This window comes from Vibrio pomeroyi, from assembly GCF_024347595.1.
Lineage (GTDB): Bacteria > Pseudomonadota > Gammaproteobacteria > Enterobacterales > Vibrionaceae > Vibrio > Vibrio pomeroyi.
Genome location: NZ_AP025507.1, coordinates 1,153,430 through 1,211,100, shown reverse-complemented (window position 1 = coordinate 1,211,100; position 57,671 = coordinate 1,153,430). Strand labels below are relative to the sequence as shown.

At 42.7% G+C, this 57,671-nt stretch carries 28 protein-coding genes and 2 pseudogenes (1 of these 30 cut by a window edge); 9 read left to right on the top strand and 21 right to left on the bottom strand.

Translation table 11 applies throughout. The features are described 5' to 3' along the window. The 4 genes in view from tssK to OCV12_RS21330 are tightly spaced (at most 11 nt apart) and all read right to left on the bottom strand, a layout consistent with a single transcriptional unit that may run on beyond the window. Window positions 1-1,248 carry the 5' portion of a type VI secretion system baseplate subunit TssK gene (gene tssK, locus OCV12_RS21345; RefSeq protein WP_261886072.1) on the bottom strand. 78 nt of this gene lie to the left of the window's left edge, so 1,248 of the gene's 1,326 nt are visible here — the first part of the coding sequence; it begins with the start codon at window positions 1,246-1,248; the stop codon falls past the left edge of the window. Between the two features lie 11 nt (window positions 1,249-1,259). Next, window positions 1,260-1,760, bottom strand: coding sequence for a type VI secretion system lipoprotein TssJ (tssJ, locus tag OCV12_RS21340; RefSeq protein ID WP_261886071.1), 501 nt, complete (start codon window positions 1,758-1,760; stop codon window positions 1,260-1,262). Further along, window positions 1,753-3,261, bottom strand: a complete 1,509-nt coding sequence (locus tag OCV12_RS21335) for an FHA domain-containing protein (protein ID WP_261886070.1) — start codon at window positions 3,259-3,261, stop codon at window positions 1,753-1,755. Before OCV12_RS21335 ends, tssJ begins: the two co-directional genes overlap by 8 nt. A gap of 9 nt (window positions 3,262-3,270) precedes the next feature. Then, window positions 3,271-3,876: a hypothetical protein gene (locus tag OCV12_RS21330; protein WP_261886069.1), complete on the bottom strand. Its 606-nt coding sequence runs from the start codon at window positions 3,874-3,876 to the stop codon at window positions 3,271-3,273. Between the two features lie 687 nt (window positions 3,877-4,563). On the opposite strand from OCV12_RS21330, the gene OCV12_RS21325 reads away from it, so the two are divergent. The 3 genes from OCV12_RS21325 to OCV12_RS21315 all read left to right on the top strand — a co-directional run bounded on the left by OCV12_RS21325 (window position 4,564) and on the right by OCV12_RS21315 (window position 9,850). Next, window positions 4,564-5,877 (top strand): type VI secretion system ImpA family N-terminal domain-containing protein, encoded by a 1,314-nt coding sequence (locus OCV12_RS21325; protein WP_261886068.1) that lies wholly within the window; start codon window positions 4,564-4,566, stop codon window positions 5,875-5,877. A gap of 61 nt (window positions 5,878-5,938) precedes the next feature. Further along, window positions 5,939-9,331 carry a type VI secretion system membrane subunit TssM gene (gene tssM, locus OCV12_RS21320; protein WP_261886067.1) on the top strand — a complete coding sequence of 1,131 codons (3,393 nt, stop codon included), beginning with the start codon at window positions 5,939-5,941 and terminating at the stop codon, window positions 9,329-9,331. A 66-nt stretch (window positions 9,332-9,397) separates the two neighbouring features. Continuing rightward, a complete protein-coding gene (locus OCV12_RS21315; RefSeq protein ID WP_017062578.1) occupies window positions 9,398-9,850 on the top strand; it encodes an Lrp/AsnC family transcriptional regulator in 453 nt (150 codons plus the stop codon). A gap of 28 nt (window positions 9,851-9,878) precedes the next feature. On the opposite strand, the gene tssG is transcribed toward OCV12_RS21315, so the two are convergent. The 13 genes from tssG to OCV12_RS21250 form a co-directional block, all read right to left on the bottom strand. Then, entirely contained in the window at window positions 9,879-10,910 is a 1,032-nt protein-coding gene (gene tssG / locus OCV12_RS21310) for a type VI secretion system baseplate subunit TssG (protein ID WP_390904562.1), read from the bottom strand. Then, a complete protein-coding gene (tssF, locus tag OCV12_RS21305) occupies window positions 10,874-12,622 on the bottom strand; it encodes a type VI secretion system baseplate subunit TssF (RefSeq protein WP_261886065.1) in 1,749 nt (582 codons plus the stop codon). Before tssF ends, tssG begins: the two co-directional genes overlap by 37 nt. 10 nt (window positions 12,623-12,632) lie before the next feature. Further along, window positions 12,633-13,043: a type VI secretion system baseplate subunit TssE gene (tssE, locus tag OCV12_RS21300; protein ID WP_261886064.1), complete on the bottom strand. Its 411-nt coding sequence runs from the start codon at window positions 13,041-13,043 to the stop codon at window positions 12,633-12,635. 60 nt (window positions 13,044-13,103) lie between these two features. Next, entirely contained in the window at window positions 13,104-14,579 is a 1,476-nt protein-coding gene (gene tssC, locus OCV12_RS21295; RefSeq protein WP_048610634.1) for a type VI secretion system contractile sheath large subunit, read from the bottom strand. 8 nt (window positions 14,580-14,587) lie between these two features. Continuing rightward, window positions 14,588-15,094 carry a type VI secretion system contractile sheath small subunit gene (tssB, locus tag OCV12_RS21290; protein WP_261886063.1) on the bottom strand — a complete coding sequence of 169 codons (507 nt, stop codon included), beginning with the start codon at window positions 15,092-15,094 and terminating at the stop codon, window positions 14,588-14,590. Window positions 15,095-15,112: 18 nt separating this feature from the next. Further along, a complete protein-coding gene (gene tssA / locus OCV12_RS21285) occupies window positions 15,113-16,678 on the bottom strand; it encodes a type VI secretion system protein TssA (RefSeq protein ID WP_261886062.1) in 1,566 nt (521 codons plus the stop codon). A 1-nt stretch (window position 16,679) separates the two neighbouring features. Then, window positions 16,680-18,671, bottom strand: coding sequence for a serine/threonine protein kinase (locus tag OCV12_RS21280; protein WP_261886061.1), 1,992 nt, complete (start codon window positions 18,669-18,671; stop codon window positions 16,680-16,682). A gap of 579 nt (window positions 18,672-19,250) precedes the next feature. Next, complete coding sequence (locus tag OCV12_RS21275; RefSeq protein ID WP_261886060.1) at window positions 19,251-20,219, bottom strand: hypothetical protein; 969 nt, start codon at window positions 20,217-20,219, stop codon at window positions 19,251-19,253. Then, complete coding sequence (locus OCV12_RS21270; protein WP_261886059.1) at window positions 20,212-21,204, bottom strand: DUF2169 family type VI secretion system accessory protein; 993 nt, start codon at window positions 21,202-21,204, stop codon at window positions 20,212-20,214. The genes OCV12_RS21275 and OCV12_RS21270 overlap by 8 nt, the downstream gene beginning before the upstream one ends. Then, window positions 21,185-22,504 (bottom strand): hypothetical protein, encoded by a 1,320-nt coding sequence (locus tag OCV12_RS21265; protein WP_261886058.1) that lies wholly within the window; start codon window positions 22,502-22,504, stop codon window positions 21,185-21,187. Before OCV12_RS21265 ends, OCV12_RS21270 begins: the two co-directional genes overlap by 20 nt. 25 nt (window positions 22,505-22,529) lie before the next feature. Further along, window positions 22,530-23,015 carry a hypothetical protein gene (locus tag OCV12_RS21260; RefSeq protein ID WP_261886057.1) on the bottom strand — a complete coding sequence of 162 codons (486 nt, stop codon included), beginning with the start codon at window positions 23,013-23,015 and terminating at the stop codon, window positions 22,530-22,532. Further along, on the bottom strand, window positions 23,015-25,093 hold the full coding sequence (gene tssI, locus OCV12_RS21255; RefSeq protein WP_261886056.1) for a type VI secretion system Vgr family protein: 2,079 nt from the start codon (window positions 25,091-25,093) through the stop codon (window positions 23,015-23,017). The genes OCV12_RS21260 and tssI overlap by 1 nt, the downstream gene beginning before the upstream one ends. A 74-nt stretch (window positions 25,094-25,167) precedes the next feature. Beyond that, complete coding sequence (locus tag OCV12_RS21250; protein WP_012600867.1) at window positions 25,168-25,686, bottom strand: Hcp family type VI secretion system effector; 519 nt, start codon at window positions 25,684-25,686, stop codon at window positions 25,168-25,170. A 454-nt stretch (window positions 25,687-26,140) separates the two neighbouring features. On the opposite strand from OCV12_RS21250, the gene tssH reads away from it, so the two are divergent. The 3 genes and pseudogenes from tssH to OCV12_RS24985 form a co-directional block, all read left to right on the top strand. Continuing rightward, entirely contained in the window at window positions 26,141-28,834 is a 2,694-nt protein-coding gene (gene tssH / locus OCV12_RS21245; RefSeq protein WP_261886055.1) for a type VI secretion system ATPase TssH, read from the top strand. After that, window positions 28,821-30,201, top strand: a pseudogene (locus OCV12_RS21240) (sigma-54-dependent Fis family transcriptional regulator); the annotation flags it as partial. The gene tssH and the pseudogene OCV12_RS21240, both read left to right, overlap by 14 nt. 83 nt (window positions 30,202-30,284) lie before the next feature. Continuing rightward, window positions 30,285-30,449, top strand: a pseudogene (locus tag OCV12_RS24985) (helix-turn-helix domain-containing protein); the annotation flags it as partial. Window positions 30,450-30,527: 78 nt separating this feature from the next. Here OCV12_RS24985 and OCV12_RS21235 read toward each other — a convergent pair. From OCV12_RS21235 to OCV12_RS21220, 4 genes are all read right to left on the bottom strand, one after another. Continuing rightward, window positions 30,528-35,267: an OmpA family protein gene (locus tag OCV12_RS21235; RefSeq protein WP_261886053.1), complete on the bottom strand. Its 4,740-nt coding sequence runs from the start codon at window positions 35,265-35,267 to the stop codon at window positions 30,528-30,530. After that, a complete protein-coding gene (locus OCV12_RS21230) occupies window positions 35,260-36,513 on the bottom strand; it encodes a hypothetical protein (RefSeq protein WP_261886052.1) in 1,254 nt (417 codons plus the stop codon). The genes OCV12_RS21235 and OCV12_RS21230 overlap by 8 nt, the downstream gene beginning before the upstream one ends. Window positions 36,514-36,536: 23 nt before the next feature. Then, window positions 36,537-38,192, bottom strand: a complete 1,656-nt coding sequence (locus OCV12_RS21225) for a hypothetical protein (RefSeq protein WP_261886051.1) — start codon at window positions 38,190-38,192, stop codon at window positions 36,537-36,539. 853 nt (window positions 38,193-39,045) lie between these two features. Next, entirely contained in the window at window positions 39,046-53,808 is a 14,763-nt protein-coding gene (locus tag OCV12_RS21220) for a tandem large repeat (RefSeq protein ID WP_261886050.1), read from the bottom strand. 259 nt (window positions 53,809-54,067) lie between these two features. On the opposite strand from OCV12_RS21220, the gene OCV12_RS21215 reads away from it, so the two are divergent. From OCV12_RS21215 to OCV12_RS21205, 3 genes are all read left to right on the top strand, one after another. Beyond that, complete coding sequence (locus tag OCV12_RS21215; RefSeq protein WP_261886049.1) at window positions 54,068-55,018, top strand: M23 family metallopeptidase; 951 nt, start codon at window positions 54,068-54,070, stop codon at window positions 55,016-55,018. Between the two features lie 323 nt (window positions 55,019-55,341). After that, entirely contained in the window at window positions 55,342-56,277 is a 936-nt protein-coding gene (gene ylqF, locus OCV12_RS21210; RefSeq protein ID WP_176679611.1) for a ribosome biogenesis GTPase YlqF, read from the top strand. A gap of 275 nt (window positions 56,278-56,552) precedes the next feature. Beyond that, the gene (locus OCV12_RS21205; RefSeq protein ID WP_261886048.1) at window positions 56,553-57,578 is read left to right on the top strand and encodes a GGDEF domain-containing protein; all 1,026 of its coding nucleotides are present in this window, start codon (window positions 56,553-56,555) and stop codon (window positions 57,576-57,578) included. Window positions 57,579-57,671 lie beyond the last annotated feature (93 nt).

Genomic DNA, 57,671 nt, shown 5'->3' with positions numbered 1-57,671 from the left:
ATTCAATGCATTCCATTCGTCACTCGCTTTATCGAGCTCAAAATAGGTATAACCAGCATGGTAAGGCAACGCTCTAGGTACCACTGGCATTGGTTTCATTTCAATGCCCGGCAATTGTAAGTTGATTAGATCGCGAATATTGTCGATCGAACCAATCTTAGTTTGACTCACAAACTGTGTATGCAAAATATCAAGCGGTACGTCTGCTTTAACAGCAAGAATAAACGTCGTAGATTCGACAATTTTACTGTCTGGAATTGCTGCAGTTCGAATTCCGTAGCTTTGCTCTCTCAATGTTAGAGGTATTGCGCGTTGCTCTGACATCACACTTAGTGTCATTTTCGCGCTATCAAGTGTACGAGATAAACAATCAGTAAGTTGGCTGTGGTTATATTTGGTGAACTCTTGCGGTCTGCGAGATGCAGAACACAATGTAGATAATTCACCTTCAGCTTGTAATAGGATTCGATAAAACGACTCTGGATGAACACCCTCTACACTTGCAAAATGCCAGAACAACGGTTCGTAGCGATTTAAGGCTTGTAACAACATAAAGTCAGCAACAGATGATACGCCCTGTTGGTCAACCACACCCAAACGCTGAACTATAGATTCTGCTCTATGTTTGAGCATTGACGCGAATTCAGTCGCGAACTTGCTTAAAACGGTAGAAGCATGAATATCAATACACGTAGGGATATACTTCTCATCCAAAATGATGCTTCCGTCGGGCTTCACTTCGGAAATTTTCAAAATGGGTATCGAGGTATAAGCACTCTTATCTTCGTGGTCGTACATTAAGAAGAAGTTAAGTTTACCCACCACAATACTTGCCATATCTTCTGATTCATAACATGCATCGACGGCTTCTTGGGTCTCCATGTTATAACGAGCACCGTCACCATTACCTCCAAAGAGTTCCGAACGCTCTGATGGTAGTGGGCAACATAAGTACACCACTTTATCCGCAATAGATGGGTCAACATCTCTTACTTCTGGAAGCTCAGCAAGAAGCGGTAAATCAAATGGCGTGCGGTCTTGTAATATACCTTCTGCTCGTGTGATTCCGATTTTTCCTAATGCCAATAGCTCAGTATTAATCTCAATTTTTTTCACTCCCCAATGTAATGGAGAACTATTAGAGCTAAGCATGTTAGATAACTTACTTTGAGACCGGTCTAGTTGTTGGAAATGTTGAGGCTTCATGAACATACCATCTTGCCAAACAACTGGGTTATATAAAGACATTCGTCAGTTCCTTAAAAATACGTCTGTTCAATACCACGAGTATTGTTCGAAGATAATTCGCTACCCTCAAGTTTTAGTCTGAGGAAGTACTCACTTTTTTCTTCGATCACTTCGACCTTCCGCCAAGATGAGCCATTGATATCGCGGAATGCGACAGAAAAACCCAATGCTCTAGTTGTTGGGTCTAACTCTAGAATCTCGTGCAACTTGTCTCCTGGTTGCAGCTGATATTCGTACCGTTTAATGTATTCATCCCCCAAGGAGGCCTTATCATTTTCGAACAAAGCGAAGAAGTCCAAACTACGGAACATAACTGGAGACGTTAGTTCGTGAACTCTCAGAATAACTGGGGACGATTGACCTTGGTCACGGACATTGAGGTGTTCTGAAGCTTCGATAACAAGTTCAATAGAAGAAGTGTCTGGAGTAATCCCTGAGGACTCTTTGAACTGCTCCCACATAGAACAACCTGACAAAACAAACAACGTGATAACGATAATTAGTTTACGCATGATCGGCTTTTGCAACCTTATTGTAACGATCCTTGACCAACGCTTTGAACGTAGATTCATTGAGTGCTCGAGTATTCTGTTCATAATGTTCAGCGTACTTTTGCCATAACTTCGACTTGCTTAAAAAACGAGTTTCTTGGCTTAGACCAACTTCGAATTTTTTCGGGTCGTTTACTTTTAATTGGTCGAACACAAGATCATTGACAACTTTGGAATATATCGCTTCATGTTCATCAAGTTCATCCAATATCTGCTCAATGAGTTCGTTAGGAGCTAACAAGTTTTGACTGTTTAGAGTTAGCATTAACGTAGTCAAACTGAGATCATTTTGAGTAAACGAATTTTCATCCGTAAGCTCTTCAACGCCCTGCAAGTTTTTGTACAGATTATCGATACACAATCGCAAACAAGCGCCCATTTGTTTGAAAAATAACGCATCATGATTAGAATCTGTTTCTATATCTGCCCCTAGCCCTTCGAAAAACGCATGTGTTACGTTTTCAGATGAAGCCTTACTCAACGCAATACTGTTCTGAGTTTTACCTTCGTTTTCCATCGGTGACTCTTGAGGCTCAATATGTGGGACAAACTCTTGGGTCACCTCTTCCCATTTATGGTTTTGTATATTGGCATTACTAGAAGCATTCACGGGCTGCGACTCAGGAGCTGAAATATCATGCTTAGCAGCAATAGAGCGCTCAACTCGTTCTTCAGATTTTCCTTGAAAACCTTCATCACGACCTAAGCCTACATTACGAGTAGGTTTTACAATACTTGGGCTTTCTTCTTCAATAGCGAGACTATGATGGTTGACAGCGGCCGGCATTTCTTCATCTAATCCCATCCAATCTTCAGGAATTAAATTAGGAAGGTCAAACTCAGAATGAATACTCAAGCTATCATCAACTACTTGCCTCTGAGATTCTATTGATGCGTTGACAACGCCTTCATCACTGCCCTCGTCCCTTACTAGGTAATCGTCGTCCCTTTGCATTGAAAACTTTAAGTGTTCGACAGGATCGTGACTATCTACGCCATCAGGTTTTGTTTCCATGAAAAGGTCTTCAAGTGTTCCAGGCTCTACTTCCTCTTCAACAACTGACTCTTCTAAGTTCATTAAAGGGTCTGTTGAGTCTCTTTCTGGTGCGATTTCAGACGCAATATCGTACGATGTTGTTATTAGTTCTAGCGAAATACTCACTTCATATTGACCGAGAGAAACTCTGTCACCATCGCACAACGAAACTGGTTGATTCTTTAGGATCTTATTACCATTAACCAATGTGCCATTTGTACTCACATCACTAATGTAATAAGTCTCTCCATATATACTCAATAGACAGTGCGTACCAGATATGAATCGGTTGTGATCCGTTAAGGTCACTGTACAACCTGCTTCTCGCCCTAAAGACCCACCTTCTTCAGGCATCTCGATACTTTTAGCTCCAACATATTCTTCAGGGCACTTCGAGATCACCAAAACCAATTGATTTATACGCATGAATAGCCTTTAAAACAGAAGAGAAACACTAAACTCGACACCACCTAGACCCTCGTTATAAAAAGGTAAGATGTATGAAGCTTGCGGTATTATTTGTAAATGAGCGTCTGGGTTACTTCCTAATTTGATCACACTACCAAAAGTCACAACAGCGCCAGCTTCAAATTGATCGATATCTTCAAGTTGTTCGCCGTAACGAAAGCCTTGGTCGTCAACTTTCCAACGGTTTGAGTATTGCGAGTAACCTAAAGACAAGCCTGCACCTATATAAGGTGTGAACACCGACCAGCTACCTAAAGCATACTGAGGCACAATACGAAGTTCGTAATTGGTTACCTCGTTATACACGCCATTCTTTGGAGCTTCGATGTCGTCTTCAGTCAAATAATTAAAACCTAACCACCAACGCCATCGGTTGTTACTTTCATCGATTGGACGTGTATGGACGAACCCGTAACGCAGAGCATCTACTTGGCCGCTCGGTCCTTCTTCATATTCTATAGTGTCTATGCTCAGCATATTTATTGAGCCACCATATCTTTCACCCTTCGCGATTGCGATGGACGAAAAAAGACACATTGTGGATATTAGACCGATTTGACTTAGGTTTCGCATGCTTCCCTCTGAGTTCATCCATATATTAACTAGATGCGCAAGATAGCAAGTATTATGTCTTTTACAATAAGGAGAAGGTCACACCCACCATTTACGACATTATAACTGGCAATAAAAACGATATATCTACAAGAAAATGCATTACGAATAATTACAAATAAATTCATTTATAAAATCAAAACTATCAATAATTGAGAAATCAAACGACCAACAACCATCCAAAGAAAGAAGGTTGTTCAATACAAAAAAATTAGCATTTACAAAATTCAAAAAACCTAACATGCCACTTTTTTATCTTTAAGCTGTAGCATAATCATTTCCAGCATTTTCTAATTTAGTGTTAGTTAATATTTATGCAATCATTGATAAGAGTAATTATTGAACAATAAAACACCACACACAGAAATAGTTAGGTTCATATTATTTTTCCCAACAAAGACCATAAACGTGACTTTCATCACTGAAATTTTATAAAGCCCAGTCGTAAATTGTTACATTTTTTGATCTTTTTGTGAATAACGTCACATAGTGCTGAAATTCAGAACTTTTCAAATCTTTTAACATTCAAATTATTCTGTTTGACTATAGAATCCTTGAAAAAATATAAATATAAAAACAAGCGAGGCTAAATTTATTAGTTATCGCTAAATTTCGATTTCGTTATATATACAGTTGGATATCAAGATTATGTTCTCCTCAGATTTCACAAGACGGCCTATTGACGAAGAAAAGCCTAGCGGAACTAACCCAAACGCATTAGATGATTTTACAGAGATAAAACGTCAAATTAATAACCTTAATAAGGTGACAGGGAGAGTATCTTGGAAAAAGGTTCAGTCTCTTTCAAAAACGATACTTTCGAAAAACAGCAAAGATTTCCGTTGTAGTTGCTACTTTACTGTCGCAGCAACACATAATGATGGCTTAAAAGGTTTAGCTGAAGGACTCAGTTCTATTCTGGACTTATGTGTCGTTTATTGGTTTAGCGCATACCCAGAAGTTACAAAATCAAACGCAAGGATTGGGGCGATAGACTGGATGGTTGAACACACAGAAAAACGAATAAAGTCGATTAAAACAAACCCCGACGACGTACTGCTGATCGAAACTTGCCATCGCTTATGTATGAGAATAGAAGAAGAACTAAGACTACATTACGGGATAAAAGCACCTTCATTAGGTGGGGTACGTCGAATCTTAAAGCAATGGGTTGATGAACATAAAGAGACCGAGGCAAAGCTGCGCGAAGCAGAGAATCAACGAAAGCACCGAGCTCCAGAAGAAAATAAACAACCAACACCAGTGGCTCAACCATCAACCATTAAAATTGATGTGTCAAATAAGCAATCTGCAACAACATCGAAAGTCGACGATAAAACGCCCTCTAATTATTTAGTCGTCTACCTGTTAGCCGGATTTCTTGCTTTGGCGTTGTCCTCTCACTTCTTTTATAAGCAGTACCAATTAAAAGATCTGACTAAAAAGATCATCACGTCTGATATCTCACAACTTAATGAAATAGCACATTCATTAAGATATGAATATGCTCCGATTTCTCAAGATGTTAGACCTAATGTAGTAAACCAATTAGACACACTAATGAAAGGTTGGGTTGCCGATCCAATCAAAGTGTATCAGATCGATATTTTAGACCGATTGACGCTTGATTTGACCAAGCTGTATCCGGACTCGTCTTCTATTCTCCGATTACGCCAAGAGTTCACCAATGAACAAGAAAAACTAAACACAGATTACGCCCAAATTCACCGACGTTTTTCTAACGCCAGGACTGTATTTGCGAATGTAATTAGAGGAAGTGAAAGTCAAAAGACAGCACGAGCTTATGAGTACAGTAACTCTCTTTTTCCATTGATTGGCCGCATTGAATATGCAGAAAAAGAACAACAACAACAAGAACTACAGAAATCTCTTCGGATACTGAACGTCTATTTACACAAAATAAAAACCTTAGAATCAGATCTGTCAGCAAATAAACCGTAAAACTCAAAAAACCGTCTTAAGACTCGGTATTACAACAAACTCAAAACAACGAAATAGGCTTATGTTAAAACACAAACTAATGAGGAACCCTGTTGTTATATCAACGGCCATTTTCCTCTTTCTTGCAGCTACGATCGCTGCAATCTATATCCTTTGGCTAGATATAACAGACAAGTTTTACCTATGGATTGCTTTAGGTGCTATAACAATTTTCTATTCGTTGTTTCAAGTAACGTTGTGGCTAAAAAAGAAAAACAACACTAAAGCCCTGAAGCTGGAAACAGAAGAAGAAGCATTAGCCATGGTCATCCGTCCGCTTCTTTCTCGTTCCAATAAAAAGCCAATCTATTTAATGATTGGCAATAAATACGCGGGTCGAACTCAGTTTCTACTTAACTCCAGTGCGATCAAGCCAATGGATCAAACTCGTACTGCAAAGAATGATTTTTTCGAATGGTATGAGTCAGACTCCGCCGTGTATATCAAACCGGATCAACGCCTATTGTTTCAAGAAGTATCAAGTAACGATAGCGCTCTGTGGAACACATTTGTAGATGAGGTCATTAAACACAAGCCTAGAAAGCCATTTTCAGGTTGCCTTTTCTTTATCGATTTTGAATTTTTAATCGTTTCTGAATCAGAGCAAATTGACTATACATTAACTGCTCTGAATCATCGATTAGAGTCAGTAAGTGACAAAACATCATCGGCAATTCCTCTTTATCTAATGATGTCTAAACTCGATAAACTAGAAGGCTTTAAGGAATACATACACTTTAGTTCTTTAAAAACATCGGTTGAGTTTTTGTCCATTCCACTGAAGGAAGCTAAAGGTGTATTTGTTGAGTACTACCACGATAGTTTTCGAAATTTGGTCAAAGTGATGGAAAGTAATGCACTAGATTCTTCTTCCCATTCCAACGACGTAAATGAGAAGCAAGCTATATTAGCATTCCCTAAACAGTTTGAATTATGTCAATCAGAAATCGGCTCTGTGATAGAGCGACTTTCAGAACTTAATACCGGCTCCTACTCACTTGATATTCGCGAAGTGTTTTTTATATCAAATATTCAAGGTGGTAGAAAATACAATCTGTTAGCGAAGAGCTGTAGTAACTACTTTAATTTACCTATTATAGCTTCGGAACATACTCAGCTAACTGAAACACCCTATTTCACACGTTTCTTAATGGATTCTCAGATCCTCCCAGAATCTGACTTTGCGGGCGAAAACAAAACTTATCTTAGGTTGATCCAAAGACAAAGCCGCTTGGCGGTCGCGGCCTCTGTCATTTTAATTGCGAGTGGTGCCGTCCTATTTTCAACGACTTTAGATAGTAATCTAAGAGTGATCAGTCAACTTATGGGAATTGATGACCACCAATCTATAAGCCTAAAAGATCAATCTTTTGAAAGCTCACTGACAAGTGCAATAGAAACTATCCAGCCTTCCTATCAGGCATGGTTAAGTGGATCAGACGCACTAGAAAATGAGTTTTTGAACCTTAATGTTAGCCGTTTAGATGAAAGCACTAAGATCGCGTATAACGCCTTGATTACTCAGATTAGAACACACCTAATGCCGGTAATTGAGCAAGGATATCGTATACAGCTAACCCATAACCAAGACAATGTTAACAATGCACTACCCTTGCTTAAAGGTTATTTAATGTTGAATGACTCGAGTAAGCGAGAGATTAAATTTCTGCGTCAGCAAACGATGTCAACGCTAGAAAAGCTTAGTGATCAACCCGATACGGTTGCTACTGTTATGAAGTATTTGGATGCGTACTTCCGCACGAATTTTGAGCCCGTTTCGATAAACATGAACATGGTACGTGCAACGAGACGATCGCTACTTTCTAGTTCAAACGTAGATCTCGTTTACGCGAGTTTGTTACAACAAGCTGGAGATATCGATTTAGGCACTTTGAACCTACAACGAGCTGTAGGTTTTGACTTCAACAATGTATTCAATGATAACTTGGATCCTAAGCGGTTAGAAATTGACAAAGTTTATACTTCAACAGGTTTCAGTACTTTCTATCGCCCTCGCGTCGACTTAATGTCTCAACAAGTTATCACCGACAATTGGGTATTGGGATTATCAAACCACGTGATTCCTACTGACAAAGAACAGGAAAGCTTCAAAAAACAAGTAAGGAAGAAATACACGGATGACTACATTAGCTATTGGCGTAATGCTTTAAGCGAACTCAAAGTAAAGCGTTACAACAATATTGGCGAAATAACTAACGCTATTGATCTGATTTCTGGGCCATCTTCGCCAATGACAACTGTTTTAAAGCAAGTGTATACAAATACACAATTCTCACCTATCGGTGAACAGAGCGCGTTGATGGCAAAGATTAACCCAAAACTCGCAGGGGCCGTGGATGCAACTCCTGAGCTCGTCGAGGAAATGGTACAACCCGATTACTTATTGATGAAAAGAGTGGAACAGGCATTTCATATCCTGAACCAACTGCAGATAAACGAGACTCCAAACTCTCCTACCCCATGGGACGAGACTATAACGGCATTGAGCCGAGTTCGAACTTATATGAAGGATATCGCTGACGCGCCAGATCCTCAAATGGCAGCGTTATCCGCTGCACAACATCGAATGGGAAGTACCGAGGCTGACCCACTCATTCGTTTGAAACAAATTGCTCAAAAATCTCCAGAACCAGTAAGAAGTTGGCTTTTAGACGTAGTTAACCAGAGCTGGTCTGTAATGATCTCTGAATCATCAAAAGGAATTCAAACGCTTTGGTATAGTGAGATATATACAAAGTTCAAAGAGTTAGGTCTAGGAAGATACCCATTTGATTTAACTGCAACTGAAGAAATATCAATAGAAGATTTCGAGCTCTTGTTCGCATCTGGAGGCTTGTTAGATACATTTATCGAGAAAAACTTTGCTCCTTTTTACGACACCAATCTTTGGACGCCAAAACAGGTAGAAGGCGAAACAATGCCACTTTCACCAGAGCTACTTGTTCAACTTAGAAATTACAATGTAATTAGAGATACGCTGATCAATAAAAGTACGAACCGACTATACCTTCCGTTTAGCGCAAAAGTACTTGACCTAGATTCTAGTGCTATTAGAGCGAGCTTGAAGATAGCGGATTCTAATATCAATTATTACCATGGTCCGAGCAGAATTCGTGAACTTGAATGGCCTCCTCAAAATGGAGACTTCAACATTAGCATTACAATACAAGACGTAACAGACGAGGGTAAACAACACGTATTGAATAAAAATGGTCAATGGGCCATATATCGGTTATTTGGAGACTCTAGGTTAACAAATACCCATAACGGTAGCTTCGTGAGTGATATCAAAGTATCAGGCAGAGACCTGAGCTTAAGAATTACTCCTTTAACCCAGAAAAACCCGTTTACATTAGCGGAGCTATACAACTTCACTTTACCTGAAGCGATATAGTACAAATACAAATACAAATACAAATACAAATACAAATACAATAATAATTCAGCAAAGGCAGAACACATGATGTCCAACATTAGTTTACAAGGCTTAGACAAACTAGATCGTAAGATTCTTTCTAATCTACTCTCCAATGGACGAGAATCGATTGCTAATCTATCTCGCAATATTGGTTTGTCGCGTACGGCAGTTGCCGAGCGCATCAACAGACTCGAAAAAACCGGTATTATCAAAGGATATACGGCACAAATTAGAGTGGAAAATGACGGAAGGAAGGCAGCGAGTTACCTGCTAATTTCTTGTGAAAAAGGTAAAAAAAATGATGTGAGTAACGCATTGAAAGAGTTACCTGAAGTTAGGTTGACCAGCATCGTTGGCGGTACATATGACATTATATCTTTGATTGAAGCACCCGACTTACAATCAATACACCATTTATGTAATGAGATAGAGTCTTTTAATGGCATCCGTTCTCTCAATACAACCGTAGTATTACACCAGCCAATTAGTCGATAAAACAAAGCCGCTCTTACGAGCGGCTTTTTTATACACCACCGATCACCCGGATCTTGGCATCTTTTTCATTCGCTTGGCCTAACCAAAAGGTTTGGCCTAAGCTTGTGCCATCACCTCGGCCGAGCTGATTTTTAGGAATTGATTCTAAATCAACCGTGAGCTTTAGATCCCAAGACATTGGGTCGCGAAGAATAAAGCGCATCAAACCGACTAGAGTTGTATGGTACTCTCCCCCAAAAGAAAATTTACGGAACGTTTCGAAATCAATGTTATCAATACATAGGTTAAACTTCCCGTTTAGGTCTGGAATACTCTTTCCTAAATGAAGATCAGAACCCAAAATACAATTCATACGATTCAACTGGTTTCTTTGACATTCAGCAATCTTTACTCTCCGGAATACCCATTCTTCAATACGGACACTAGGTAACGAAAAATAATGTGAAACAATCCCAGAAATAAGCTTCGGCGATCGTGTTCTAGTCGACAGTTGGTTAACGTAAGATAAAATTTTCGCACGATCTAGCCCTATAGTATCTGACTCTTGAATAACATTAGATAAGCCAGCCAAGTGTAAAATTCTTCCAGAAAACTCATCTGTTGCATCACTTCGATATTGAACATGGTAACGATATTTTTTCCAAACACGATAAATTAAGCCGGTATACCTGTTATGGAAGAAATCAAAAAAATCTTTGACTGGATTATCATCTATGTCCCTACCAACCAATTTTTCTGTGTAATTCGCTGGCAAAGGAGAGCTAGAGCCATGTAAACCTAGAAAATTCGTTTCGATTCTCGAGTAATTCTCACCCGACCTTTCCATATGGCTAATGAATTCCATGTCACTTTTGGGGAAGCATAAGTTTGGTGAGACACTAAACGCGATCCTCTCTTGACGAAAGTATTTGTTTTCACCAACAGCGACAAAATCACTGCCCGGTAACAACTGGTAGTGCTTCTCCAATAGCAACACCGCTTGAAAGAAGCTAAATTCATTTGTTTTTTCTGTTAATACTTCAATCATAAGATCGTTTGATGCCCAGTTAAGCTCGCCCATTGATAGCTTTCGCCACGGTGTTCATCGTACACTTCTAACTCTGTAAATGAGTTAACACTTGAATATAATCGTATGAACTCGTTCAAGACATTTGCCATCAAAAACATGTCACCTTCGTTAACAAAAAAGCTTGAGTTCATCATTAACTTGAATTGGTTTCCACGCACCGACACCCCTCTAAACACCCTATCAATAGGTTTCATTTCTGATGAGATAATTCCGTCAAGCCTATGTAATGAAGCTCTGTGTGCTTGCCTGTCAACCCGGGAATGAAAATCGTATGTCGAGAGTAAGACTTTAAGTACATCTATATTTGAGAGCGACAAATAGTTAAGCGACATGTTAGCTATCAGTTGCCATTGAAGCTCTCCGTTGACTTGAGGACTGACAGATTGTGTCGGTTTGGTAATATTGCTGAACGTCGCGTAAGTCGGCGATTTATGAGTAGTATATATAACATCTCCTACGGATAGTCTCTCAGAAAGATCTGAGTTACTACACTGTAACTTCATCAGCACTGTTTCAGTGCCTAAATCTGCGATATCACCATTATGCGTATGGAAAGAAATAAAACGTTCAAGCCCTCTCCCACTTACTCGTTCTGAAACTTTTGACTTATAAAAATCACGCTTGTCTCTTTGGTTGATTTGATGTTCAAACGACTCAAACTCAATCAGAGGTTTTCGTCGTCTTTCATTTTTACTCCAGCTTTCCACTTGGTCTATTGAGTAAACTTCGTAATGATCTTGATTGTTACTCTGTGGTCTTACTTTATATTCGTTTCGACGGTGCTCAAGCCTAATTGGGTCACCATCTTTTTCGAACAAATTAACTGCTGGAGTGCAATGTAACCTTAAATGCTTATCTTTCAGGACGACTTCGGCCGGTAATGCTCTCTTAAAATGAAACTTAAGATTCACGGTGCTCCTCTGGGGGATTCCTTTTAACCATTCTAGGCCTGTGACATCAAAGAACATAAACTTGTCAGGCAGGGAAAAGTATTCTTGCAGTAATCGATAGCCTGCAAATGAGTTTTCACTGTAAGGTAATATCGCCTCGTCATCTTGGTAACCAACCGGTTTAATGAACTCAGGTCCAATTTTACGTTTGTAACCACCACCTACGTCTAGTTCGACGTGATCTAAGTATCGAAATATCCATAAGAAGAGGATTCTAGTTATGTGGATCTCACCATGTAAGTGAAACCTCAGCTTATCTAAGCCAATACGTGACAACTCTAAACCATGCTCAGTAGCCAATGTCACATCCACTGAAGAGCTTGTTCGGCTGTTACTTTGTTCAACATTTGTTATTTTCAGCGGGAAAAGCTCTACGTCATAACAGGTTCTAAATAAGCACTGTGTTCCTTCTACTTGCTCACTGGCCATCTCGGCTCCGCGCTTCACTACAGTTTTTTCAGTAACACTTCCTGAGTGTGGTGTTAATTCGCTAATACACAATGAAGGAATCGAGCGCATGTAATGCGGCCATAACAGTGTCATTAATGACTGCGTTAGCTCTGGTAGTTCATCGTCGATCTTTTCTCGAATACGGCCAGTAAGAAACGCAAAACCTTCGAGAAGACGTTCTACATCGGGATCAAATGTCCCTTCAGATAAAAAGTTGGTCAGTTTTGGATTGTATTTGGCAAATTCACTGCCTGACTCTCGTAGATATGTGAGTTCATCTTGAAAGTATTTACTGTTACTCAAGGGGCACCTACTAAACGTTAAATTGGCCGTCAGTTCCCATATAGACATCGATAGACATCGGAACTTTTCCACCGTTATGTAAGACTTCGCCGCATATGCCAAAGCCTAATTGAAGAGGGTTGTTATGATTTTCTCGATAATGTACTTCAACGCTTCGTAACCGAGGTTCGAAGCTTTCTATTGTGGAGGTAATATTCTTTTGAATGTGACGAACTAAATTGGTGTTATTCGATAGAACATCGTTAAAGTCAGGTAGGCCATATTCCGCATCGATCATTGCATTACCCGAATGTGTATTAAGTAAATCGGCAAGGTGTAGATGAATGGATTCAATTAAATGTCTATGTGAAACCACCTTTTCATAGCAGTTTTTAGGTTCACCTAGTTCAATTCGTTCTAGTAATCGGTAACCTTTTTCCATATATAACTCTAAGAAAAAAAGCAGCCAGAAACCTGGCCGCTTATTAATTTCCAAAACCTATTATTGGTCTAGTTTTCCAACCAAAGATAAGTCAAAGCTTGCACCCATGTACTTAAAGTGCGGGCGAACAGACATTGATACTTTGTACCAACCTGGGTCGCCCTCTACATCAGATACTTCAACTTTTGCCGCTCGCAATGGACGACGACCACGAACTTCTGCTGGCGGGTTCTCTTGATCTGAGACGTATTGACGGATCCATTTGTTTAGCTCGACTTCTAGGTCTGTACGCTCTTTCCAAGAACCTATTTGCTCACGTTGAAGAACCTTGATGTAATGCGCTAAGCGGTTGATGATGAACATATAAGGTAGCTGAGTACCCAGCTTGTAGTTCATCTCGGCTTGCTTACCTTCAGGCGTATTCGCAAATACTTTTGGCTTTTGAACTGAGTTTGCCGAGAAGAACGCTGCATTATCAGAACCTTTACGCATGGTTAAAGCCATAAAGCCTTCTTCTGCAAGTTCGTACTCACGACGGTCAGAAACCAAAATTTCAGTTGGGATCTTAGTTTCGATCTGACCCATAGCTTCGAAGTTGTATACTGGCAAATCAGTGACCGCACCACCGCTTTGAGGACCAATGATATTTGGACACCAACGGTATTTAGCAAAAGATTCACTGATCTTTGAAGCCATTGCATAAGCCGAGTTACCCCAAAGGTAGTTATCGTGGCTATCCGTGACCATCTCATCGTAATCAAATGCTTTAATAGGATTATCTTCAACTGAGTATGGAGTACGAAGCATGAAGCGCGATGTACACAGACCTACATAACGAGCGTCTTCATGTTCGCGGAATCCACGCCACTTAGTATACTGAGGTCCCTCAAATACCGATTTCAAGTCTTTTAGATTTGGTAACTCTTCATAAGAATCCAAACCAAAAAATTGAGAAGAAGCCGAAGTAATAAATGGGGCATGAGACATAGCGCCTACGTTACCCATATACTCCATCAGCTTGATGTCCGGTGAAGATGCAGACAATTGGTAGTCACAAATAACGGCGCCGACAGGCTTACCGCCAAACTGACCATATTCACGCGTGTAGATCTGTTTGTATAAGCCAGATTTCACGACTTCAGGGGCATCTTCGAAATCATCCAGAACTTCGTCTTTCTTAGCCGAAATCAGTTCGATTTGAATGTTTTCACGGAAATCAGTGTGATCTACCAGATATTTAAGTCCGCGCCACGTTGATTCAATCGCTTGAACCTCTTCATTGTGAAGAATTGCATCAACCTGTTTGGATAATTTTTGGTCAATCTCAGAGATCATTAAATCAACCAACGATTGATCTACTTTTTCTACTGTTGAGCTGCTTAATAGCTCGCCAATGAATGCTTCAACGCCACGCTTTGCAACGTCAAAACCCTCATCGCTCGGTTTGAGACGGGTCTCATTAAGGATGCTATCCAGAAGTGAGCCTGTTTCAACTAAGGCTGCTTCTTGTTCTGGTGCTTGTGCTTCTGCCGACATGCTATTCCCTACTCTTCTTTTTCGCCTTGGTCTGCACCAATGCTTAGTTCATCCAATAGTTTCTTTCTTGCTTCTTCATCTTGAAGAACTGCTGCAATCTTCTTGCGGAAAGCCGGTACATTCCCTAAAGGACCTTTTAATGCAACCAAGGCTTCACGAAGTTCCAATAAGCCATTTAGCTCAGGAACACTCTTCGCGATTGACTCGGGAGTAAAATCCTTCATATTTTTGAATGTAATATCAACGCCAATTTGTGCGCCTTCTTCGTCAGAAAGACGGTTTTCAACATTCGCTTTAATATTAGGTGCGTAACCTTCTAAGACTTCGTTAAAGTTGTCTTTGTCGATATTAATCGGGTTACGTTCTTCGATCGGAGTTTCGTCTGCACGGGCAGTGAAATCACCGACGACCATCATACTTAAAGGCAGTTCAACATCTTCAGACGCATCGCCTGTTGCTGGAACATAACGTATATTAATTCGCTCTTTTGGAGCCACCGAGCCATCACGTGACATAATTAGTCCTTTTCTAATTTATTGCTGGTCATAAATTGTTTCCCATTCGCTATATCTCACTGGTAGAAAATCTTTAGTTCGATACAGTTCCCTTAGAGTTTTTTGAATTAGATGTTCTAAGGAAAAATACAAATGAGGTTCCCAAGTTGATAGATTTAATTCCTTACTCGCTTCCCAACTTTGTTCCAAGTAAGGTAAGCACAAAGGGTATAAACCCACATTCTGGTAAGCTGTTACTAATTTCAAATGCAACATAAACTGCCCACGACCCGAATTATCCAACTCGAGTTTGTTCGACAGTTCAGCGACATACATACCCAAATCTTCTAGGGCAATATCCTCCATCTGAGATAAGTCCTCATCACCTACAACAATCGTTTGAATTATTGAAGAGTTATTCGAGGACGAACTATTACCTGTAGATAACCAAGTAATCGTTTCATCATCCGCAAATGGAATAGAATTTTTGAAGGAAAGGTTTTCAATTCCACTAAAAGAATCGATAAACCTCTTTGTTTCTTGCTTGACGGCAGCTGCGGCTTCGTCATAGCCAAGGTTACTCAACATTGAATACACAAAATAATGCCCTGTGAGCCAAAATGGTGCATCGGTCAGTGTTCGTTCAAGACGCTTGATTGTGTCAATGTCACTTTCTTGATGTGCTTTGTCTCGATACTCCGTTTGCTGGTCTAGCGAAACCGCTAAACTAAGTGGAGTAACGTTCTCTTGATGATCTGGTAAACCGTCAACGTCAACCCAAGTGAGGTGGCGATAAATCCGATACCCTAACGCTTTCATCGGATTAGCATGCGTGAGCATCTCAGCTACTTTTTTTAGCGTACGTTTTGATGCTGTCGGAGAAGAAAAGTCCGTTTCAACATCTGCGAACGTTTGTCTAGGCGCCGAGTTCTGTGTTTTATTAGAATGAGCTTGAGTCAGAGAAACATCTCGTAGAGGTTCTTTAACTTTCTCGGGCTTTTCATTCACTTCTTTAGACGTGTTATCGTCAATGACGCTTTCTTGTTCCAAGATGTTTTCACTTGGGGAAGAATTGTTCATCAACAGATTTAATTGAGTTTTTATTTCAAAAAAGTCCGCATCAGAATCTTGAAATATTTCATCAAATTGGCATTGAATACTTTCAATTAACGTCATACAACGCGAAAGAGTTTCCCAATTTAGAGATTGGGTAGACAATTTAGTCGAAACGAGCTTAAATTGATGATTAAACCATTCAACCGCGCCATCTCTGCCTCGCTTACGTTTCGGGTATAACTCGGAACCAAAACGGCTTATTGATTCATTAAGTAGAGATAAACCTTCGTCCAACCCCGCAATTCCTTTGTCTTCAACCAAGGCGCGTATCAAATAACAAAGCGCTTTAAGATCCTTGCTATGCAGAGTAAGTACTTCGATTGAATGGACTTTAACAAGTTGCCAATCAACAGTTTCACCAAACAAAGAACCGAACTTTTTGACTTCGGTTTCCATCATTTCGTAACAAAACTCGTACCTAGCATCATCACCAGTTGGCGATGCACCTGGAATAGGTGTCAATAACGTTTCTGTATCGATCTGACTCAAGTTAACCTCGACTCTCTGAGTTGTAACTTCTAATAGCACGCTCAATCGCTATTGCACCTCGTGCGGGTTTCGAGAGCTGATGGCTTTTATCAATTGAATCACTTGCCATGCTATTTAGAATCTCAGTTATCTCACTAAACTTCTTAGGCGCATTTGTTTCCAGATCTGCTAGTGAGTCATGAAGTTTTTGCTTCCCAAAAACAGATTGCTCCGTAACGGTACTAAATAATATAAACTCACTTCTTGCCACTTTAAGGGCTCTTACTTTTGCCTTTAACTTGGGTGTGTTACCAAAAAACGATTGCGCTGCTTCCGCCTCAGCAATAGCTTTAGAGTAATAATGTTGTTTCGCATTCTTCTCTATTGAGGCATCTATGTTGTTTAAGACTTTTTGGGGTAAAACGTGGCTATAAAAATAAGCTTTTGATTGATTAATCTTCCAAGAGGTCTCAATATCACTATCAGCAACTTCTGATTGACCATTTAAGATAAGATCAACTAAGCGCTGCTCATTATTCCCACTAAAAACCGCTATATCTTGCGCATTTAAAGTTGCTTCGTTAAGACTCGCCATAGTGTCCGTTAACGCTTTGTCTGTATAAGGAAATAGAGAACCATCGCTGTTTAGTTTCTCTCGCAGCACGACGAGTTTATGTCGTATAGACATCAAAGCTTGAGGAAGTTGGTCAACTGTTCCCTCATATTTGGTCAGGTCAGATTCATAGTTTTTGTACAACTTAGCTAACTTATTCTGCTGTACTTCATAAGCTTCTCGGTAAGGAGCTGTTGAGACGACATCTTTTTCCATGTCTTCTAACGCGAACTCAATGTCCCACGGAGACTGTGCCAAAAAAGACGCCGTTTGTGCTGGTTTAATAGTACTGACAAGGTTACTTGCGCTGTTGCTTGATTTAACTATCGATTTCCATTCTGGTTGTGCCTGGTTATACAAATAAGTACCAGTAATAATCGCAACACATAGAACCAAGCTAGCTTCTAAATAACGAAGCCGACCAGTGTTAATTCTATCGATAGCACGATGCTTTGTTAGAACAAGATCAGCGTTACGTAAACTACTAAAGAGAGGCGCACTAACTTCGGTCTCGAACTTTTGAGTATCAATCTTAGCCAGTTGTTGTGCGAACGATGTGGCGGTGTATCGATGCTGCCTTGGATTGTTAATCACCTCTTTAATTAACTTCCATACATGGTTAGGAATCAAGCCAGGTCGCTTTTTTGCTTTTAATTGGGTTGTCCAAGCATCACCAAATGCAGCACCAAGAAATAAATGACCAGTCAATAATGCCAAAGAATAGACATCATCTTGTGGCTGAGCCATACCAGATTTTAAGAAGTCTGGAGATGCGTAACTCATACTTGCTTCTGCATAACTGTTTGACTCACCGACATAACGGGCAGCACCAAAGTCGATCAATTTCACGTAATCCGACTCTGTAACGATTATATTTGACGGCTTGATATCTAAATGGCAAACACCTCGGGTGTGCATAAACTCGAGCGCACCAGACAATTGATATATCAACCATGCTATATGATCATGTCGAAAACCTTTTGGAGTGTGTCGTGCCATTTTCTCGGCCACCGACTCTCCTTGAATCCAATGATACATAAAGTATGGTCGCTCGAACTCTTTACCTATTTTGATGAAATCTGCAACACTTGGATGTTGAGACATTTCGAGTCGACTCGCCTCACCTACTAGTAATTCATTTGTAAAGTCAGATGCATTTTCGTTTAGAACCTTGCAACACACCTGTTTTTCAGGGCTTCCTTTCTTTGCCAGATGATAAACAGTCGTTTTGCCATTCTTTGAAGGTAAAGTGTCTAACACGTCAAATTGAGAGAAAATCACATACTCTAACTTAGGCTTGTTTTTATTAGCCAAGTTCTGAGCTTGTTGATTTTTCTTTTCGATCGCTTTCACAACCAACTTATCTAGATAACCTTTGGTTGTCCCTTGCTTTTCTGACACGCTAAACTCTTTATCAAACAAAAATTAATGCTGAATATTAATTACTGTCTAATACGCATTTCAAGAGCAGTATTTAAAACGCCCGGTAAGACTATTACTTTAGTTATTATTACTAAATAACGCCGTGTAATAACAAACTCATTGACTAACAATTTTTCACTCGAAATATAGAGAGATTTCCGTTTCAATAATGGTTAAAATTCCCATGGTGACATATGTCACATTATTAATGCTCAGTATGATAAATAGTTGGGAGTGCCGCTAGTCAACTCAATCGTATTTAGAAGTCATCAAATAAATTGGATATAACCTAAAATCCTGCAGTTAAAATGAAAGCCATACAATTAGAAACTATCCAATATGAATGAGTTTTAAGTTAGCTGTTAAAATGCCTAACACAATAATGTAGCGAAGCCACTTGCCAAACAACTCAAGTTAAAAGTAACGCTCGCAAATTTCAGCTCAATTGATAAAAGTGCAAATTGGCAATACATAACAAGAATATTACAGCTCTCTCTAGAGCATGAAACTTAAACTGATTCTCATAAACAATAGTTACACAAAAACGTTGACCCCGAACTAACTTGGACCAAATCCAATATGTTTCATTCGGACCAATTGAAGGAGCGCCCTTTCTCCCTGAACATCAAACATTAACAGGGTCACCTGTTTACTGTTAGGTGCGTCACGGATCGCGCTAGCCAATAATGCCAATGCGGAACAACGACCTAATGTCCCCCATAAGTCATTGATCAAAGTCGGCTGTTGAGGGTTTTCGAAATATTCCGCGCGAGCACCTAACGCGAAGCCATAATCTTCAGTGTGAGATCTGAGATTAGTCATGTCAGTGAATACAGGTCCAAAATTTTTGATCTTACGGCTCGCATTTCTCACTAACTTCATCATTGTTCTACGAGTTGTGTTTGCGGCTTCTAAATCAAAGTAACCTAATTGCGCCAAGGGCTTAAGTTTTAACGTTTTAACCAAATTATTTCGACACAAAATTACGCCAGCCCCTCCCTCGCTTGGAATAATCCCCCAAGGATTAGATGAGCTCATTACCTGTCCAGCATCAATTAAACCGCTAAGGTCATCGACAAGTGAGTCCACCGAAATGCTCATAATTGCGTCAAATTGGTTCAATTTCGCTAATGATGTCGTTAAATGTGACGGCCCACTTTGTTGAACAACTTCATAATGTGAGATTGAATCGCAATGCCTACATTCATTTAACCACTCACTCATCGCAACAACAGAAAGAGCTTCCGGTATATTGACTAGTAGAGGAATAGGCTTTAATGCTTTAGGCAATTGTTTCAAAAGAGACCCAATTAAGCTCTCGATAAGCTCTTTACACTTATCAAACAATGATGTCTTCGAAGTGTATTCAATATTGGCGTAGGTGAACCTTTCTATTCCATCCAAGTCCACTGTCTGGTCAAACCTTCCCAAATCCGCTTTGGCGACTGTTGTGGCGATATCAAGGTTCATGCCGGTTGGTGTCATGGCCTCCATCCCAATAACAAATCGTGCTGAATTGTTATTCATTATCGGAAAACTCCTGTTTTTTATGAATCTTCGTTGACACTAACAGGTGCTCCACACCTTGACATGGAAACGCAGCGCTATAGCTGATTGAAAGTGTGCGAGTCTCGGTATCGATGAAAACGGTAGAAATAAACATATCAGCTTGATAATTAACATTTTTGAACTGCGCTTCTGCGACATACATTTCCTGAGGGAAGCGGAAAGAGAGAGAGTCATCATGACAAAAACCACTCATCATCAAACGTTCGCCGCCAGATATGAAGCCTTTACATTGTTGGTCTTGTGGTGCGCTCTGATAAAAACGCTGATCAAAATCTACCGGATAGAGAGGCCTTCTATGCTCTAACCAATCGTCATCAAAAGTACCAGCGTATTGCTGCCGCGCTCCAAAAAATGGCGCTAACGGACCAAATCCCGCAACTCGAATATTCTTTGACGTTGCACTCCAATCCTCTGTTGGATAGAAAACAGAAGGAACCTTCTGTTTTAATAACTCACCTTTGCTCTCAGCAACTCCTCCACCGAGTCGATTTCTTAAATCGCCGCCTATGGCACATGAAAAATCGATATCTTTTTCGACAAATGGGAGTGGTTTACTCAGTGTTACACTGCCACCATGCTCAATCCATTGCCTATCACCAAGTACCGAGATGGTTTTATCAATGTGACCGTCTATCAAAAGCCGACACTCGTGGTACGTAACTGCCTTTTTCGCATAGCTTCGTGCCTTACCGAAAATCAGCACATCAGTATTGGCTTTGACTATGGCAAATTCATGGTCTACTTTCATGGCGGAGAGCCCCGCTTCACCCAAATAAATCGGATCGTCGTAAATCTCTGCTTCTTTTTGCTCCGTCCAAACTGAATCTACGAGTTTCCAAGAACGTTTTCCAACGACAACCCACACCTCATCGCCATTCTGATCTCGTTGGAATCTGCCTTTAATAGAAAGGTCAGGATGATTCTCAATATCCCACAACTGCATTATTATTCCTTAAATTGAACCTTTCTGAGGCTGCTGAATTCTGAGTTAATCGTGTGATATTCCAGTTTTGTTGATGAGCAGGCATAGTAAAATCCCAAGGAATGTATGATCGAGTGTGAAGACAAACCTGGCGCCAAATCCAAACCCTAAATGCGGTACTAACCTGAGTATCGAACATGGCTTGTATACTGGTTTCTAAGGTCAAAGGCTGCCCCATTCGACTTGGTGATACTTGTATATAAGCACCACTTTGAACCCACTCTGTTAACTTTATGAGTGTTTCATCCCATTCAAAGTCGAGGCCTAAATTTTCTGGTGTCACTGGCATAAGTTGTCCATAGACAATATAGAGCGCCTGAACCCATTGCTCGCCATCGAACTCATCAAGGCTAGACATAAATTCAACTATTTCAGGAACGTGCTCATTCAGACCATGTAAAACAAACTCAATTGGCGCCAGCGCACCACTCGTATCAAACTTAGAAAACTCTTTGAGTTCTAAAAGTTTGGCAAAAGTAATGACTTCAGGATCAAAGACACCATCGATGGATACACCGAACTCCTTACGAAACCATGTACTCCTGTCTTCCTTCGCAAGTAATCGTTCAAACAAATTCTGACTGCCCGCAGTATTTTCAGCTAACCAAATGACGCTCTCTGAATCATTTTGTAAAGATAAAAACGAATGCGTTTTATGATCGGAAAATCGTTTATCTTTGAGCCAACGTTTTAATAAACCGACTGTAATACTCTGACGTAGCTGTAAGCATTCAAGGAAAAGTAAGGGAAGCTTACAATCACCTTCAACCATTCCGATGATCACCGTGTCGATGTCTGATAATGATGACTGAACCAACAACAATTTTGCGGTTTGATAATCTAAATCATCCAGTATAGATAAACCACAAAGCAGATTTTTATGGTCTTGACCAAGCTCAGAACTCAACATCAACCAAGCATAAATAGTCGGTTCGCTCTGCTTTAATTGATGTATTAACCCTGGAGCTAAACGATAGAAAGACAAATAAACATTTTTTAAGTCTTTAATCTGACGCTCAGCTAAGGCTAAGTAATCCAGTTTGGCACTTGGGTACCCTCTTTTGTGTAGTTGTAATCGTTGCTTTAATAAGAAGCCGAGAGTCTCCGAAGCCAGTGACAATTTTTCATTACACATATTCAACCACTCGATAGAAAACTCGTCCAATAACGTAAGCGTACTTTCCGCATTAGCAATGGCTTGTTCTACATCCTCATTGGTAATCGACTGGTTTAGTTGATCTATACCTATTTTTTGACGCATCCGTGAATCCAATCTAGTAACACGATCAATTGATCGCAATGGTGCCACCTTGAATTTTTTGTGCTTTCTCAGCTTGAGAGGTCACATATTTGGCTTTAGTGGTAACTCGACCATCACGGCCGCTATAGCGAGTTTCTGTTTCGCCACTTCTCACAATTAACTCTTGCTCCGTTTCGATAACCATTTTCTTTGCTCTCAGGACAAATTCATCAGAATCATCAAGAATGGAGAAAAAGATATCTGTGACTAAAGGGAGATTAAAATCGTTATTTAAAAATTCGATACGACATGAAAGTTTGTTATCAATAGCAAGTTGTAACTCGGCTAATTTGAACCCCCGCCCCAACCTCGCATTTATTGGTTGCTGTAAAGGGTTACCTTCGAAATCGACACGAACACCACTTTTAGATTCGTTAATCGATACAATTGTTCCAAAACGCGAAAAGCAAGCCGTTGATTCGGCTTGCTGTTCGGTGATGGTTTGGATAATTTGGGTTTGTTTTTCCATCATTAATTGATCGCTACGTTTCCACCTTTGACTACAACTTTATCGCTTCCTTCAATGGTTATTGAAGAACCGGACAACTTGATAGAACCATCACTATTCATCACTAATGAAGACCCACCCGTTTTCAGTACTATCTTGTCACCGCTTATGATCTGGGTCGCACCATCGGCTTTGTATGAAGTATTTCCTTTAACAGAAACCGTTAAGTTGCCACCAACCGTTTGATTATCATCGGCTCCAATGTCAGAACTTTTTGAAGCACCTACCGTTAAGTTGCTATTTTCGCCCACATCCAAGTCATCATTCTTACCAATCTTGGTAATTTGATTGTCTCCAATTTCTAGATCAGAGTTATTCTTAACATATTGAGTTTCATTAGCATTGTAAGTAACGGATACATCTTGCTCGACAGTTTCAGTAAACGTGCTGTTAACTTGGGTAGTCTTGTGTCCGTCGATGGTCTCTTTGTGATCTCCGTGAACATCATTTGTCTGATGGCGTGCAACCTTTAAGAACTCATCTTGACCTATATCGCGATAACGGTTATTTAAAACCTTGGTCGACATGTCCTTTTGCGCATGGATGTAGACTTCTTCCTGATTCGCTTCGTCTTCAAAGCTCAACTCGTTATAGCCTGTCCCTTTATGCGTTTGAGTTCGAAAGGTTGTACGCGTTTTGTTCTCTGGTAACGAATAAGGAGGATAATGAAGCCCGTTATAAACCGCGCCTGTAACCAAAGGCCTGTCAGGGTCACCCTCTAGGAAGGTCACTACCACCTCATGGCCGATACGAGGTAAGTATACTGCTCCCCAAGTTGGTGCCGCCATTGATTGGCTAACTCGAATCCAACAACTAGAATGCTCATCGCTCTCGCCATAACGATCCCAATGGAACTGAACTTTGATTCGCCCAAGCTTATCGGTATAGATCTCTTCACCTGCAGGCCCTACGACAACCGCTGTTTGTGTACCTTCAACCAAAGGAGCTTCAAGTTTTGGAGCTCTAAACTCAACATGTCTAGGAATACACGCGAACTGATTATGATATGTAGTTGGCAGACCATTAGTTTCGTCTTCATGCACCTGAGGGTCATGACCACTATGCATCACCGACAGCATGAGGTAATCGCGGTTGATTGCCGAACGTGGATGCTCACTGATACTAAAACTGTATCCAGACGCCAGTCTCATAACATTACTGGTCGCCTCAACTTGTTGGTTATCAACAACGTGCTCTGACATCCATTCATTTGACCTTACTTGCCCCATTGCTGGGTCAACGTAACGTCCAGGAAAATCGAACAATTTCAAATCTAAATCGAGTTCGCCGGAACTGCTCATTTCCTGAGGGATCTTCGGAAACTCGTAGTTATAGTCAGTGTAAGTAACGTGTCCGGTTTTCACTCGATTCACGAGTTCAAGGTCAGAGATATGCTCGCGGTCTGCAACACCGCCACCATCTGCATGATAAACGATAGGGCCTAAATAAGATCCGTTTAGTGGCGTGCTCAATAACTCAGCGATTGCATCATTACTGTCGACAATAACCATTGTGTGGTTAGCTTCTGTATGTTCGAAGTAGTACCACATGCCGTGTTCTGCCAGAATTCTCTGAACAAATTCAAGGTCAGTCTCTCGATATTGCAACACGTATTCTTTTGCAGGGTATACACCAGACAGTTCTAACCGATAATCGGTCACTGACGCATCATCTAAAACTTCAGAAATGATCGCCGACGCTGATTTTTGTTGAAAAATACGGCAGTCTTGTCTTTGGCTCAAAAACCAAGCTTGTGGAACAAGAGTCAATTGGTAACGAGAGAATCTCCTGCCCGAACCAAGGTAACGCACCTCATTAACCACGCCGTGAAAGCATCTCGCAGAACTGACGCCTTGACCGTATAGAGTCAAACTACCTGGTTTACGGATGAGTGCATCAAATGAAATATCAGGATCAAGTGAAAGTAATGATAGGCTGATTTGAAAAGGCTTTGAAAGCTCTTCGATTACCTGAAAGCTCTCCACACGAAAATCATGTGAGGAGCCTTGCAGTTCAAACTTAAATTCTACGTCATTCACCATATCTTTTACCTGATACTAATAATAGAAATAGGGCCAACATTAGTTGTTGACCCTTTGTTTTTCACGAAAAGCGATTAAGCTTCGCGTGGAGCACGCCAGTCATCATTACCAGCAGTACCACAGTTTTCGTGAGTAACTTCGATTGCACGGTAAGTCAGCTTAAGTACTTCTTCAGTTACACGATCAGAAGTTGCAGCGTCTTGACAGTGATTCATACGAGTTTGAATATCTACTAGTAGTGCATCAATTAACTTGATTGAGTAGTAGTGCTCTTGCTTACCTTGTACCGAAGTACGGTAAAAACGGATTACACACTCAGGAAGCTTTTCACCAGACACTAATGCGTTGAATAACAGAGGTGAACAACGGTCTTGTACTTTAGTTACTACTACCGGGCGGTGAACACGTTGACCTGTTGGCTGACCACTTTGTGGGTCACGTGGAACTGTTAGCACGTGATCAAGCTCTTGAACTAAGAACTCATCAACGTGAGCTTCTTGCCAAGTGTTACCTACAGAATCTGCAGAGTAAGTATCTTTAGTAATGTGACCTTGAGTTTCACCGTTGATAGACATATATGCTGGAGTTGGCATCGATATTTCCTTTTTTAAATTTATAATTCATTAATTCACCAAATCGCTTATCACCGCGACTGATTAAGTTAATACAAACATCGTGCCAACCTTGCAAAACCAACGAATACAACAAGTTACAATTAATTGATGATTTTAAATATTATATTCAATAACAATTTATTGTATAGAAAAACGATTTCTTGAACGTAAATATTAATAAATTGAATTTGAAAAACAAAGACAAAATAACTATCTCGAACATAAGAAATAAAGTTAAAAACACTAGCAATTAAATCATAATACCTAGTCTAGATATTATTTTTAACGAAATATCAAATCTCAGTCAGATAAAAAGCCAAAAAAAACAATAAATTTAACCAATAAACAATAGTAAATTCATCACCGAATAAAAAACCAGTTATCAATTTTAGTATAATTGAGATATCCCATATACATAACGAATAGAACTAAAATGATAAATATTAACCTTTCCTCATTAATACAACGTCTGCATCCTATTGTAAAAGTCGCTTTGGAGGATGCCGCTGCATTAGCCGTATCGGAAAAAGCAAATGAAGTGCAAATTGAACACTATCTATTAAGCTTATTAGAAAGGCCAAATAGTGATTTTGATATCTTATTAAGTCATTTCGATTGTTCAGAGACCATTTTAAGGCAATCTATTCGTTCGACTTTAGATGCCAACACGACAGGTAACGGCAGCAAGCCCGTTTTTTCTTCGCTTTTAATCGAATGGCTTCAAGAAAGTTGGTTGGTCTCATCTTTAGACCTATCTGAAACTCAGATTCGCTCTGGTGCCCTACTTCTTACACTCGTGAGTAACCCACTACGCTATGGTCAGCACGGGTACGCTTCAATCTTAGATGGTGTAAACCCAGACACCTTAAAACGTAACTTTGCTGAACTCACAACAAACTCTCTTGAATCTTTAGCTACGACATCTGAAAAAACAGACGTACGTGAAGATGGTTCTGCATTAAGTAAATTCACTACCGACTTTACTGGCAAAGCAAGAAAGGGCGAGATCGATCCTGTATTCTGCCGTGATCAAGAAATCAGACAAATAATCGACATCTTGGCGCGACGCAGAAAAAATAACCCAATCGCCGTAGGTGAGCCGGGAGTGGGTAAAACAGCGGTGGTAGAGGGTCTTGCATTAAAAATTACCGAAGGAGATGTTCCAGACTGTCTCAAAGGTGTTGAACTATATGGCCTAGACATGGGCTTACTTCAAGCCGGGGCAAGTGTTAAGGGGGAGTTTGAAAAACGGCTTAACGCGGTACTAGACGAAGTGAAGAGTTCACCGACTCCAATCATTTTATTTATAGATGAAGCTCACACTCTAGTTGGTGGAGGCAATCAAGCTGGAGGCAGTGATGCTGCAAACCTACTTAAACCCGCCCTAGCACGTGGTGAAGTAAAAACAATTGCAGCCACAACATGGTCTGAATACAAGAAATATTTCGAAAAAGATCCGGCTCTGGCGCGCCGTTTCCAACTGGTAAAACTTGATGAACCATCAGCGACTCAAGCTGCGTTGATCATCCGAGGTTTAAGACCGGCTTACGAAAAGTCACATAACGTGTACGTACGTGACGACGCAATCACTGCCGCGGCAAACTTAGCCGATCGTTACATCACTGGACGCCAACTGCCGGATAAAGCAATTGACGTGTTAGATACGGCTTGTGCTCGCGTCAATATTAGCCTTAATGCAACACCAGCACCTGTCGAAACATTGCATCAAGAAATTGCTGCTGCGAATCGCGAGCTCGAAGCTCTAGAACGTGACCAACTGCAGCAAACGGGTGACAAGCACAGTGCCGCTTTAATTCCTGATCTAAAACAGAAGATTGAGAAAGCCACCGAAGAACAAGCTGCCCTTCAAGTTCAATGGAAGAAAGAACAATCTCTTATTCAAGAGATCATTGAACTACGTAGCCATCTTTATAACCTAACTACTCCTTCAACTGAAGAAGACAGTGCTCCTAAAGCGGACAATGCGGTTCAAGATGATGACGTGTCAACAAGTGATAAACCTGATTGTCATGAATATTCTGAAGAGCAGACTCGCGAAGCTATTCAGTCTTGTAACGAACGTTTAGATAACGTGCGCGGTACCAATCCACTCGTTCACTATGAAGTGGGCCCCGACGAAATTAGTCATGTGATTTCTGATTGGACAGGCATTCCGATGGGTAAGATGCTTCAAGATGAGTCGCAAGCTACCTTAAACTTGAAGCAAAATCTAATTGAAAACATTAAAGGCCAAGAGTTTGCCATTGATGCGCTTGCTGAAGGTATTCAAACCGCAAAAGCAGGATTGGGCAACCCAGATGCACCAACGGGCGTTTTCTTGTTGGTTGGCCCAAGTGGTGTAGGTAAAACAGAAACCGCTCGCGCTATCGCTGATCAAATGTTTGGTGGTGAACGCTTCATGACAACCATCAACATGTCTGAATTCCAAGAGAAACACACGGTTTCTCGTCTTATTGGTTCTCCCCCTGGCTATGTTGGTTTTGGTGAAGGCGGAATGCTGACCGAAGCAGTACGTCAGCGCCCTTACTCTGTTGTACTTTTAGATGAAGTTGAAAAAGCAGACCCAGAAGTACTCAACCTGTTCTACCAAGTTTTCGACAAAGGTACGCTAAATGATGGCGAAGGTCGTACCATCGACTTCAAAAATACACTCATCATCATGACAAGTAACCTTGCGACTCATGAGATTGAGTCTTTAGTTCACCAAGCGAAAGACATTGATGCCAATATCGTCGCTGAAGCTATTCGCCCAACGTTGAATCAACACTTCAAGCCAGCCTTATTGGCTCGTATGTCTGTCTTGCCATTCCTTCCACTTTCTGACGCGGCGATGACTGACATCATCCATCATAAACTGAAGAAAGTGTCTGAGCGCCTGCAAAGCCGCCACAAATTGGCACTTTGCTATGGGGATAACTTAGTAGAATTCGTATTAGGAAACTGCCGTCTTGCAGAGACGGGAGCTCGAAATATTGATGCCGTAATTAACCGTCAATTATTGCCGCAGCTCTCGACTCAACTACTAGTGAATGACAAGGATGATTCACATACTCAAATTGACGTTTCTGTGGACGAGCAAGGAACTCTAACCTATGCGTTCAGCTAACCATAGTGAGCTTAGTAACGCCCTACTTGCGATCAGCCAATCTCTGGCTGATCGCAGCCAATTAGCTCAAACTTTGGATGCTGTTCTCACAGCAGCAAGGCAAATGACTTTCGCGAAACATGGCATCATTTATGTGCTTGACCAAACCGGTCAAGCCTTGATTCCGAGCACCGCGCACCACCATGAAAAAGTTATTACCTCACATCCTTGGGAGCCACTGCAGTTAGACACAGTAAGTGAAGCCGATCCATTCAATTTTGCCGTACGTAACGGCGAAGTTGTCTTGATCAATGAGCTATACACTTACAATGGTTATGACTGTGAAGGCATCTATCAAACCGAGCAAATGTTAGGTCTAAAAAGCAATAACTTACTTGCTTGGCCATTGATTGATGATGAAGGAAAAACCATTGGATTGTTGGTTTTACTCGATTTAAGTGTTATCGATAATGAAACCGCACTTACCGAGTTTTGCCGAATGGCGGCAAGTAATATTCGCCATGCCATTTGGTTAGAGCAATACGGACAAGTAATCAAGAGTTTAAACGCTGATAACCAAGCTTTAGTTCGTGAAAATACTCAGTTAAAAAAGCGGACAAAGAAAACCTATCAAGGTCCGATCGCTGAAAGTGAAGAGATGGTCAATGTATTGAGCCGACTTGATAAAGTACTCTCTTTACCTGTCGACGTCTTACTTAGAGGTGAGACTGGCGCGGGTAAAGAAGTCATCGCAAAATACATACACGAAAACTCGAATCGTTCAGACCAAGCATTAATCGTTCAAAACTGTGCCGCAATTCCTGAACAACTGCTGGAATCCGAACTTTTCGGACACAGAAAAGGGGCATTTACCGGTGCAGACAAGGACAAAGTTGGCTTATTTGAAGCAGCAAACGGTGGCACCCTGTTCCTAGATGAAATTGGCGATATGCCAATGCTACTTCAAGCTAAACTACTGCGTGTGCTGCAAGAACGTAAAGTGCGTCCTGTTGGTGCCAGCAAAGAAATTGAAGTGGATGTCAGAGTCATTGCAGCGACACACTGTAATTTAATGCAGCAGATTAAAGACGGTGGCTTTAGGGCCGATTTATTCTATCGCTTGAATGTTTTCCCTATCACTTTACCACCACTGAGATCCAGACAAGCGGACATTATCCCACTTGCTGAGCACTTTGTTCAGCACACCACGACGATGTTAGGCTTGCCTCAATCACCAGGCTTGAGTGCTAATGTGAGAAACCAACTGCTCGCTTACCCTTACCCGGGTAACGTGCGTGAGCTTAAAAACATCATCGAACGCTCGGTTCTGCTTTCCGATTTCGAAACCATTACTCAGATAGAGTTTGGTGAACAGATCCCTGAAGAGGTAGAACACCGTAAAGTCGTTGCTCCAGTTACATCGGCAATACAGCCCACGTTTGAACCTGAACCTCTAGGAGATGACGATGTCGCAGTTGGCCTAAAAGAGGTCGTCAGCCAGTACGAACGTACCGTAATTATTGACTGCTTAAACTCTTGTAATTGGCACACGAAACGAGCGGCTGAACAACTTTCACTGCCGTTAAGTACACTTAATCACAAGATGAAGAAATACGATATTTCTGCGGCAGGTTGAGTTAAAGAGAAAACAATCACAGCAGAGTATTTCAGTCATTCTGATAGAAATAAAAAAACCGCCCGAAGGCGGTTTTTTTTATTTTCCATCAAGCAACCACTTTTTAAGTATTTGCTCTCGTTTCTCAGATAGCGGCATTTCCTTAGCTGCAGAGTAATCTTTCATCACAGGTTCCGCATTCATCCAAACACTCAAAGGGGTAGCTTTATGCGATATCTTGCTATGAGTTGAATTTGCCATATTAGAATCAGCATCGTCAGTCGTTCCCGAAGTATATTCAGAAATGGAGTTAAACTCCTTTTCATTCATTTCATACCATTTTGCGTTGTAGTGGATCTCCCTTGAATTGAACAACGTTGGCGCTGTTGTATCAACAGCTCTTACAGGAAGCTTCTGTGATGAGGCATTTAAAGCTAGTCCAGCTTTTCCATCTATGTCGACGCTAATAAATGGCTTTTCATTTGTGCGCGCTATAAACGGTCGTAAGCCAACCATCTCTTTTCCTGCTGCATTAGTGTACTTCAACGAAATTTCGACTGCATATAAATCAGTATCCACAAAGTCAGGTGTAAAATCGAATAAACCACCATCCTTAACCACGAGATCACTTACAAGCTTACTCATATGGATAGAAAGATGATCCGATACGTCATTTAGGCTTTGTGGTATTAATTTAGGTTTGAATGACATCTCTTTCTTCTCAAGGTTCACTTCGACCTTTCCTAATGGATACAAGTCGATGTCTTGATGTTCAAAATTGTAGAAGCCTTCTGCGTCGTTTGCTTTCAGACGAATATCCACGGGTAAACGGTGAGGATCAAACCCTCCTCGTTCAAGTGTTTGTTCAACATTTTCAACAGATTTTGTACTGACGATGAGCAACAACTTGGTTGCTTTTTCAGAAGTATCATAAGATGGCTGCTTCTTCGTCCAGCCAATCGCTTCCATTTTATCATCGTGCTCACTACCAGGGATCAGACTCTTCACGCTAGCGTCATAAATATATAAGTTTGCTTTGACGTCTGAAAATAGCTCTGGATACTCGACTGCCTTTTTTCCCGTTCTGGCTAAAAAAGTCTTCTCATACAAGAACTCATGCTCTTTAGACATAGTTAAGTTAAAGATGGATGCCTTATTCGTGCTAGAAGTAATCAGCTTACCGTCTTGAGTTTTAAATACGAGTTCTCTTTTGTATGTTAACTTTGATTCCGTTTTACTCACATTTGGTACACCCACCTCTAGCAAATAACGCATTACGTAAGCTGTTGATTGCTGGTCATCCACCTGCCCGAATACTGACTTCCACTCTTTGCTACCGTAATCATCAGCAATAGGCTTGATACCATTAACAATGTTACATCCAAAGTAATACGTAGGGCTTACAACAACACCGTATAATGACGCATCCGTCTCTATCATTTGTTTTTCTGCTAAATGCGATCTCTCAGTTTCAACTAATGATTCAAGTGCAATTTCACGAACATATTCAGTAGTGTAAGATCCAAAATCATCAAAAAATCTATTTTGTCTCACTGGTCTAACACCCACAGGAACAAGAGTAAGCAAACCTTCTTGTTTGAACTTGCTCAGCGTTTCGTCTTTCATATCAAGAATAACAAGTACTCTAATTGGCATAGTCGGTGAAATTGTCTTACCTTGATTGACAAGTTTTTCAAGCGGATGCCATTCATCATCGACCTTAACTGAAACTATATGGCCTAAAAACATCGATCTATTGAGCTTAGATAAATCCGGGGCTTTTAATAGAGACTTTAGCTTAGTTAAGCTAGAGTCAGCTATGGTATGTATTGGACAGAATTTCTGATAAACCTGCGATTGTTCAAGTGCTTCCTCCCCCGTCTTTGACTGCTTTGCTCGATAGGTAACATAGCTCGTCATAGCAGAAAAGCTCAACACACTTTCTGAAGCACTGCGATAAATGTTCTTTGTCTCCAGCCAAGCTTCATCAAGATGGAATGAAGGAAGCCAAGTGCCTCCCAGGTCCCAATCATCACTTAGAAGATAGGTCTTTATGTAGCCTTCAATATCAAGATCTCTTTGCCCTGATGTTAAGTGACTAACCGCGTGATACTCCGACACATAATTGAGCGCGGCCGTTTCTTTATTCATTTGAGCTTCAAGAAGTAGCAACCGTAACAGCCCATTGAGTGCGATAGCACGTTTGATATATGCCTTGCCAAGGACACTTAACTCATTGAACGCGGGCAAATCACGATAAAGTAGCGCTTGTCCAACAACGTCAAATTCAGAGAAACGTTTCTGTTTTTCTTTATATTCTTCTAGCTCTTTATTGAGAATTTTTGCTGCGCCATTCAAAGTAGAAACTAAGGTTTCACCTGACCAATACAACCCATAAGCTAAAGCCGCTCCCGGGCCCAGCATTGGCGCGGCAAAACCTAGTGCAATGTCAAATGCTTGACCAGAAAACTTCCAAATCTCCTCATGGACTTTCATTTCCGCTAAAACCGCTTTTTGGCGATTTTTCTCAAGTGCTAACAGCCAACTTCTACAAGCTGGGTATTCGAAAGCGGAGTTAAGATAAAACTTCATTTCCGCTCGACGGCTTAAATGCCTATTACGCGTATCATTATCAGCAAAAACGCCTTTCCCGAGCGCGGAAATACGATGCTCCCACTTAATAGCATCTGCACCAAGCTCTTCTAAAATTGAAGATTTAAGCGCTGCAGCACGTTTTTCTGACAGTTTAGTATTGTATTCCACCAAGCCGATATCACACGTATAACCTTCAACGTTCAACAACATTTCCGATTCTGTGGCACTCAGATACTTTGCCACTTTTTTTACTAGGTCCTTATCAGAATCGGCAAGTTTATCATTCGCACTATCAAATTCGAAAAGCAGCGTGAGATAGCTTGCCTCGCCTTCTTTAGCCTGTTTTTTTTGTGACAACGATTGACCATTTAGTAATACTCTGTGACGTACACTTTCATCAGAGAATGCTTCAAGGAGCGCTTTTTTATGTTCCGCTTCAGACTCAAGCAAAACCTGACGATCATTTTCATCACTCAGTGAAAGCGTAGAGATAACCGATTGTGTTTTCTGTCCATATTCTTTTGACTTATCGATATAGGCATTAAACGCCGTCTCAGAATTCTCAACACCTTTTGGGATTTCAAGACCGCTAGAAACAAGCTGCGCAAAACCGAAAGGCTTATCAAGCACATATTCAATAGCACGAACGCCCGGCTTTAAAGGGGTTAAGATCTTATCGTCAACCTTATGCCAAAAATGCTGTAACGCTGGTGGAATCGTATAAACGCTCGGTAAGGCATTCCCAAGGTGATTTGACCAATTGAGGGCATTCGCTAAATCAGTGATCGGTGCAAGTATACCTTGCGCTGGTTGCTTGAGCGTTTGCGCAAAATCTAAGAATCCCTTAGCTTTAGCATCAATACCGACCGCGAGTTTTAACGCATTTAAAAGTTCATCTCCAGCTTGCTCCTTATTCAAACTCGCGCTGAACGCTTTATGGACCGTCGTCATACTGAATGGGTCCATTACGCCTGACGCTGAAGCTTCGATAACCCCTTTATAGTTCCCAATGGAGTTAAGTATATTAATTGACGGTTGAACACCTCTCGCGGCTTTGTTTTCGCTAGTGTAAGGTAGATTTTTACTCCAATCGAGCCACCCCTTAAACGTGTCTGGGGCATGTTGAAACAGTGACTCTTCAACAGAAATAGGATCACCAGACACGACGGTGCTGCGCCCTGCTATTGAATAAATCGGCAGGTGTAATACTTGTTCAGACAAAGAGTAGCGATTGTTTGGGAGGTTTAACTTAGCAACCTGGGCCATTTGACTATCTGAAGGTTCAAGTAATGAATCCCAATATCGCTTGATTCCTTCTAAATCTATATCAAAGCGGACTAATTGCTTAATCTGTTCATCATCGTCTAGATGACCGCCCGTGATCCAAAATGTGGCGACATATTGAGTCACCTCTTCTGCATCCTGAGCGTCACTCGCTTGGTTGGCAATATCAAAATATGTTATCGGCCTTACTCGGCTGGTGATTTTATTACCTATATCCTCAGCATCCCCCTTGATGATTAAGTTTTCTGGTTGTCCAGACAAAGTAACTTCCGCGCCCTCAAAATAGTCGGCTGAAAAGAATAAACTGATGGTCCAAACTTGAGGAATGCGCAGATAATAAAAGTTATGTTTATAGTTTCCGCTATAAATTTGTTCATACAGGCGTTTATACGCCCCTTTTTTCTGCCCAAACTGCGCTTCTGCCGCTTCTGCTTTATGGATAAAAAACTCGGCTAATTCGGGCGCTAAAAATCGCCTCTCGGCTGCATCCTTACTCAAATCATCTATGATTTGCCAGTGTTCGACGGAGGACAAGCGGATCTCTTTTCCTTGCGAGCTGACTACTTCTTTAGCTAATTTAGCTAATCTTTCCGGCCAAGTTGTATTTTCAGACATTACCGCTGCGGGAATTAAGTAAGGTGGAATATAGATGGGTCTTAACTTATCTGTCGTGCTAGAAATCAAAAGTGGCGTAGAACCAAGCTTGTTCCCAACAAGCTCATTAACGGATTGAACCTTGGAATTCCAACCTTGTAACCGACCTGATGAGTCACTGAAGTATAATGGTGACTCATTCTTACTGCTGCTACCGTCCGCAGCTTGAACAACTGCTAGTTCTGGTAGGGCTAGCGCAAAGCCAGGTAATGGATAAAGCCCATTGCCGTCAATTGCATCTCCAGTTGGTCCTACTAATTGCCCCATCAAATAGAGAGAGTGCTGTTCAATCTTAGCCCTAGTCATGATTACGCTCCTCTAGAACTGTTTTTGCTTTTTCGATGTCAGCGTAGGTTGGCAACGGGGAGAGTGACTCGCTCCAATTATCCGTCTCTTTATGCTCAATTACATAACGACTAAAACCAAAGCCATAGGCGGATTTTTTAACTCGTTCTCCATCTCTAAAACCTACGAACCCATATATCATGTCTGTAGTAGGGCTATTGTCGATCGGTTGGTGTAATACGCGGGTTATATTTCGGCCATGAACAGGGACGAACCACATGTCATTACCACTAAAAGCCAACAAATCCACTGTAGCTCGGAAGTTGCCCATTTTTTCAGATGGTCTTCCCGAATGGTATACCTTACCTCCTCCCTCGCCGCCAAGGCAGTAGAAGCCATCTCCATACGTGCCACCCCAGACATTACAATCGTAACTAATCGGAGTAAAATCACCGCGATCGATCAGTTTTAAGGTTTTGGCATCCAACACGAATGTATTACCACATTTGGGTACATCGCTCTCACCAAAAGTTTCGAGGTACTCTTCTTTCCTGCCTTTACAGCCAAACCCAGCCAATCCCGGTTCGTAACTAAAATAGATCGCTTGCTCTGACTGGCTCATATAAGGCTTGGCAAAAGAGGTCAAGTACTCTGCCCATGAACCATTCACATCGGTAAATTTAACTACCTCTTTGGTGTCTAGCTTAACCAGAAGAAGTTCATCTCTTTTTTTTACGACAACTTGCGTGCTGTCTGTATCCCACATAATATCGTGACGAGTTGAGCCATATTCCCCACTAATTTCAGTTATTTCACCACTACTTAGATCATACAGCACAGTGCTATCTTCCTGAGGGATAACAAGGTAGCGGCCGTTTGGCGATCGTGACATATATTTAGCATAATCAATCCCAGTATTAGGCGCGGGCGGCAATACCCCCTCAGGGATCAGCAATTGAGGGTTAGTACCATCAATGTTTAATGCCCAGTAACTGACCTTGGATTTGTCTTCGAGGTTTGCGACCGTAAACAGCACCTGAGGGAGTTTCACATTCTCAGTATTCCAATTTGCCACCTTTGGGTTATCCGGTATTTCAAAATCGTACTGGTGAAGCCAGGTTTTTGTTTTACCTTTGTATAAATCTAGGCGATCGGCCATGCTCTCTATTCGTGCTTTTTCATCAAAATAGGGTTTAGTAGCAATGTAACCAACACCTGCGGCGACAACAGTCATCAAACCCAAGCCGAGTAATATTTTCTTTTTCATTCTTAATCCATTTTCTAGTTGGGTTACAACGACCAATCCAGCACTAATGACTCAAAGCGTTGTTTTTCGTCTGCTGTCATACTTTTAGGCTTATCGTTTGGCTGAGCTTCAGGCGGATATTCAGTAGCGCTCTCAGGCTCAACAAACAAATCGTTATAAGTGACCTGATCATAAAGTACGTGACGACTATCAGGATCTTGATCATGTACAAGAGACATAGTAAAGATTCCGTCCGATGGTAGCCCGCTTAGTAACGCTTGTTGCCAATCGTGGTCTTCCCCTTCATAAAACTCTAAATCAAAAACATCTTTATAATCGCTATTGTGATCGATCACATAGAGTGAATTCAAAGCGGTAATGCCAGACGTACCGATATCAACCCGAAATAATAAACCATTGTTTTTTCCATCCACGTAGGCAATCACGGTATTACTCTGGTCATAGCTGCGTACTATGGCTTGCTGGCCGCTCAGCCATGGCATGTCGTCTTCCGTAACTTTGTGGATGGCGGCACTGTCTACATCAGAGGTGAATTCTTGTGCACTGAATGACTGTCCGTCACTGTAACTGCTTAATTCATCTAATGGTGTACTGGATTTCTCGAGCAAAGCTGCATCCGATTCTAATGCTTCAATTTGAGCAAAGCGCTTTTGTTTCGGTGAAAAAATGATCTTGAGCCCACTTTCCCCTTGTTGGACTTCACCCGATATTTTGTAAGGTGCCCAGAAATGCGCCATGGCAAAACCGCTTGTGCTTCTTTGTATTACCTGAGGTGTATCTTTTTTCTTTTCTTCTTGCTCTAGGGTACGGTAATACTCGACGTCAACATCTTGGTAGTAACCTTTCTCGTTTATGCCCATCTCTCGCCAAAGTTTCCCTTTCCAAAAGACATAAAGGAAACCACCACGCAGATCAGAAGCTTTTGCTTTGTCGTTGCTACCATCTAAGTAAGCCAATGGTCTCACAGGCACCAACACGTTATCCCATTCATCCATATGAGTTTCTTTATCAACGGGTTGCAGGCCTTTTGCGAGTTTAAGCAAGATTGGTTGAGGCTGGTCAGAACAAGGGATTTTGATGTAAAGCGTTTTGCCCTCAGTTTCGAGATCTTTAAATGTCGCGAGACTGCGGTGTTTATTTTCGGTATCGGCCTTGCCTACCGTGACTTTTTCTTTTTGAGCCTCAGTTTTACCCAACATCAAACATGCCGCATTGCTTGACCACTGGCCAGCAAATTCAACGACGATTTTATGCTCTGGGGAAGGTTCAACCGGCGAGAAGCTGTAGTGACGTGCCAAAGGTACATCATCGACAACTTGCTGGTAGTTGGCTTTGTGAACACGCTCTGAACTACTCTTACTAACCCTGTCGACATGTAACTTCAGCCTAGGGAAGCTTGCTAGTTGTTGACTCGTTAATGAACTACGTCTCACATTGGAAGAAAGACAAATCCAGTTCGCTTTTGCAAGTTCTACTCGAATAGCATTGAGCAGGCTGTGGACATTTTTTTTAGCCGACGCAGTAATCTGCTGAAGCAGAGTGCTTGGTAATTGAGCCAAGATGTCTTTAGGGGTGCGCGCGCGCGAAAATAGCCCAATACACTCATCCGGTGTTAAGACATATTGAAGGTCGTTCGTACTAAGAGACGAACTAGATATAAATTTGCAAACTAAGTGCATTTGGATTCTCCACAACCTACAGGTATATATAGTTGCGGTGATAACTAAGCTGATAAGGCTTAAAAAACGATTTGGTTAAAGAAATTCTACGCGTAATGGTTATAAATTTCAATAGATTAGAAGGAGTATTGCCAAAAACTATAACACTAGCAATAAAGCCAATTAAACAGGATAAATAGTCATTTCGCCTAACCAACTAAAAAGGGAAACCAACTTCAACGGATATCACATAATGATCATTTCATTGCGTACTTAAGTAAATACTAACGAGACCAAACACGCATATCTGGTGGAAGCATTTCATCGATTTTGAAGGTTATATTGAGCATTTTCTCCCCTGTAGAAGAGAAAAAAAGTGGGAATAAATTCCCACATAAACTTAGCCAATATAAATAGGATTTATTTTGGAACACTAAATTGGCTTAAAAGGGTGATACTAAAGTACCAAAATGCAGAACACCACATCAAATAACGATGTGATATAAACACTATATATATTATGCATTTAATATCAAGATGGCACTTTTATAGAGATAACACCAAAAACTACTATACAAAATATCTATGCAATTGCCATTCTGATGGCATCACCAGTTATATTAGTTATCTGGCTTAAAATATGACTAAATAAGTAAACAGAAAAAACAAAATAATTTTCATCTCAATGACTCAGCATCACTAAACTAATCAATATTGGTCACTGGTGTACAATAATTTTCTTAATCAAATTGAGGGTAATAAAAATGATTAAGCCCCGGATACATACTCAAATTCCAACAACCTGAGATACATTTGCAAAAAAGGTCTGCCGAATAGGCAGACCTTTTTCTAATCTTCCATATAACGATTAGCGTTATGCTGCTAGTTTTGTGCCATTGCCATAAATAAGCAATTGTCGTAATAAGCTTGGCACTACAACTACTGCAGCGCTCACATCCTTATTTAAGGTAAATGTAGATTCAACCAAAGTAGCATCAGCTCCAAGTTCATTAGCACCACGTAGTGACACCGTCACAGACCCACCTTCGATTGGATCAAGAGTCAGTTCATATTGCCAAGCTCCGTTTTCGCCAACCAGCACCTCAGCATCTGAAACTTTAACTCCCCCACTGTCTGTGACACTTAAGCTTAACTTATCACCTTCAGAAAAACGAACCGTAGTACCATCGAGAATCAATGTAGGTGACTCAGATTCATTAACATCCGCACCACCATTTATTTCTGAAATAAAAATAGTGGGTGTCATTGCTAACGCTTTGCCTGAAGTCACGACCTCGCCCGTATTACCGGTCTCGTCCGTAAACCCTCGTAACGTTAACGCCACGCTTATCACCGAATCGTCCACTGCCGCCACATGAATCGTACCTGACCATGAGGTGTGGGTGCCCGCTTGTGGGGTCCAGTCAATCACCTCACTGCCCAAGGTGGAACCCGTTGGCGTGGTCACGGCTTTATCGAACGTCACGGAAATCGTCACCAAGTCACCCGCTGCCGCGTAGCTCGGAGTCAAGTCAGTCTGACCATCGTCCAACTCGGGTTTGGTTTGCGTCAGTGCAAACGTTGTGGCCACTTCGTCGGCCTCCGCAGACAAGGCATTGCTGCCATTCACCGTCACACTGATGTTTCCGTCTTTGAGACCTGACACGTCTAATGTCGTGCTCCAGTTACCCATGGCATTCGGGCTCACCGTCGCCGTGGCTTCTTTGCCGTCGCTGTCTTTGGCTTTGACGCTCAAGCTATCGGTTGTCTCAAAGCGGGTACTGTCACCGCTCACGTCCACAGACGTTGCGCCGCTGACATTCACATCGCCGATTGGATCTAACGTCAGCGTCGGTGTCATTGCTAACGCTTTACCTGAAGTCACGACCTCGCCCGTATTACCGGTCTCGTCCGTAAACCCTCGCAACGTTAACGCCACACTGGTCACCGAATCGTCCACTGCCGCCACATGAATCGTACCTGACCATGAGGTGTGGGTGCCCGCTTGTGGGGTCCAGTCAATCACCTCACTGCCCAAGGTGGAACCCGTTGGCGTGGTCACGGCTTTATCGAACGTCACGGAAATCGTCACCAAGTCACCCGCTGCCGCGTAGCTCGGAGTCAAGTCAGTCTGACCATCGTCCAACTCGGGTTTGGTTTGCGTCAGTGCAAACGTTGTGGCCACTTCGTCGGCCTCCGCAGACAAGGCATTGCTGCCATTCACCGTCACACTGATGTTTCCGTCTTTGAGACCTGACACGTCTAATGTCGTGCTCCAGTTGCCCATCGCATTCGGGCTCACCGTCGCCGTGGCTTCTTTGCCGTCGCTGTCTTTGGCTTTGACGCTCAAGCTATCGGTTGTCTCAAAGCGGGTACTCTCACCGCTCACGTCCACAGACGTTGCGCCGCTGACATTCACATCGCCGATTGGATCTAACGTCAGCGTCGGTGTCATTGCTAACGCTTTACCTGAAGTCACGACCTCGCCCGTATTACCGGTCTCGTCCGTAAACCCTCGTAACGTTAACGCCACACTGGTCACCGAATCGTCCACTGCCGCCACATGAATCGTACCTGACCATGAGGTGTGGGTGCCCGCTTGTGGGGTCCAGTCAATCACCTCACTGCCCAAGGTGGAACCCGTTGGCGTGGTCACGGCTTTATCGAACGTCACGGAAATCGTCACCAAGTCACCCGCTGCCGCGTAGCTCGGAGTCAAGTCAGTCTGACCATCGTCCAACTCGGGTTTGGTTTGCGTCAGTGCAAACGTTGTGGCCACTTCGTCGGCCTCCGCAGACAAGGCATTGCTGCCATTCACCGTCACACTGATGTTTCCGTCTTTGAGACCTGACACGTCTAATGTCGTGCTCCAGTTACCCATGGCATTCGGGCTCACCGTCGCCGTGGCTTCTTTGCCGTCGCTGTCTTTGGCTTTGACGCTCAAGCTATCGGTTGTCTCAAAGCGGGTACTCTCACCGCTCACGTCCACAGACGTTGCGCCGCTGACATTCACATCGCCGATTGGCTCTAACGTCAGCGTCGGTGTCATTGCTAACGCTTTACCTGAAGTCACGACCTCGCCCGTATTACCGGTCTCGTCCGTAAACCCTCGTAACGTTAACGCCACACTGGTCACCGAATCGTCCACTGCCGCCACATGAATCGTACCTGACCATGAGGTGTGGGTGCCCGCTTGTGGGGTCCAGTCAATCACCTCACTGCCCAAGGTGGAACCCGTTGGCGTGGTCACGGCTTTATCGAACGTCACGGAAATCGTCACCAAGTCACCCGCTGCCGCGTAGCTCGGAGTCAAGTCAGTCTGACCATCGTCCAACTCGGGTTTGGTTTGCGTCAGTGCAAACGTTGTGGCCACTTCGTCGGCCTCCGCAGACAAGGCATTGCTGCCATTCACCGTCACACTGATGTTTCCGTCTTTGAGACCTGACACGTCTAATGTCGTGCTCCAGTTACCCATGGCATTCGGGCTCACCGTCGCCGTGGCTTCTTTGCCGTCGCTGTCTTTGGCTTTGACGCTCAAGCTATCGGTTGTCTCAAAGCGGGTACTCTCACCGCTCACGTCCACAGACGTTGCGCCGCTGACATTCACATCGCCGATTGGATCTAACGTCAGCGTCGGTGTCATTGCTAACGCTTTACCTGAAGTCACGACCTCGCCCGTATTACCGGTCTCGTCCGTAAACCCTCGTAACGTTAACGCCACACTGGTCACCGAATCGTCCACTGCCGCCACATGAATCGTACCTGACCATGAGGTGTGGGTGCCCGCTTGTGGGGTCCAGTCAATCACCTCACTGCCCAAGGTGGAACCCGTTGGCGTGGTCACGGCTTTATCGAACGTCACGGAAATCGTCACCAAGTCACCCGCTGCCGCGTAGCTCGGAGTCAAGTCAGTCTGACCATCGTCCAACTCGGGTTTGGTTTGCGTCAGTGCAAACGTTGTGGCCACTTCGTCGGCCTCCGCAGACAAGGCATTGCTGCCATTCACCGTCACACTGATGTTTCCGTCTTTGAGACCTGACACGTCTAATGTCGTGCTCCAGTTACCCATGGCATTCGGGCTCACCGTCGCCGTGGCTTCTTTGCCGTCGCTGTCTTTGGCTTTGACGCTCAAGCTATCGGTTGTCTCAAAGCGGGTACTCTCACCGCTCACGTCCACAGACGTTGCGCCGCTGACATTCACATCGCCGATTGGCTCTAACGTCAGCGTCGGTGTCATTGCTAACGCTTTACCTGAAGTCACGACCTCGCCCGTATTACCGGTCTCGTCCGTAAACCCTCGCAACGTTAACGCCACACTGGTCACCGAATCGTCCACTGCCGCCACATGAATCGTACCTGACCATGAGGTGTGGGTGCCCGCTTGTGGGGTCCAGTCAATCACCTCACTGCCCAAGGTGGAACCCGTTGGCGTGGTCACGGCTTTATCGAACGTCACGGAAATCGTCACCAAGTCACCCGCTGCCGCGTAGCTCGGAGTCAAGTCAGTCTGACCATCGTCCAACTCGGGTTTGGTTTGCGTCAGTGCAAACGTTGTGGCCACTTCGTCGGCCTCCGCAGACAAGGCATTGCTGCCATTCACCGTCACACTGATGTTTCCGTCTTTGAGACCTGACACGTCTAATGTCGTGCTCCAGTTGCCCATCGCATTCGGGCTCACCGTCGCCGTGGCTTCTTTGCCGTCGCTGTCTTTGGCTTTGACGCTCAAGCTATCGGTTGTCTCAAAGCGGGTACTGTCACCGCTCACGTCCACAGACGTTGCGCCGCTGACATTCACATCGCCGATTGGATCTAACGTCAGCGTCGGTGTCATTGCTAACGCTTTACCTGAAGTCACGACCTCGCCCGTATTACCGGTCTCGTCCGTAAACCCTCGTAACGTTAACGCCACACTGGTCACCGAATCGTCCACTGCCGCCACATGAATCGTACCTGACCATGAGGTGTGGGTGCCCGCTTGTGGGGTCCAGTCAATCACCTCACTGCCCAAGGTGGAACCCGTTGGCGTGGTCACGGCTTTATCGAACGTCACGGAAATCGTCACCAAGTCACCCGCTGCCGCGTAGCTCGGAGTCAAGTCAGTCTGACCATCGTCCAACTCGGGTTTGGTTTGCGTCAGTGCAAACGTTGTGGCCACTTCGTCGGCCTCCGCAGACAAGGCATTGCTGCCATTCACCGTCACACTGATGTTTCCGTCTTTGAGACCTGACACGTCTAATGTCGTGCTCCAGTTACCCATGGCATTCGGGCTCACCGTCGCCGTGGCTTCTTTGCCGTCGCTGTCTTTGGCTTTGACGCTCAAGCTATCGGTTGTCTCAAAGCGGGTACTCTCACCGCTCACGTCCACAGACGTTGCGCCGCTGACATTCACATCGCCGATTGGCTCTAACGTCAGCGTCGGTGTCATTGCTAACGCTTTACCTGAAGTCACGACCTCGCCCGTATTACCGGTCTCGTCCGTAAACCCTCGCAACGTTAACGCCACACTGGTCACCGAATCGTCCACTGCCGCCACATGAATCGTACCTGACCATGAGGTGTGGGTGCCCGCTTGTGGGGTCCAGTCAATCACCTCACTGCCCAAGGTGGAACCCGTTGGCGTGGTCACGGCTTTATCGAACGTCACGGAAATCGTCACCAAGTCACCCGCTGCCGCGTAGCTCGGAGTCAAGTCAGTCTGACCATCGTCCAACTCGGGTTTGGTTTGCGTCAGTGCAAACGTTGTGGCCACTTCGTCGGCCTCCGCAGACAAGGCATTGCTGCCATTCACCGTCACACTGATGTTTCCGTCTTTGAGACCTGACACGTCTAATGTCGTGCTCCAGTTGCCCATCGCATTCGGGCTCACCGTCGCCGTGGCTTCTTTGCCGTCGCTGTCTTTGGCTTTGACGCTCAAGTTGTCTGTGCTCTCAAAGCGGGTACTGTCACCGCTCAAGTCCACAGACGTTGCGCCGCTGACATTCACATCGCCGATTGGATCTAACGTCAGCGTCGGTGTCATTGCTAACGCTTCGCCTGAAGTCACGGCCTCGCCCGTATTACCGGTCTCGTCCGTAAACCCTCGTAACGTTAACGCCACACTGGTCACCGAATCGTCCACTGCCGCCACATGAATCGTGCCTGACCATGAGGCATGGGTACCCGCTTGTGGGGTCCAATCAATCACCTCACTGCCCAAGGTGGAACCCGTTGGCGTGGTCACTGCTTTATCGAATGTCACCGAGACCGTCACCAAGTCACCCGCTGCCGCGTAGCGCGGAGTCAAGTCAGTCTGACCATCGTCCAACTCGGGCTTGGTTTGCGTCAGTGCAAACGTTGTGGCCACTTCGTCGGCAACCGCAGACAAGGCATTGCTGCCATTTACTGTCACACTGATTTCGCCGTCTTTGAGACCTGACACGTCTAATGTCGTGCTCCAGTTACCCATGACATTCGGGCTCACCGTCGCCGTGGCTTCGTTGCCGTCGCTGTCTTTGGCTTTGACGCTCAAGTTGTCTGTGCTCTCAAAGCGGGTACTGTCACCGCTCACGTCCACAGACGTTGCGCCGCTGACATTCACATCGCCGATTGGATCTAACGTCAGCGTCGGTGTCATTGCTAACGCTTCGCCTGAAGTCACGGCCTCGCCCGTATTACCGGTCTCGTCCGTAAACCCTCGCAACGTTAACGCCACACTGGTCACCGAATCGTCCACTGCCGCCACATGAATCGTGCCTGACCATGAGGCATGGGTACCCGCTTGTGGGGTCCAATCAATCAGCTCACTACCCAGGGTGGAACCCGTTGGCGTGGTCACTGCTTTATCGAATGTCACCGAGACCGTCACCAAGTCACCCGCTGCCGCGTAGCGCGGAGTCAAGTCAGTCTGACCATCGTCCAACTCGGGCTTGGTTTGCGTCAGTGCAAACGTTGTGGCCACTTCGTCGGCAACCGCAGACAAGGCATTGCTGCCATTTACTGTCACACTGATTTCGCCGTCTTTGAGACCTGACACGTCTAATGTCGTGCTCCAGTTACCCATGACATTCGGGCTCACCGTCGCCGTGGCTTCGTTGCCGTCGCTGTCTTTGGCTTTGACGCTCAAGTTGTCTGTGCTCTCAAAGCGGGTACTGTCACCGCTCACGTCCACAGACGTTGCGCCGCTGACATTCACATCGCCGATTGGATCTAACGTCAGCGTCGGTGTCATTGCTAACGCTTCGCCTGAAGTCACGGCCTCGCCCGTATTACCGGTCTCGTCCGTAAACCCTCGCAACGTTAACGCCACACTGGTCACCGAATCGTCCACTGCCGCCACATGAATCGTGCCTGACCATGAGGCATGGGTACCCGCTTGTGGGGTCCAATCAATCAGCTCACTACCCAGGGTGGAACCCGTTGGCGTGGTCACTGCTTTATCGAATGTCACCGAGACCGTCACCAAGTCACCCGCTGCCGCGTAGCGCGGAGTCAAGTCAGTCTGACCATCGTCCAACTCGGGCTTGGTTTGCGTCAGTGCAAACGTTGTGGCCACTTCGTCGGCCTCCGCAGACAAGGCATTGCTGCCATTCACTGTCACACTGATGTTTCCGTCTTTGAGACCTGACACGTCTAATGTCGTGCTCCAGTTACCCATCACATTCGGGCTCACCGTCGCCGTGGTCTCTTTGCCGTCGCTGTCTTTGGCTTTGACGCTCAAGCTATCGGTTGTCTCAAAGCGGGTACTGTCACCGCTCACGTCCACAGACGTTGCGCCGCTGACATTCACATCGCCTATTGTGTTTAAAGAAATTGTTGGTGTAATCGGCAAAATATTTGAATTATTATCTTCACCCACGTTACCCACCAAATCTTTATACTGGCTTACAATCAAACCCGCAGCTAGTTCATTGGTATCCGGTACTTGAACATTACCCTCCCAAACTTTCTTGTCGGTCGTTACAGTTAAGGAGCTAACTTCATTTTCACCAAGCATTGCGGTTGCTTCTTGTAATTCTTTATCGAATTCAAGAGTTACTTTTACATTTTCACCGATCTCCTGATGCAGTGGATCAAACGTCACTTTGGTCAGCGTTGGCAGTACACCCTCGACCCCCATAACCAAACTATCCCCTGTTCCGGGGATAGTATTTACGCTTTCGTAACTATTATCACCGACCCGTATGGTTATGTTTTTATCTTGTTTTTCAGGCGCTATGTAATTGACCGTCCAAGTTATATTGTCTGTTGTAATCCATGATGCTTGCTTCAGCTCGCCTGTATCATTACCATCACTTGCTTGAATCTCTACATCTGAAAATTCAAACTTGTTAACCTCTTCAGTGAAGGTAAACAAAAGTGGAATTTCGACTCCACCAGCCAAAGGCATTGACGCTGTCGTTGATATTGTTAACTCAGGAATACTTGCAGCTTCAACTTTTGCATTTAGTGACTTCTCGGTCTGGTGTTCAACTAAATCGTCTGCTGTTACCGTTATTAGATAATCGCCAGGAGATAAAAGATAACGTATCAAGTAAGGGTCACCGTCTTTGGTCGGTTCTTCAATTGATTGTGGGGGTACCGGGGCATCGGTACCGTTGTTTGCAGTAGAATTAACACTACTTAGATTTTTATCGAAGACGTATGCTCTTACATCCAAATAATATTGCCCTTCCTCCGGAATCATCGAATCCTGAGTACTGGTGATACTTGAAATGACCGGAGCTTGGTAATCAACAATGGACGCAATGCCTTCAGCATCGTAAGTCTTATTGAGCACATTTACGTCGGTAATGACTCGCCCGATAGAATCGGTTACGGTTACCTTTTGCATATACTCAGCTTGAGCATCGATATCAAATGTCATCGTGTCTGAAGCTGTTGAAGAGGCTATTTTCCCAGAAAACTTAATCGTGCTACCTGAAACTGGAACCAAATCTATAGCATAGGAATCAGCCTTTACATCCTCTCCCTCTTCAGAGGTAATGGTGAACGCTTGGCTATCATTAGTGAAAGTAAGCTTACCCCCTTGTAAACTTGTTATACCATCAAAAGCCAAATCAATAGTTGGTATCCTAATGTCAATATCAATCGTCTTATTTTGAGTCCAACCTACATTGTCAGTTGCTTCGACATTGACCCGTATCGAATTCAACTCTTCTAACTCAGTTTTTGGAAGATCAAAATAAAGGTGTGAACTGTCGTCAGCGTCATCTTTATCAAATACATATTTAGGATTAACTATTGTGTACTTAACCTTTGCTATACCGCTACCTTCATCCCACACAGAAAACTGAAATCTAACTAAACTAGGATCATCCGGGGATTCTTTGAGAGATACAGAGTCGTCAACATTTGGTAGGCTATTATCGACCATTACGCTGACTTCATCGCTTGTAGACTCTCCCCATACATCAATAATTTGAATTTTAGGCTTAATAAATTGACCATCTAGTTTGTCATCTAATGGCGCGGTAAACGTAGAGCAAGAATAGTCATCCTCACACTTAGGGAAAGGGCCAAAGTTCTCTGGGTTATCATTCAAATTATATGACGCACCATCTAGCGTTGCGACGACATTTTCAAGATCAGAATTTTGTCCAACCTTCACCTTGAATTTCATTTCGAGGGTCTCACCTCGAATAATAGTATCTTCAGCAGGGCTGGTAATAGCGATTTCTAAATCGCCTTGGGCTGGAAGCAATAATTCTAACGCATGATCCGAACCTAAATTTCCGGCGACATCAGACAAGTTCTTAATCGTGTATAAGTGCTGTAACGCCCCTGGAGAGAGAATATCGGCATACAACTCTGTATACGTACATGTCGTTATACCTAATTTAGAGCTACAACTATTTGGTTCAAAAGACACATTTAATCGGTTTCTTACCAATAACGGTTCATTACCATCACTAATATCCACACCAGAAAGATTGTCTTTGAAACTCAATGTTAAGCTCAGTACTTTCTTACCTTCGGCGTTCAAACCAACGTCATTGCCAGTAAATTGATATGTGTCTTGTTCAACCGTAGGGGCATCGATATCCATCATATTAAAGCTGAATTTATTGACTGTTTCAGTGTCATTCATTCCGACTGTTTTAGTTATCAAAACCACAGGTGAAACAGACATATTCACATCAGTTGTAACGCTACACTTATAATTCTCTTGAGGATTAGTTATAACACCTGAATAAGCCTTGTTTGAACCATCTTCCGGCACACCGTCTGAGGTGTAATTTTCTCTCACCCAACATTCTAATGTTTTTGCTTTCACCTCACCCGCAGGGCCAAATTCAACATTAAGGGTACTTCCCGATATATGACTTTGGAAGTCAGTCGGTTTTGCGATTGACAGAGCAACACCTTGACGTTGTACATTGATACTTTCTGACCTGTTTTCAGACGGCCTTTCTTGTTCCGAGTTATAGCGAACGTTATTATAAACTTTGAATTCCAGCTGATAGGATCCATCTTCCGTTAGATCTGCCTCTGTCAACCTAGCTTCCCAAAGGCCACCTTTCTGAGAAAATGATATATTGTTGGTTTGTTCCCCATATTTATAAGTACCTTCAACTAGCGGGATCCCGCTCTCATCTTCAGCATCAATACTGATAATTACAGGTTCACTACGAGTAATTTGTATCTGGCCTTCAGAAGAAACTGGTGTGCCATCTTCATATGTGAAAGTAACCGAGTTAATCGTGGGCTTTGAGTTTTGAACTTTAACCACATAATCTACGCTTGTCGCATTTCCTCTAATGTCAGAACCACCTAATCTGATTGTGCGAGTCGCACTATCGCCATCGTTTTCGCCTCCTAAAGGAATCGTCATATCTTCACCAACTAAGGTGCTTGCATCAGAGGGGTTTTCTTTGAAAGTCCAATACTCTAATGTTTCTTTGTTAACACCCTCTGACGATGGTGTTCCCCTGTCATTTAAGTCTTGAGCAGAAAGGTTGAATACATAATTACCAAGATAGAAACTTTCCGGATCAAACCCATTTAACTTTAGTGATGGACCTTCACGATCAAGCAGAATAGTTCTAATTTCTGTTTTAGATTCAAATCCATATTCGTCTACAGCTTTAAGGTACAGGTTAGCCTTTTTGTCTTCGCCAATTACGATAGTGTCACTTTGTATTTCTGTAATTGCGATATCAAAAGGCTGCGTTGGATCTTTGGGGTCAATTGAACGTATTGCAGCCACTTGATCTTGTTGCCAAAGTTCAACTTTAGATACATCAGAATCGTCAGATACTGACGAAAGCTTCACCGTAAAGTTGGTACCAAGAACATAGCTTTCGCCGGAGTTTGTATCTATTACCCACGGGTCAGCAAGTTCAATTACTGGCCCCACATTGTCGACTAAGAATTCAAATTCACCACTGTGTGTACCTGATGGAAAAGAACTGTCTGTTGCTGTTACGTAAAAGAAGTTTTTCTCATTATATTTAAATGCTTCGGCAACTAGTCTCACCTCTACGTTAGGCTGTATGCCTAATAGATACGGCTCAGTACTCTCTTCAGGTGCGGTTTCATAATGCTGTAAAGTAAAACGCCTTCCGGACTCTGGCTTCATATCGACTTCAACCAAACTCCCTGGACTTAAGCTCCAAGTAATATCAGGAACCCAGGTAGTATTGCCACCTAAGTGGTTAGTAATTTTAGAGCCGTTTACAACCGGACCTTTGGAATCAAGTAACACACTAAATTGAGGGGCATTAGTCGTCTGGCGGTTAACTATATTAGACAGATTGTCTTCAGCATTAACATATACCGTCCAATTACCATCTTCTGGACTAATTATATTACCTTGGCTGTTACACTTGTCTCCAGAGCACAGTTTTACCTTAAAATCATCCTCTGTATTGCTCGAAAAATGTGAGTTAGCGTCATATTCGTTGGTAGCACCTGTTGCCGGGTTATAAAAAGTTAACCCTCGCTCGTCCAATTTATCTCCTACAATATCGTCAATTTTGAAAGTGAGTTCTTGGACATAATTAGTATTCAAATAGACATTTTCGTCAATTGGGTCACCATTACCATCTTTCGGGGGGATATAAGTCGCTAAAGGATAATCATTATCCACATATAAGGTTTCTATATGTGGATCCTCCCCATTGTAACCATAGCTATTTCCATGCTCATCCATTGCACTCGTTATAAGCTCAAACTTGGCAATATCTGTGAGATTTGAAGACTCGGTATTAAGGGTAAATAAATACTCCTTTTTATAACTATCACCATCTGACTCTCGAATATTTAGGTCAAGTGGGGTTCCCGTATTCGGTTCAGTTTTCTCATACCACATAGTAACAAATGATGGCTGGTTGCCTTCTTCCACAACAATGCCAGACGGATCTTCCAAAAGAATCCGCGAATCTAAAACACCAGCAACGTAATGCTTATTTCCAACCCATGTTTCTCGGCCATTTTCGATACTTAACGAAGGTTGAGGCGGTGATTTATCAATACTTTCGCCATCACCATCTATAATCTGTTCGCCATCTAGGCTTGGGTTCGCCATTGATATTTGGTCGGCATATCTCTGAGCTAAGTTAGCTTCAACACCATACTTTTCAGTCATAATGTTATAGTACGATTGCGCTAAGTCATTGCGGTAAGACTTTGAGCTAAACTCATATGAATCTAGAACTATTTTTTTACCCCCACTACCAACACCGTTAGCTTGGCCATCGTATTGCAAGTCATCATAGATAGCTGAAGCAAAATCAACAGAGTTACTTAATAGCATACTGTTTGTTTGGGTAATGTCGTAAATCGCTTCGACTAAAAACCGATGAATATAATTATTAGGTAGTTTTTCCGGAATAGCACCTTTCAAAATTTCATTCGTAGCATACGAAACGATCGTTGGGTCGAAACCAAAGAATGAATCGCTTCCACCAGCGAGAGCATATTGTACGTCCTCTAAAATTCGGGCGGCATTCTCAGGAGTCTTATTTCCCGCTTCAACTTGATTCCATTGAGAGTCAAACAGTCCGGTTTGGTATGTTGCTAGCTCGGTAATATAAAAAGTCTTAGAACCATTAAGTTTAAAGTAGGCACCTATATTCGCGCTATTTAAGTTCACTTGTTCTGATTGTGTACCCGGATCACTCTCCCACTTGTAGTAATACGGTTGTGTATTACCATCAATACCGATTAACCGCACTCGCATAAAGTCGTAGTTAACTACATCTGTTGTTGTTTCGCATCCAGCGACATCTAGTGCTTTATTTGTTCCATCACTTTCTAAGTGCTGAATCGTGGTACATCTTCCTAGCGAGGTAAACTCTCCCTTCGAGTTTAATCCCTCCAATTGCACACTAGCCCCGATAAATGGAGTAACGATCGTCATTGTCGGCAAGTCGAAGCTACTACGAAAATAAACTTCTTGCTCAGCACTTTCATTTTCAGACTCGTCAATAGTTTGAATCACTAGTTTTTGACTGCTGTTCTCGGACGTGGAATCGAAGTTGTCACCAAGTATTTCTTTTACAAAAGGAACATAATAGATAACCTCATTTACATGTCCTTCAGTATCAGAGATCGTTTCGTGAGGTATGTTAGCGGCAGAGGCTACGGTATCGGTGACCTTCTGAAGCACGTAGTTATTATCATTGTTTACGCTTACTAAATACTTAACAACTAGCTTAAGTTTGTCGGCACTAGATCCTAACCCCATATCCCCATTACCGTCTGATACTCTGACGCGAACATATGGAATTTTGTTATCTTTGAGGTGGTTGACATTAAAGTGACTAAAATCGACATCGGGAATTGAGCTTAATATCCCCTTACTCGCGTAAATGTAATCAATCTTCAAATAATCACGAGTGGATTGAACCGTTTCTGATGTGTAGGTATCTTGCGTATAAACATCTTCTTTAGTTACTCGCTCCCCATCAACACTAACATTGACATAATTCATTGGAGCACTCTCTGGGTAGCTAATCACCTGCGCCGGAGATTGATCATCACGAACGACTTCATGAACTTTCTTACCGATATTCCCGTTGCTATCGGTGGCCTTAATTTCAAATGTCGTGATCGATACGAATTCATCGGTTGAATATTCTTTACTGAATTCACAGGCACTGCCTGACTCTAAGGTTATATGGCCACAAGAAACACTTTCATCTAAGCCGCCTTTAAATGAAACGGTAACCGACTCAATCTCTTGCGAGTCTTCTTTTACAGTACCTTTAAGCACATACTCTTTTGCACTGTTGTTTATAGAACTAGCCGAAGTTACGTCAATTACCGGTACATTGTTGTCCCATTCAAAGTTGATATAGTGGCCAACATCTCGCCCTTGAACTAATTCGTTGCCTAAAACATCAGTCGTATAAAAAACCAAACGTGCAGCAGTTACATTTGAGATTCCCGTATCCGAATCAACGTCTACCGCGTCAACGGCTTTTGTGTCTACACTTACTTTAATATTTGTTTCTCTAAGACCAGATTCAAACCCGTCGAATTCCAAGAAACAAAACTCACTACCCGAAGTTTGTTCATCGTCACACTGATTCTCGAGAGACCAGACGCCGTCCAGTTGGTATTCAAGGTACGCTGAAACACCTTGAACACCAATTTCATCATTGAGCTTAATATCCACTTTATCGAGACCTGCCAATACATCACTGTCTGTTCTAGACACTGTAGGCGCTTCGGTATCAATTTCGGTTTCGTCGCGAGGAGGGATCACACCGCCAGTACCGCTATTGGTGCCTTGGTCATTAATCTTACGGCTAAACTCAACATAGTCGTCTGCGTCTGTTCCTGAAATATTTAAGTTAGGGTCATTGACGACAATTAGAACATGCTGTGACAAATCGTGAGTGTAAATATCACTAGAGACTTTTTGTTGACCGAAGGTCAAAGGGGTTACCCCTCCCGACACAGAGCTTATTTCTTGCCCGTCAAGAAGACCATCGGCAATGACATCTCTATATTGGATATCAGCCAAATGCATCGATGTGTAAATATTACTCTGCGTATCGCCGTATTTTTGAATTAGGTCGTACGAATAAGAAGAATAAGCGGTTAACAAAGCACCATATTGGTGACCGGATGTAGCAAAACTACTTTGACCACCTTTGGTTATGTCTATCGGTGTGGTTTCATTGACATCGAAACCATACATATCGTTAATGCTATTTAGTGCTTCCGATATAGCAGTAGAACCTGACACTCCCTTGTCTACTTTGTATTGAGTTAAACCTGAAACTATGTTGGTTAAAGGGGTCACCATCAAGCTTTGATCTTGGCCTTCAATATAATTGATCATAGCTTCTAAACGGATTGTTTTACCATTACTCACGGAGACAGTATCGTTGGTAAGTGGATCAGTATAACTGCCCTCTTTTGCTACAACGAAAAGTGGCATCGATGAAGACTCGAATTCGACCTTGTAGTCGCCAAAAGCATCGGAAGTCGTGCTAGCCAACTTCCTGCCTAGATTCCCATCTTTGTATTCAAATACCTCGATTTTCGCACCACTAACAGGAGCGTCAAAAACGTTACCTGAGATACTCCCGGTATTTCTTGCTGGCGGTGTATTATCACCACCACCTTCCCCACCACCACATGCGCTCAAGATAAGCGACGTAACAATAAGACCCAATATTAATTTCAGCGTATTTTTAGTGAACATAGTTTTCTGGCAAAGTATATTTTGCCGCGATTATATTATCGTCCAAGATTTTCTCAACATGACGAAATGACTAGTTGCAAAGCACAATTCCGCTAAATTAAAAGGTGAAAAGTTTGTTTTTTATCACTCTAAAAAAACACCCTATACCTTTAACCAGTCATTAAGAAGGAATTAAATAAAACAACATGAAAAAAAAACAAATAAATATTATGATCTAATTCTTATTTTTATCTATTAGCTATAGTTTTGTTGATAATTTATGTATTTTAAGACAAATCACCCTTTAAATCTCAACACCTTAACATATGGTCTTATGACGGTTTTTTTGACCACTGCCATAGCTGTAACCCTAGGCTTAAACCATTCAAATACTGATAAAAAACAGAAAATCAAGACAACTAAAACCTCAAGCCACCTAACTACAACATCGCCACCTAAATCCGAAATGGTTTCAGGGGTTGTTAAATACTCTTTTATCAGCTCTATACTGTCTTCAGGTCTAACAAACGACGAATTAAAATCTCTATTGACTTTATTAGATGACAAATTTGACATTATAAACTCAGTTAACAATGGTGATAAATTTTCAATAAAGACACAATATGACGGTTCCAACACGGAATATGTCAGTGCTTTTTACTATTTAGGTAGTGATGTGGAATTCTTCGCTATGAGAGGAGCTGATGATAATATTTACAATGAAAATGGAATTAAGTTAAATAACGATTATGTATTCCCTCTTCCTCGACATTTTCGTGTAAGTTCACCGTTCGATTTAAGCAGAAAACACCCAATAACCAACCGGATTGCCCCCCATTTTGGGACTGATTACGCAACACCTATCGGTACCGAGGTTCAATCATTGTCGGACGGAGTTGTTTTGAAGTCGCGCTATAATCGTTTTGCTGGTAACTATCTAACCATAAAACACTCTGATGGAAACTACGCTCGCTACCTACACCTTTCAGAAAGACACGTTTCAGCTGGAGAGCACATCACAAAAGGCCAAATAATAGGACTCACTGGCAATTCAGGTCGTACTACTGGCCCTCACTTACATTTAGAGCTATCGGTTGCGGGAGTGCCTGTAGACTTCGAACAATATATCAATACCGACAGAAGTTATAACAATCAATTCATTTATATCGCTCAAGCAGAACGTATACAGTTGATGAAAAACCTCGTTCAATCAAATCAACCACAGACATAACCAACACTCATAGGATTATGTCTCCGAGCTTATCTTCGAGATTGAACACTCAATGCAGTAGTAGTTCATCTTTCAATGACTGATGACACGCAAAAACTCACTTTTCTCCGAATCCATTTCAAATCATCAACTGTTGAATCAAGGGCTTGCTCGATGGGTTGCACCATTAAAAATGGCTACGTATGTGCCCCTTATAATCGCTCACAGCAATAAAATTGTCTGTAAGGATTTTCACTCTGATTCATCTAGGTCAACATAGCGCTTTACACGCCCTATCCAACCCTTACAATGTGCAGCAAATATATTTATCAAGGTTTATCTCTATGTCTATTCAATGGTTTCCGGGTCACATGCATAAAGCCCGTAAAGAAATCGAAGAAGTTATCCCACAGGTTGATGTGATCATCGAAGTACTGGACGCTCGTATTCCGTTCAGTAGTGAAAACCCAATGATCTCTTCACTGCGCGGCGATAAGCCTTGTGTAAAAGTGTTGAACAAACGCGACCTTGCCGATCCTGAACTGACTCAACGTTGGATTGAGCACTTCGAGAAAGAGCAAGGCGTTAAAGCGATTGCAATCACCACCAGCGTGAAAGAAGAAGTTAACCATGTCATGGAGTTGGTTCGCAAACTCGCACCGCACCGTGAACAGATGGGTAAAAACATTCGTACGATGATCATGGGTATTCCTAACGTAGGTAAATCAACCATCATCAACTGTTTGGCTGGACGTACGATTGCGGTAACTGGTAACCAACCCGCGGTAACTCGTCGCCAACAACGTATCAATCTGCAAAACGGCGTGATCCTTTCAGATACTCCGGGAATCCTTTGGCCTAAAGTGGAAAATCCACACAGTGGTTTCCGCCTAGCAGCAACGGGCGCTGTGAAAGATACGGCGATGGAATATGATGAAGTGGCATTCTACACCGTTGAGTATCTAGCAAAGCAATACCCTCACCTATTGCAAGAACGTTACCAAATCGAAGAGTTGCCAGAGTCAGACATCGAGTTGATGGAAGCGATTGGCCGCAAGCGTGGTGCACTTCGTGCAGGTGGTCATATCGACCTTCACAAATGTTCTGAGATTCTACTTCACGAACTGCGTAACGGTACTCTAGGTAAAGTCACTCTAGAGCTACCTGAAATGATCACTAAAGAATTGGTTGAAGTGGAAGAAGCTGCGGCACTGAAAGCTGAGCAGCAAGCGAAGAAGAAAGAAGAGCGTCGTAAGCGTTACTTGAAGAACAAGCGTTAATCGCGATTAACTTTCTAAGCGTTTTTTATTAACCACTCTCGTACCAGCCTCTAAGATATTCACGCTCTCTATACTTTAGAGCGTGGATATTGCCCCCACTGTTTGTTGATCTAGCTAACATACTGACAAATCTATAGAAACTGCCGTTTACAATCACAAACACTGTGACATACTACGCAAATTATTGTGTATCAATCACGGCTAGCTTTTCAATGCGCTCCTATTCTGGGTTCAAAAATCAGAGATTTAAAACCTATTTCGATAATGAAATCTATTTGCCGTACATAAATTTCATCTACATCCCGATCTCAATATTCTGTGCTTTTATTGTCACCGACTACATCCATTTTGGTACAGAGTGCCTCGGCCCCATCATTTCACGCTTCATACTCTTTATATTAATGATGGTTGTCGCCAGATATTGCATAAAAAACAAACCCAACGTTTTAGATCTCGTCGAGAGCATATTCCTTGTTATTAGTTCACTGTTTTTAATCTATGTGGGCCGACTCGCTGTAGAACTGAACAATTTCGATTACCAAGGTGGCATCATTCTCGTCATGATCTACATCGGTACCTTTTCAAGGTTGTCTGCAAAATACAGCATCACAACGCTTTCCTTTGTCTTCTCTTCCTATCTTATTGGCCTTGCTCCCTTACTCTATGAAGCTGAGCCTAAACATGAGATAGAGACCATTTCCGTCTATCTTTCTGCCTACATCCTTATTTCGGCGGCCTGTATTAGACGTGACTTAGAAGTGCATAAACGTTTCGCTCAATCAGAACAACTGCGCAAACAAGCTATACAACTTCGTAAGCAATCTAATATGTTCGAAGCCCTTTCCTATCAAGATGCACTAACGGGTTGCTACAACCGCCTGTACCTTCATCAAGTGATAGAACCGAGTATCAATCGTCAGCTATCGATCACATCAATCATGATCGATATCGACCATTTCAAATCGATTAACGACACCTACGGTCATCAAATGGGTGATATGGTAATCAAAGAATTGGCGGCAGAAATTCAGAAAAGATTGCCAAGCAGTAGCAACTGTTTTCGATATGGCGGTGAAGAGTTTCTCGTGATGGTGCAAGGCGAAACGGAAGCATCAATAAAATCATTGGTTGACTCCCTTTTAGAGTCCCCATCTCGTCTTAGGTTAGAAGTAACCATTTCGATAGGAGTAAAGCATGCGCCAATAGCGATTGGCTCTGTCGAGCAGCTCATCGATGATGCCGACCAAGCGCTCTACATTTCTAAGAAAAACGGTAGGAACCAAGTTACTTGGTGTGATTAGCCGTTTTTATCAAGCTCTACTATTCCCTCTCATAATGATTACAGCTATTAAAAAGCCCCGAGCAATTAAATGCTCGGGGCTTTGATTTTTTGT

Coding starts and splice junctions, on each gene's coding strand:
- OCV12_RS21315 (WP_017062578.1), top strand. CDS start 9,398: ATGATGTCCAACATTAGTTTACAAGGCTTAGACAAACTAGATCGTAAG.
- tssM (WP_261886067.1), top strand. CDS start 5,939: ATGTTAAAACACAAACTAATGAGGAACCCTGTTGTTATATCAACGGCC.
- OCV12_RS21225 (WP_261886051.1), bottom strand. CDS start 38,192: ATGCACTTAGTTTGCAAATTTATATCTAGTTCGTCTCTTAGTACGAAC.
- OCV12_RS21215 (WP_261886049.1), top strand. CDS start 54,068: ATGTATTTTAAGACAAATCACCCTTTAAATCTCAACACCTTAACATAT.
- ylqF (WP_176679611.1), top strand. CDS start 55,342: ATGTCTATTCAATGGTTTCCGGGTCACATGCATAAAGCCCGTAAAGAA.
- OCV12_RS21260 (WP_261886057.1), bottom strand. CDS start 23,015: ATGATGGAAAAACAAACCCAAATTATCCAAACCATCACCGAACAGCAA.
- OCV12_RS21335 (WP_261886070.1), bottom strand. CDS start 3,261: ATGCGTATAAATCAATTGGTTTTGGTGATCTCGAAGTGCCCTGAAGAA.
- tssJ (WP_261886071.1), bottom strand. CDS start 1,760: ATGCGTAAACTAATTATCGTTATCACGTTGTTTGTTTTGTCAGGTTGT.
- OCV12_RS21270 (WP_261886059.1), bottom strand. CDS start 21,204: ATGCAGTTGTGGGATATTGAGAATCATCCTGACCTTTCTATTAAAGGC.
- OCV12_RS21235 (WP_261886053.1), bottom strand. CDS start 35,267: ATGACTAGGGCTAAGATTGAACAGCACTCTCTCTATTTGATGGGGCAA.
- OCV12_RS21330 (WP_261886069.1), bottom strand. CDS start 3,876: ATGCGAAACCTAAGTCAAATCGGTCTAATATCCACAATGTGTCTTTTT.
- tssE (WP_261886064.1), bottom strand. CDS start 13,043: ATGGAAAAAGGTTACCGATTACTAGAACGAATTGAACTAGGTGAACCT.
- tssB (WP_261886063.1), bottom strand. CDS start 15,094: ATGTCACGTGATGGCTCGGTGGCTCCAAAAGAGCGAATTAATATACGT.
- OCV12_RS21325 (WP_261886068.1), top strand. CDS start 4,564: ATGTTCTCCTCAGATTTCACAAGACGGCCTATTGACGAAGAAAAGCCT.
- tssG (WP_390904562.1), bottom strand. CDS start 10,910: ATGGGCGAGCTTAACTGGGCATCAAACGATCTTATGATTGAAGTATTA.
- OCV12_RS21265 (WP_261886058.1), bottom strand. CDS start 22,504: ATGCGTCAAAAAATAGGTATAGATCAACTAAACCAGTCGATTACCAAT.
- OCV12_RS21275 (WP_261886060.1), bottom strand. CDS start 20,219: ATGAATAACAATTCAGCACGATTTGTTATTGGGATGGAGGCCATGACA.
- OCV12_RS21220 (WP_261886050.1), bottom strand. CDS start 53,808: ATGTTCACTAAAAATACGCTGAAATTAATATTGGGTCTTATTGTTACG.
- OCV12_RS21250 (WP_012600867.1), bottom strand. CDS start 25,686: ATGCCAACTCCAGCATATATGTCTATCAACGGTGAAACTCAAGGTCAC.
- tssI (WP_261886056.1), bottom strand. CDS start 25,093: ATGGTGAATGACGTAGAATTTAAGTTTGAACTGCAAGGCTCCTCACAT.
- tssC (WP_048610634.1), bottom strand. CDS start 14,579: ATGTCGGCAGAAGCACAAGCACCAGAACAAGAAGCAGCCTTAGTTGAA.
- tssH (WP_261886055.1), top strand. CDS start 26,141: ATGATAAATATTAACCTTTCCTCATTAATACAACGTCTGCATCCTATT.
- OCV12_RS21230 (WP_261886052.1), bottom strand. CDS start 36,513: ATGAAAAAGAAAATATTACTCGGCTTGGGTTTGATGACTGTTGTCGCC.